Origin of the sequence: Bifidobacterium aerophilum (genome assembly GCF_010667685.1) — a bacterium.
In the GTDB taxonomy this organism is placed as follows: domain Bacteria; phylum Actinomycetota; class Actinomycetes; order Actinomycetales; family Bifidobacteriaceae; genus Bifidobacterium; species Bifidobacterium aerophilum.
On record NZ_WHZW01000023.1, the window covers coordinates 1 to 47149 of the forward strand.

Consider the following 47149-nt stretch of genomic DNA (forward strand, 5'->3'; position numbering starts at 1 on the left):
AGACCTACCTCTCCGATGTTCACCTCGCGCTCATCGCCATCCACCTCAAACGACCCTTAGAGTAAACACACCCTAGTGTAACGCAGAATATGCAAACTTATACATTCGGCGTGTCGAACCGGTTTTAGGCTGATTTTCAGGCGTTTGCAGCGGGCCGTGGCGAGTGCTAACACCCAACATTTACACACACCCCGCCGACCCGCCTGCAAACCTTTACATCATCGGTATCGCATCCACTTGCGGCGCCCCGGCGTAAAACCGGTAACGGCCCCGGCGTAAAAACGATGATGAGATGGGCGTAAAACCGGTAATGACATGGGCGTAAAATCGATGATGAAATTGGCGTAAAACCGGTAATGGCTTCACAACGACAGGAACGATCATGGCTGCATCATCTGAAACGACGACAAAGGCACAGCAGGCACCCACGCTTACGCCGTCCGAGTATCGACCCCGAATCGTGGACAGCAGACTTGACACGCTGCTGCATGCCTTCGGCGCCGTCGAGATCGTCGGACCGAAATGGTGTGGCAAAACATGGACGGCTCTTTCACGAGCACGAAGCGCAGACCGTCTTGACGATCCGGCCACTTTCGCCGCGGCGCAAACCGATCCATCCCTGGTACTGATGGGTGCCGAACCTCATCTGGTCGACGAATGGCAGGATGTTCCTACGATCTGGGATGCCTCCCGACGGCATGTGGACGATAATGCGAACAGGAAAGGCCAGCTGATCCTGACGGGATCGGCCATTCCCAAAGATCACACATCGATACACCACAGCGGAACCGGACGAATCGCACGACTGCGCATGTGGCCCATGAGCTTGGCCGAATCCGGAGATTCCACGGCGACGACCAGTCTTTCCGCATTGTTCAACGGCGATTTTGCACCAAGCGAGCGCCTTACCGACATCCCCGATATTGCCCGCTGGTGCTGTCGAGGCGGATGGCCAGCCAATTTAGGATTGGACGATGAGTTCGCCTTGGAAACTCCCGGAGAATATATCGCAAGTGTACTTGATATCAGCGTTCCACATTCCGGCAAGAATCCCGAAATCGCGCGATCCCTATTGAAGGCACTGGCGATCAACATATCCCAGGCTCCCCGATACAGCGTCCTCGCCGAGGATATGGCTTACGGAGACGAGCATCGCAAGCCGACCGAGCAGACGATCAAGAGCTATCTCGAAGTGCTGAAAAGCTTGTATCTCATCACAGATCTTGACGGATGGGAACCGCCGCTGCGCTCCAAAAGCCGCGTGCGCACAAAGCCCAAGCGCTACTTCGTCGACCCATCCTTGCCTGCAGCCGTGCTGGGAGCATCTCCGCAAAGTCTGGTGCGAGACACACAGACTCTCGGAGACCTGTTTGAGACCCTATGTCTGCGGGACCTTCACACCTATGTATCCGCCATGCCGGGAGCGTCCAACAGGCTCTCCTACTACCGGGATGAGAAAGGCCTCGAAGTCGACGTCATCATCGAACTATCCGACGGACGATGGGGTGCCATCGAGATCAAACTCAGCGATCTGAAGGTCACCGACGACAACGCCGGCAAGCTTCTGGCATTCCGAGACAAAATCTGCGGCAACCCGAAAGCTCAGGTCCGCGAGCCGGAATTCATGATGTTCCTCGTCGGCCGCGGGTCCAAGGCGTATCGCCGCAGCGACGGCATCCTCGTCGTTCCCATCGCCACGCTTGGCGCGTGACCGATATACCCCAGCGGCACGGCTGTAGACTAGGCGGAGAGCCGACCCACCTCATCAACCCGGGAGCACCATATGGAAGCACGAATCGCACAGGTGGCAGTCAAGGCCGGAGTGTCCATCGCCACGGTGTCTCGCGCATTCGCCAAACCGGACATGGTCTCCCCCAAAACCCGCAAACGCGTCTATGCGGCCGCCGAGGCGCTGAACTACTCGATATCGAGATCGGCCACGGCCATGAAAACCGGGCATTCGTTCCGCATCGCGCTATTGATCAGCGAGGATATTGCCACCTGGTTCAACGCAAACGTGTTCTCCGGACTCAACGCCGTACTCGCGCCGGCCGGCTACGACATCGTCATTTATCAGATCGAGAACCCACAGGAACGTCACGACTTCTTCTCGACGCTGCCGGTGCGGCGCAACGCGGATGCGGTCATCGTCTCGTCATTCGCCATCGAAACTGACGAAACGCAACGTCTGCGCAGCGTCCATGTACCGATCATCGGCATCAATCCGCCGGAGCCGAAAGCCTGCGATGCTTCGGTAGGCATCGACGACAGGGCCGGCATGCGTCGCATGACCGAGTATCTAATCTCGCTCGGACACACCGATATCGCCTACATCAGCCCGATCATCACGACCAAGCTTTCCCACAGCGCCGAGCTGAGAGCTCTCGGATTCCAGGATGCGTGCAATGCCGCAAACTCAGCGTCTTCCGCAGATGCAATTATCCCCGTCGACCCGCATGACAATGATCAAGGACCTAGCCTTCCGATCAGAGCTCGTGAACTGCTGTTCGATGAACACGCTCCGCACCCGATGGAACAGCTCGCGGATCGCATCGTCCAGCTCGGAGATGATATGCCGACCGCATTGTGCTGCTACGCCGACATGTGCGCTTTGCCTCTTGCTTTCGCCCTGCAGCGACGAGGTGTCGCAGTACCCGGTCGTATCTCGCTCTCCGGATTCGATGATGCGGCATACTCCGAGCAATACGGCCTGACGACGATGCATCAGGATCCGCGATCACTCGGTCAGGCGGCCGCCCGCATCACACTCAACTTGATCAACGAACAGGATGAGGCGACGCCCGAGAACGAAGCCGCCCCTATCGATCTGCACGAACTCGTGGAACTGCGTCTGATGCCTCGCGCAACGACCGGGACCCCCGCTTCCCGATAGCCGGATGATCCGCATTGTCCCGGTAACGAGTTCAGTCGGAATATCAGTTACCGGGACAAGATTTCGTGCCACGGTAAAGCGATATTGACGAAAAATCGCTACCGTGGCACGCAGCCCGTGAAGAACTTTGACACACCTTATGCGACATCGTTGGAATTGCAACGATTCTCAAGACTCGCGCCTTGCCACGGTATGAACGGCAATCGATGCACACTCCTACTGTGGCAAATCCTGTGCCACAGTAATGGCATTTCGACGAATTTGCGATACCGTGGCACGTTTTCTTGCCCCGGTAAACGACTTCAACAACAAATCCACAACCGGGGCAACCTCTCGCCACCGTACAACGGAAAAGGCGGCCGGATCACCCCGGCCGCCCCATCAGTCACCAGATAAACAGGCTCTCATCGCAGGTCACACCCCGGACGAGGCGCACCTGTTCTCAGGCATCCCGTCACCAAGTGAATTCGGTCTGCTGCGGCAGCATGCCCTGCGACTGCTCGCTGGCCGCCCACTCATCGGCCCAGCCATCGACGATCGCACTCTTCACGCCGCTCCATTCGCCGGTGCCCTGCGCGTATTCGAGCAACGCGTCGGCGATGCCGTTCTGCCAGTTCTGGTCGGGAACATCCACGCTGCGCATGTACTTCTTGCCCTTATCCTCCCAGCTCTTGGCCGCAGCCACAAGCGGATTGTCGGGCTGATCGTCATCGCCGAAAGTGGTGAACGGCACCGCGAAGCCCATCTCCTTGGACATGATTTCCTTGCCCTTGTCGGAGGTGACCATCCACTTGATGAAATCAAGCGAAGCCTGCTGGTCCGCCTTGCTGGCGTTCTTGTTGATGCCCCATGTGGCCTCGTATACGGTGGATGGACCGTAGTCCTCCTCACCATCGATGCCCATCCAGTACGGCAGCATGCCGAGATCCTCGTCGGCCACCTCGTTGTCCTTGATCTGCGAGTAGGCCCACACGCCGTTCGGATAGAACGCGACGTCGCCCAACGCAAACTCGGAGGTGCAGTCCTCGTAGTTCTTGGAACCAAGCAGGCTGGCTTCGGTCGGAGAGTTGTTCATTTCGAGGTCGAACAGATCCTTGTAGTTGTCGAGGTACGTGCCCTCGATCTTCTTCATGAACGTCGTGTTGTTGTCACGGTACTCGAAAAAGATCGGCGGACGGGTCATGTGCGCGGAGAACCGATAGGTGTCGGACGATTCGAGACCGGGAGTGGCGAACGCCGCCTGGATGCCGAGGTCATCCTTGTGCTTCTGCATGTCCTCGACCACCTGCTTGAGCACGTCGTAGCTGGTGATGTCGTCGGCGGACTTGATGACCGCGTAGCTCTTCTTGGCGTACTCGTTAACGATCTTCTTGTTGTAGATGATGCCGTAGTACTCGACTGCGTACGGAATGGTGTACGAGTCGTCACCGATCTTCTGCGAGTTGGCCTTGGCGTCATCGTTGAGCAGCTTGTAGACTTCGCTGTCCTGAATCGGCGCGAGGTACTTCTTGTAACGGGCGAATGTCGCATAGCCGGCGGTGCTGAATACGGTCGGCGCATTGTCTTTGGCCAGCTCGGACAACAACGTGGTGTCATAGGTGCCGGACGACGCGGTCTGCACATCGACCTGAACGCCGGTCTCCGCGGAATATTCGTCGGCCAGCTCTTGCAACTGATCGACGACTTCCGGCTTGCTGTTGAGCATGTAGACCTTGCCTTCGCCGCCCGATGAACCGTTTGATGCACTGCCGCAAGCCGCCAATGCGCCAATACCCAGTGCGATCGCGGAGGCGGAGGCGATGATCTTCTTCACCGATGTCATCTGAGTTCCTTTCCTGTTGTGCGACATCCGTGTCGTACGTCCAACATCAGGATAGCACAGTTTTTTGCAAACTTATACATACTGATTTTCCAGCGTTTAAAGCGGTTCGATATTGCCGCAGACAAGACGGGTTCTCCTCCCATCCGACACGCCTTATTGTGTATACTTAATATTTAGATTTGATATATATTTATTTTGAATATATACTCAATACAGCAATGATGCGGAATGGAGATCAATATGACGGCAATCAATGAGGAAGGTCCCGACAAAGACCTCCCAACGAAACGACGTCCATTGGTGACGCCAAAAACGCACCACGGACCGGCAAGCGCAACAATGCCGTCGTCCCGAATCGGATATAGCGGATGCAACGGACTGCTGAAGCATCAACGGCGAGCAGCATGGCTGTTTCTCGCCGTTCCCGGCCTGTTCTTCATCGTGTTCACGGCCGTTCCGTTCGTCGTCGCGCTGGCCGTCAGCCTGACTGATTATTCGATCGTCGAGGCTCCAAAATGGCTCGGGCTGCAGAACTACGCGGAAATCGTGCATGATCCGTATTTCTGGACTGCGATCAGGAACACGGTCTACTACACCGCACTGTTCGTACCGCTGGGTCTGATCGTCTCCTTGGGCACCGCGCTGCTGCTCAACCGCAACACAGCTGTGGCCAAAGTATTCCGCACGTTCTTCTACATTCCGGTCGTCTCCTCCTCGGTGGCGACGGCGACAATCTGGTACTGGGTGCTCAATCCGCAGAAGGGTCTGCTGAATGCCGTGCTCGGCTGGTTCGGCATCCACGGCCCCGCATGGCTGTATGACTCGCACTGGGCGATGATCGCCATCGTCATCATGAACGTATGGGCCGGGTTCGGCACCAACATGATCATCTTCCTTGGCGGCCTGCAAGGGGTACCCAACAATCTGCGCGAAGCCGCCCGGCTCGACGGCGCGAATGCATTCCAGATCTTCTGGCATGTGGTCGTCCCGAGCATCAGCCCGACGCTGTTCCTTGTCACGACGCAACTGATCATCGGCGCGTTCCAAGTGTTCGATCAGGCATACATCCTCACCAAGGGCGGTCCGGGCAACTCCACCGTCACCATCGTCTACTACATCTACGACCGCGGCTTCGGCGCACTGCGCATGGGATACGCGTCGGCGTTGTCGTTCGTCCTGTTCGCGATCATCTTCGTGTTCTCGCTGATCAACATGCGCATCACCAATAGGGAGGCCTCATGAACGAGCACTACATTGCCGTTGCCGGCGCGCGGCCTGGCACCAACACGGTACGTCACACCGTCGGCGTCGTCCTCTGGTGGATCGCGGCATGTCTGATCAGCGTCATGACTGTGGCGCCGCTGCTGTGGACGCTGGCCACTTCATTCAAGCCGGCGGGCGAGATCCTGCGCAATGCGTTGTCGTTCATCCCACAATCCCCCACGTTCTCCAACTACGTGCAGGCGTTTACCACGGTTCCGTTCGCACGGTACTTCGTGAACACGCTGATCGTCGCGTTCGGCGGCGTTGTCTGCAACCTGTTCCTCGGATCCATGGCAGGCTATGCGCTGGCCAAACTGGAATTCCGCGGACGGCACGCGGTGTTCATGGTGTATCTGGCCTCGATGATGATCCCGAGCATCGTCACGATGATCCCGACGTTTCTGGTCCTGCGTCACATGCCGCTCGTCGGCGGCAACGACATCACCGGCGATGGCGGCATGGGCCTGATCAACACCTACTGGGCGGTCATCCTGCCGGGCGCGGCCGGCGCGTTCGCCGTGTTCTTCATGAAGCAGTTCTTCGAATCGATTCCCGACGAGCTCGGCGAGGCGGCACGAGTCGATGGCGCAAGCGAATTCCAGATCTTCCTGCGCATCTACCTGCCGCTCGCCAGATCCGGACTGGCCGTACTCGGACTGCTCACCTTCCAATCCGGCTGGAACAACTTCCTGTGGCCGCTCATCGTGCTCAACGATCCCGACATGATGACCGTGCAGGTCGGACTGGCCGGTTTCACCAACAACTACAGCACCGACTACGGCCCGCTGATGGCGGGCACCGTGGTCACCATGCTTCCGGTCCTGTTGCTGTTCCTGTTCTCGCAGCGCTGGATCGTGCAAGGCATCGCGCACACGGGAGGCAAATGATCGAATAATTCCTTCTCACCTGGGCCGCAGACCCTCCGAAACCATAATCCCCAGAACAACGGCGTGAGTAGCACTTTCAGACGCCACGCCACGGGCGAAGCTTTGCCTTCGTCCCACCGTATTTGTCACATGCCATGTTGACGCCGATTTCACACAAAGCAGTGCGTATGGCGCCATCAACCAAAGGAAAGGAACATATCATGGCACGGAACATCAGCAAAATCATGCAGGCCACGGCGCTGACGCTGGCCGGCGCGATGCTGTTCGCCGGATGCGGATCCGCGGACACAGCCTCGACAGGCACGAACGACGGCAAGCAGACGGTCACCATGTGGGGATCCTGGTCCGGCGACCAGATTGCCCAGATCAACCAGATGACCAAGAAATTCAACGAATCCCAGTCGAAATACGAAGTCACCTATGTGGCACAGGAACAGGTCGAACAAAAACTGCTGACCGCCATCGCCGGCGGCCAGGTTCCCGATCTGGTGATGTGGGACCGTTATCAGACCGCGCTGTACGCGCCGAAGGGCGCGATTCAGCCGATCGACGATTTCGTCGCCAAGGACGGCGTGGATCTCGACTCGTTCTACCCGCAGGCCATCACCGAGATGAAATCCGGGGACAAGCTGTACGGTCTGCCGCTGCTGGTCGACGTACGCTCGCTCGCCTACAACGTCGACATGTTCAACAAGGCCGGAGTCAAGCCCCCGACCACTTGGGACGAGCTATTGGAGACGGCCAAGAAACTGACGGTCAAGGACGATAGCGGCAAGCTGGTCAAGTCCGGTTTCCTGCTCAATGATCCCGGACTGTTCAACATGTGGCTGTGGCAGGCCGGCGGTGAACTCGTGTCCGACGACGGCACCAAGACCGCGTTCAACAGTCCCGAAGGCCTCGAAGTGCTCGACTTCTGGCAGAAGATCTTCGACGAGGGCATCTATACCAACGGCTTCGCCGATACGAACGACGTGTTCGCGGCCGGGGATGCGGCCATGAAACTCACCGGACCATGGGACATTCCCACCTTGGACAAGGCCGACGGACTGAACTACGCCATCGCCGAGCCTCCCGCAGGCCCCGACGGAACGAAGAGCTCCATCATGGGCGGATTCGGACTGGTGATCCCGAAGGGCGCCAAGCAGTCCGAAGGCGCCTGGGAGTTCATGAAGTGGTGGGCCACCAGCGTGGAGAACGGCGTGGACTTCGCCAAGATCTCCGGCTGGTTCCCGGCGAACCGTGATGCTGCCAACGATTCGTACTTCACCGAAAACGACAAGTACGCCGCGTTCGTCAAGACTCTTGACTACGCTCGCACCCGTCCTCTGGTCTCCGGATATTCCGATGTCGAAGGCAAGGCGCTGACGCCCGCGCTGCAGAAGTTCGTCTCCGGCGAGCTAACCGCCAAGGAGGCACTCACGGAAGCGCAGACTCAGGGCGACCAGCTGCTGGCAAAGGCGGGCGCCTGATGAACGACGCCAGCGTGACGGAAGCGTGGCCGCTGCACGCCGATCTCCTACAGAACAGCCTTGGCGTGATCTACGGTGCACCTTGGCCGCAGTATCTGCACAACATCTATCCCTACGAACGGCCGGACGATGACAAGACGTTCAACTACTGGTGGCTCGCGCATCTCATCGACTGCCGACTGGACGCCTATCGTCGCAGCGGCGACATGATGCGTCTCAACCAAGCCAAGGAAACCTGGCGCAACATCGTCGACCGCAACCACGACTCCCTATTCAACGACTATTTCGACGACATGCTCTGGTTCGCACTGGCGACCCTGCGTATGTGGGATGCGACCGGTGACGAAGAGTATCGTGACGCGGCCATCGCGATCTGGAACCATGTGATCGAATACGGCTGGAATGGCACCATGGGCGAGAGCCTGGCATGGCGCAAGCAACAGCTGTATTACAAGAACACACCGGCCAACGGGCCGCTGGCGATCCTCGGGGCCCGTCTCCATCGCATCACCGGAGAATCGCACTACCTGCACTATGCACAGACCGCGTTCGATTGGATTACCCGAACGTTGCGCTCCGATGACGGTTTCATAGGCGACGGCATCAATCGACTGAACGACGGCAAGACCGACGATCAATGGCGGTTTACCTACAACCAAGGACTGTATGCGGGAGCCGCGGTCGAGCTGAGCCGTGAAACCGGCGACACCACCCTGTTGGAATCGGCAATGACGACGGCCCTCGCGGCGATCGATGCGCTCTCTGACGGAACATCGTTCCAGGACGAGGGCGAAGGCGGCGATGAAGGCCTGTTCAAAGGCATCTATTATCGCTATATTGGTCTGCTGATCGATGAGGTCGACGCCCTTTCCTCGCCGGAAACGACGTTGACGGACGGACGCGAGCAGCTCGTCGGATTCATTCGTCGCAGCACGGATGCGATGTGGCGTAATGCGGTCACGTTGCCTGCCGGCGCGGTGCTGGTCGGCAATGACTGGTCGACTCAGCCCGACGAACGCATCTACTATTCGACGATGCTCAGTGCGGTAATGGCGGCGGAGTTACGCGCTCGGCTGTGCATCTGAATCCCTCATCGGCGAAACGCGCGCGTGAGGCGTCCGGCCAAAATACGGTCGGAACGCACCTCACACGCGTTTCGCCGTCCTTGATGCGGTCTTTGCGCGCCGGACATTGATACCGGAGACGCCCTTCGGCCGAAAACAGTTGGTTAACCCAGCGGTTTCGCCGTGGACTGACCTAGAACCAATGTCGTCGGCACCACGATCTTCTCCGTATGGCTACCGTTGCCGATCTGATGCAACGTCGAGATGATGGCGCTCTGTCCGAGGGCGCGCTGGTCCTGGGCCACGTTGGTGAAGCGGAACAGTTCGGTATCGAATGTGGCGTCTGGATGATCGAAGCAAATGATCGAAGCATCACGGGGCACCTGCTTGCCCAGCCGCTGCAATGCCGTACGCAGCATCAGCGCGATGTTGTATTCGCAGGCCAGAAACGCGGTGACCTGCGGATGATCTGCAACGAACCGCATCAGACGTTCGATGTCATGCTCATACGGCTCCGTGGAGTCAGGCAACGTCGACTCCACGCCATGAAACGCCAACGTGTCATCCAAAGCGATGTTGCCATAGGCGTGCGCGGCCTGCCATCCTTGCTGCCGTTCGTCGTTGGACGTCACATGGCAGTCGGACCTTACGAACGCGACATGACGATGTCCCAATGACAGCAGATATTCCGTCGCGGTGGTCGCGCCCCCTATGTTGTCGCTGGCGACGGTAGCCACGGGAACGCCTTCGAACCTACGATCGAGAATCGTGATGGGAAATCCCGACGAAATGAGATCAATGACCGGCTGCGGCACGAAATCCGAATTGCACGGCAACAGGATCAGCCCTTGCGCGCCGCCTTTGATGGCCGAGTCGATCAGGCTCTTCTCCAATTCGGCGTTGCCATCGGACTGCTGAAGCATGACGTAGGCATGGTCGACGGCGGCGTTGAGTGCGCCCTTGATGACGCGGGCGCCGAACGTATCGTCGAAGTTCGTGACGATCATAGCGATACGTGGTAATTCGGTGTTTCCACTGCCCTTATGGGGAGTATCGCTGATGACTATGGTGCCGATGCGCGGCTGCCGTGACACATAGCCCTCATCCTTGAGCATGCCCATCGCACGGCGTACGGTGATCGCGCTGACGTCGTACTGTCGGCACAGCTCCTCGACGGAGGGCAACCGACTTCCTGCGGGATACTCGCCGCCGCGGATGGCGTCCAACAACTTGCGATAGACGTTTTGATACAGCATCGTCAACCGTTCCATACATGCATAACAGCGCGGATGATATTAGGTATATTCATAATATCAATACGCAGACCTGCGCATGCACCGATCTCCTCCGCAAGGCCACCCAGCTTCTCTCTATGGGGTTTATTGGCCTTTACGGCACAAGATTCTGTCCCAATGCGCACGAAGAGATATCGCTTGATCCCGATGCTGCGCCACGGTGGCACGATATCGGTGAAAAATAGTTACCGTGGCACACGGGTTATGAAGGAGCGTAAGGCACCTTATGCAACATCGTTGGAATTCCAACGATTCGTGAAATTCGCGGCTTGTCCCGGTAAGGACGACAATCGATATACGCCCCTACCGTGGCAAATCTTGCGCCACGGTAGAGATATTCTGACGAATTTGCGCTACCGTGGCACGTTTTCTTGTCCCGGTAGACAACTCCGGCAACACATCCGCAACCGGGACATCAAATACCGGCCCTCATCGCGGCCCGAAGCGTCAAAGCATCACAAAATTACCGTTGACCAGAGCCTCACGCCCGTGCCACGCGCATCGCCCCAAGCGCCAGCAACCGTCATCCCCTACATATCCTGGAACCATCGTGTTCGGATCGCCACGTCACGCACGCAACCCGCACCTTCCGCATTCATCCCCATACCCCACCGCCCGACCATCCAAGGAAAGTCCCTACACACCTCCTCGACCTCACACACTCCCCATCGTCACCTACGCGCCCTGACCACACGTCATTGCAAACGGTGGAATCACAACCCGCACAACACGCCGACAAAACCCGGCATCGAAGCACTTCCAACCTTTTGCGCACAACGGTTTTCGTCTTTTTGCAAACGATGTCAATCAGCGATATAGTAAACAGCGAATGCAGCCGGTTCCCGAGCGAGTTCAGCCATCGTTCCGACCCAATGGCGAGTCGCGCACCCGACAGCGCGCAACGAACGAACGGCACAGGTGGCGTTCCCGGGCCAATCACCCCCGAGAACGCGATCACGACCGAAAGCGAACCTGCACCAGCCGGCCGCCTGGAAGAAGTCAGATAAAGGAGACACCAATGACGGCATCCGAAACCAACGCAGCGCCTATCGCGGCGTCCAGCGCAGCGGCCCACGCGGCACCAGAACCCGTACCCGCAGCAGCAGCAACCACAACCGCACCGACTACCCCGTACGTCACCGCCACGTCGATCGACGGCGCGGAGCGCAACGAAAGTCCCGAGCGCCTCGCCCGCCCGCTGATCCGGCTCGCCAAGGCGTCCGGCGTATCCACGTCGTACATCGACCAGCTCGGCACCTACGTCGAAATCGCCGACGACGTGATCATCGACGTGCTCGGCGCGCTCGGCGTCGACGCCCGTACCCCCGAAGCGATCGAACGTTCGCTCGCCCAAGCGACCGGCACGACCGGCGTCAATGGCGCACCCGGCGCAACCGACGCCGTATCACCCACCCCCGCCCGCATCCTGCCGTCGTCCACCCTCGTCGCGACGACCGGAGAACCCACGACGATCACGCTGCACCTCACCGAACCCGAAGCCGCAACAACACCCGGAACCACAACCACCGCCACCACCGACCCCGAAGCCACGATCACCCTCGAGGACGGCACGGTCCGCCGCAGCGAGGACGCCGACATCCTGCCGAACCTCAACGACGCCACGACGAGCTTCCTTGCTCTGCCCACCGATCTGCCGATCGGCTACCACACGCTGCGCGTCACCGCCGGCGATCGCACCGACGAGGCGACGCTGATGGTCGCGCCCGCTCGTATCCCGCTGCCGGCCGCCGTGGCCGAGCATCCGCGCTGGGGCTGGATGGCGCAGCTGTATTCGATCCGTTCGCACGAGTCGTGGGGCGTGGGCGATTACGGCGATCTGACCACGCTGCTCGCCGACGCGGGCGCGAAGACCGGCGCCGATTTCATGCTCATCAACCCGATCCACGCGGGCGCCCCGGTGCCGCCGCTCGAACCGTCGCCGTATCTGCCGGAATCGCGCCGTTTCCTCAACGTCACGTATATCCGCCCGCAGAACATCCCCGAATACGCCCAGCTGACCACCGAAGAGCGCGCCCGCGTGGACGAGCTGCACGCGTCGGTCGCCGCACGCAACGACGATCCGAACCCGCTTGACATCAACGCCGCGTGGAGCGCGAAGCGCCCGGCCCTGCGCGTGATCTTCGACCATCCGCGCTCCCCCGAGCGAGAGGCCGCGTTCGAACGGTTCAAGGAGCAGGCCGGCCCGGATCTCGACGCGTTCGCCGCCTGGTGCCTCGCGTTCGAGGTGTGGGGTGCGCCGTGGGAGCCGAATTCGTGGTTCGGCCGCACCGGCCGCACGTCGCCCGAGGTCGCCGATCTGATCCACGAACATCATGACCTGTTCGAGTTCAACCGTTGGCTGCAGTGGGTTGCGGACGAGCAGGTGGCCGCCGCGCAGCAGGCCGCGAAGGACAACGGCATGGCGCTCGGTCTCATGCAGGACATGGCGGTGGGCGTGCATGCGCTCGGCGCGGACGTGTGGTGGAGCCCGGAGCGTTTCGCGGTCGGCTCGGTCACGGTCGGCTGCCCGCCGGACTTCTACAACCAGCAGGGTCAGGATTGGGGCCAGCCGCCGTTCAATCCGCGCTATCTCGAGGCGACCGGATACCGCGTGTACCGCGAGATGGTGCATTCGATGTTCGCGCATGCCGGCGCGGTGCGCATCGACCATGTGCTCGGCCTGTTCCGTCTGTGGTGGATCCCGAAGGGCAAGGGAGCGAAGGGCGGAGCGTACGTGATGTACGACTACCGCGCGATGATCGCCGTGCTGTCGATCGAGGCGACGCGCGCGAACGGCATGGTGATCGGCGAGGATCTGGGCACGGTGCCGGCGTACGTTCGCCAGGTGCTGTCCGAGCATGGCGTGCTCGGCACCGACGTGGAGTGGTTCGCGCGCATCGACGATTCGCCGAACGCGGGCGATCCGTACGCGCCGCCGAGCGATTACCGCCGGCAGGCGTTGGCGTCGGTGACGACGCATGATCTGCCGCCGACCGCGGGATACCTGAAGTTCGAGCATGTGCACCTGCGCGAACGGCTGCATCTGCTGGCCGAACCGGTGGAACAGTTCGCGGCGAGCGCGAACGCGGAACGTCAAGCGATGCTTGATCTGCTGGTTGACGGCGGATGGTTGGATGCGGCGGCCGCCGCGGACGTGCCGGCGCACGAGCAGGAGATCGTGGAGGCGATGCACCGGATGCTGACGGCCACGCCGAGCGTGCTGCGGCAGGCGGCGATCGTGGACGGCACCGGCCAGCATGCCACGGTAAACCAGCCGGGTACGTCCGACCAGTATCCGAACTGGAGGATTCCGCTGGTCGACGGCGACGACCGACTCGTCCACACCGACGAGGTGTTCGCCAACTCGCGCGTGCTGTCGCTGGCCGCCGTGATGCGCGGCGAGTAAGCCGGAGCAATCATACGGAAGGCCGTAACTCACGGAAACGATTTCGTTCCTGTTGAGTTACGGCCTTTTTGCGCAGAAAAACGACCGTAACTCGTGAGGAGCATGACGATTCCGACGAGATACGGCCAATACGCTGATCCCGACCGGGCGAGGCTCAATATACCCATCCCTCACCGACTGCCACCCGACCCGACGCATCTCGCCCGCCCTGTCCACGCGCTCCGGCCACGCATCTCACCCACGCCCGCCCGCATTCTTCCCGTTCCCGCACCTCCTCCCCGTCCACAACACGACGCTCCCCCGCATCCCGCGCATGTATGATAACGTTGTCTTGACAGACGGTTTTCATTCATTGCATATGAGCGAGGTTGCCATGGCAAAAGCAAGCATTCAGGCGGTTGCCGCGGAGGCGGGCGTATCCGCGTCAACGGTGTCACGCACGTTCGCCAAACCGGATCTCGTCCTGCCCGAAACCCGCGACCGAGTCCTCGCGGCCGCGCAGAAACTCGACTTCCAGGTCTCCCGTTCCGCAGCGGCCCTCAAGTCGGGCCAGTCCTTCCGCATCGCGTTCCTGCACGCCGACACCATCGACGTATGGTTCAACGTGAACGTCTACCGCGGCCTGGATTCCGTATTCCACCCGGCCGGCTACGACATCTCCGTGTACAGCATGTCGAACGCGCAGGACCGTCATCGGTTCTTCACCGACCTGCCGGTGCGCCGCAACGCGGACGCGGTCATCGTCTGCTCGTTCGACATCGATCCGGACGAGGTCAGCAGGCTCAAGGACATGAACGTGCCGCTCATCGGCATCAACACGCCGTCCATCGCCGGGCTCGACGGCGCCGTATGCATCGACGACCTGCAGGGCATGCACATGGCGCTCGAGCATCTGACCTCGCTCGGCCACCGACGCATCGCCTACGTGTACACCACATCCGACGACGCCGCACGTCTGCGGTTCAGCGCGGAGAACCGCCTCCAAGGACTACTGCTAGCAGCCAAGGCCCACCCCGACGTCACCATCGAGCAAATCCGATGTTCCGGTCACGAGGATCCGACGAGCACGGCGCTCGCCCAGCTGACCACGATGACGCCGGCGCCCACCGCGGTCTGCTTCCAGACCGACGAGCTCGCGCTGCCGGTCCTGTATCGCCTGCCGCAGTACGGATTGCAGGTGCCGCGCGATCTGTCGGTGATCGGCTTCGACGACATCCCGTTCGCGTCCAAGATGGGCCTGACCACGCTGCGCCAGCGTCCGCAGGATCTCGGCGCGATCGCCGCCCGCAAGGCGATCGAGGCGATGGGCGGACCGCTGCCCGAACCCCGGTTCGAGACCGTGCGCGCCCAGCTCATGCTGCGCGACACCACCGCGATCGCCGCGTAAACACGTCACCAGCCGCCGCGTAAGCCGCGTAAACACGCGGCACAAACGGCGCCAGACAACAACCGTGCGGTCGGAGTGAAGTCGGCAAACCGACCGCCACAACCCAAAAACCCAACCAATCCAAACCACAACCAACCACAACTCAAAACCACAACCCCCCAGCAAAGGAGCTCACATGTCCACCTTCCCGCAACTGGCCACGAACCCGGGCATGAACCCGGCCACGGTCATCCAGGGCGACCGTTGGCGCATTGGCGTCATCACCGAATCCCTCATCCGCATCGAATGGCAGGATGACGGCATCTTCGAGGATCACGCCACGCAGATGGTCGTCGACCGCAACTGGCTTGCGGCCAATCCCCCGCAGTTCACGAAGACCGAGCGAGACGGCCTGCTCATCGTCGACACCCCGGCCCTGCGCGTGACCTACGACATGCAGCCGTTCTCCAAGGAGGGCCTGAGCGTCGTCGTCAAGGGCGTCGCCAACTCGCAGATGAACACCTGGCATTACGGCGAGGACCAGCGCGGCAACCTGCGCGGCACCGCCCGCACGCTCGACGAGGTCGACGGCGAGACGAAGCTCGGCCTGGGCGTGATCTCGCATGACGGCTGGGCCGTGATCGACGATTCCACGTCGAACGTGATCGTCGAGGCCGCCGAGGTCAAAGGCGAGGCCAACCCGTTCGGCACCTGGGTCGTGCCGCGCGAGCATCAGGGCAAGGACCTGTACATCTTCGGTTACGGCCACCGTTACATCGAGGCCGTGCAGGACTTCTACAAGCTGACCGGCCCGACGCCGCTGCTGCCGCGCTTCACGCTGGGCAACTGGTGGAGCCGCTACCACCGTTACACCGAGGACGAGTACCTTACGCTGGTCGACCGTTTCGAGAAGGAAGGCCTGCCGTTCACCACGGCCGTCATCGACATGGACTGGCATCTGGTCGACGACGTCGATCCGAAGTACGGTTCCGGTTGGACCGGCTACACCTGGAACCGCGACTTCTTCCCGGATCCGGAGCGTTTCCAGCGTACGCTGCACGAGCACGGCCTGCGCACGACGCTGAACGTGCACCCGCGCGACGGCGTGCGCGCGTTCGAGGACGGCTATGCCGAGGTCGCCGAGCATATGGGCATCGACCCGAAGTCCGGCGAGCCGGTCGAGTTCGATCTGACCAGCCCGCGTTTCATGGACGCGTATTTCGACCTGCACCACAAGCTTGAGGACATGGGCACCGATTTCTGGTGGCTGGATTGGCAGCAGGGCGGCGTGACCCGTCAGAAGGGCCTCGACCCGCTGTGGATGCTCAACCACATGCACTATCTCGATTCCGGCCGCGACGGCCGCTGGCCGCTCACGTTCTCGCGCTACGCCGGCCCGGGCTCGCACCGTTACCCGGTCGGTTTCTCCGGCGACACGGTCGTGACGTGGGAGTCGCTCAAGTTCCAGCCGTATTTCACGTCGACCGCGTCGAACATCGGCTACGGCTGGTGGAGCCACGACATCGGCGGCCACATGTTCGGCTACCGTGACGAGGAGCTGGAGGCCCGCTGGTATCAGCTCGGCGCGTTCAGCCCGATCAACCGCCTGCATTCGACCGATTCGCCGTTCAACGGCAAGGAGCCGTGGAACTTCCACGCGGCCACGCGCGACGCGATGGACAAGGCGCTGCGCCTGCGTCACGAGCTGCTGCCGTACCTGTACACGATGAACTGGCGCGCCGCGGCCGACGGCCGTCCGCTGGTCGAGCCGATGTACTGGCAGGCCCCGGAGAATCCGACCGCGTACGAGATGGAGCAGGAGTTCCGTTTCGGCACCGAGCTGGTCGTCGCGCCGATCGTCGAGCCGATCGACGGCAACGTGCAGCTGGCGAAGGCCGACGTCTGGCTGCCGCAGGGCACTTGGTTCGACTTCTTCACCGGCCGCCGTTACGAGTCGGCGAGCGCGAAGGGCCGCAAGCTGGAGGCGTGGCGTGATCTCGACGGCATTCCGGCGTTCGCGAAGGCGGGCGGCATCGTGCCGCTGCAGCCGCTGGACGAGGCCAACGGCGCGATCAATTCGGTCGGCAACCCGGCTCATCTGCAGGTCGTGGTCTTCCCGGGCGCGGACGGTTCGTTCGAGCTCAAGGAGGACGACGGCACGAATCAGGCGCAGCCGCTCGCTTCGGCGCTGGCCGCGACGCCGATGACGTTCGAGTGGAAGGACGGTGCGGCCGCTGCGTTCACGATCGCTCCCGCGTCCGGCAATGTCGAGGCGCTGCCGGTGGAGCGTACGTGGACGGTCACGTTCCGCGGCGTGGCCGAGGTCGCTCCGGAGGACGTGGTCGTCACGGTCGCCGGCGTGACGCGCGACGAGGCCGAGGTCTCGTATGACGAGGCGACGCTGAGCCTGTCGGTCACGGTCAAGGACGTGCCGGTTGACGCCGAGGTGTCCGTGCATGCGACGAGCGGCCTGCGGTACGCCGACGATCCGGCGATCGAGGACGCGTTCACCGTGCTGTACAACGCGCAGATCCGTTACCTGTCGAAGGAACGTGCCTACCAGCTGGTCAAGGAGGACGGCGCCCTCGCGCTGACCGCTCTGCACACGCTGGAGAGCACGAAGAGCGATCACCCGCGTCACGATTTCGACGATTCGCATATGCCGGAATCCGTGATCCAGGCCGTCGCCGAGCCGCTGCTGCGCGCGGCCCGCGTCTGACGATCTGATCGGTCCCTGTACCCATGTGGCCCGCGTCTTATGGCGCGGGCCATTTTCGTGCGCCAGGTTCGCATCAATCTTCGTCAGAGACGCACTTTTACTAGTATGACCGGAAAAGTCCCTCCCAAACCCAGACTTTTCCGGTCATACTAGTAAAAGTACCCATCCATGCTATACTTTTACTAGTATACTAGTAAAAGTTCGGAGGCATGATGTCCCTCAAAGCCCGCCCCCTTTATCTCGACCGTCTGCTTGCAACGCGAAACAACGGGCTCATCAAGGTCATTACCGGCATGCGACGCTGCGGCAAATCATCATTGCTCGCACTGCTGAAGCAGCACCTCGCCGAGCAGGACAGCATCCCCGCCGAACGCATCGTCGCCATCAACTTCGAGTCCTTCGCATACAACGACTTCGACGAAACCAAACTGTACCGCCGCATCGACGACGCCATACATGGCGAGGAAACGCATTATCTGCTGCTTGACGAGATCCAGCTCGTCAGACATTGGGAGAAGGCGGTCAATGCGCTGCGCGTCGACCGCAACGTCGACATCTACCTGACCGGATCCAACGCGCACCTGCTGTCCAGTCAACTGGCGACCCTGCTGTCCGGAAGATATATCGAAATCAACATGTTCCCTCTGTCGTTCTCCGAATTTCTCGGATATACGGGAGAGACGGACCGGACGAAAGCCTTCGAGCGGTATACGCGCTATGGCGGCCTGCCGCCGGTCGTCGATCAGGGTACGCATCAGGAACTGGCCCACACCGTGCTGTCCGGCATCTACGACACGGTGCTGGTGCGCGATATCGCGCAATACCTGCAGATTCGCAACCCTCTGGTGTTCAACGACGTGGCCCGATATCTCGCCGATACGTCGGGATCCCCGGTATCCGTAGCGAAGATCGAGCACCGGCTGAAAAGCGGGCACCGCCCCACGGCGAACGAAACCATCGAACGCTATATCTCGGGCCTGCTGGACGCGTTCATGTTCTACCGCGCGCAACGCATCAACGTGAAAGGCGGGGACTACCTGCAGGGGCTGGCCAAATACTATCCCGCCGACCTCGGCATCAAAAACATGCTGCTCGGATACCCGGCCGGGGATTTCGGGTTCCTGTTGGAGAACGTCGTGCACAACGAGCTGAAGACCCGCGGATACACCGTGCAGGTAGGCAAAATGGACAATCTGGAGATCGATTTCGTTGCGACCCGCGTACGCGACGATCTCGCCCGCGAGCGCCTGTTCGTGCAGGTCAGCGCCAGCCTGATGGACCCGGCGACCAGAAACCGAGAGTTGGAACCGCTACGGCGGCTGCCGGACGCGGAAGAGGGACGACGCATGGTGCTGACGTTGGACATGCTCGGATTGGGAACGGCCGGCGGCATCGACATCGTCAACGCACTTGACTGGCTGACCGAATAGCCGACTCAACGAAGTGGGTGGTTCCGCCGGATTGTCGGCGGAACCACCCACTTATGGTGGCGCTAGATTGCGCTATGACCGGAACTCAGCAACTCAGTGCGTGGTCTTGTACTCGGAAGCCCAGCCGTCCACGAAGGCGGAGGCGACGTTGTCCCAGTCGCCGGTGCCCTGCGCGTACTCGAGCATCGCGTTGCCGAGGCTCATCACCCACTGGGTGCTCGGCAACGGGTAGATCACGATGTCGTAGTCGCCCTTGGCGGCGTACGCGTCGTTCGCGCGGTGGATCGGGTTCGTGGTCTTGTAGCCGTTCTCGGCGTAGGACTTGAACGGGGTCTCGAAGCCCATCTCGTCGGTGACGAGCTTGCGCGCCTCGTCATCCTGCAGGATGTAGTCGAGGAACTGGCGGGTCGCCTTCTGATCCTTCTCGGAGGCGTTCTTGTTCATTGCGAAGTACAGGAAGCTGACGGTCAGGCCGGCCTTCTCCTCGCCTTCGGTGCCGATGTAGATCGGCAGCACGCCCATGTCCTCGTCGGGCACGTCCTGGTCCTTGATCTGCGAGTAGCCCCAGGTGCCGTTCTGCAGGAACGCGGCCTCGCCGAGCGCGAACTCGGAGTTCGCGTCGTCCATCGTCGCGCTGGACAGCTGGCTGGCCGGCGTGGTGGAGTCGGTGATGTACAGGTCGAAGATCTTCTTGAAGTTCGGGATGTACTTGTCGGAGATCGTGGCGGGCAGCTGGGTCACGCCCTGGTCACGGTACTCGTAGTACACCGGCACGTGCGCGAGCTGGTCGCCGAATCGCTTGATCGAGCTGGTGTCGAAGCCGGCGGACGTGAACGCGCCCTTGATGCCGAGGTCGTCCTTGTGCGCCTGGATCTCGTCGGCCACGGTCTTGAGCGTGTCGAAGTTGTCGATCGTCTCGACGTCCTTGACGCTCGACCAGTCGGCGTCGAAGTACTTTTGCAGGATGGCCTTGTTGTAGATGATGCCGTAGCGCTCCATCACGTACGGCACGGCGCCGATCTCGTCGCCGTTCTTCATCGCGTATTCCTGCTTGGTCAGGTCCTTGTACATGTTCGTGTCGGACATGTCGGCGTAGTAGTCGGTCCAGTTGAGGAAGTCGTTGTTGTCGACGTCGAACACGGTGGGCGCCTCGGACTTGGCGAGCTCGCTCTTGAGCGTCTGCTCGTACGTGTCGGACGACGCGGTGGCGACGTCGACCTTGATGCCGGTCTTGGCGGTGAAGTTGTCGGCCAGTTCGCGGATCTGGTCGGCCTGCTCGACCTTCATGCTCAGGAAGTAGACGTGGCCCTTGTCGGAGTCGGCGTTGGAGCCGCCCGTGGAACCGCAGGCCGCGAACAGGCCAAGGGACAGGCCGGCTGCCGCCACCGCGGCCGTTGCTTTGATAATCTTCTTCATGGTTTCCCTCCTGTGGAATGCCATAACTTCGTTGTTGTAGCGTTTGCGTTGCAGGGGCGGGGACGGGCGGACGATGCCCGATGCCGTCCGTTCCCGCGTATCGTGGAGGCCTGCCGCCGGTTGCACCCGGCGGCTTTTTCGTTGGTCCGGCCGATCGTTCCGGCCGTCGGCCGACCGTATTCGCCGGTCGGCCGGTTCAGCGTTGCGTAAGGACGTTCCTGCCGGTCACGCCTCCTTGAGTCCGCGGGCGATGGTCGCGTTCCTGACGTCGAGCGTGCCGTCGGTGACGAACATGCTCAGCGTGTCGCCGGGGCGCTGGTACATGCGCGTGTTGAGCGCGACGCCGTCGACGTACAGCGTGGCGATCGTGTCGTCGACGATGAGCTGGATGTGGTACTCGCGGCCGGCGGTCAGTTCGATCGGACGTTCCAGTCCGATGTTCATGCAGTTGAACCACGGGAAGTTCGGGCTGCCTTCGAACACGTACCGGTTTTCGGCGACGGGGAAGATGAACTGGTAGCCGCGTTCGGTCTCCTCGTCGCGGTAGACGCGCAGACCGAAGGATCGCGTGCCTTCGCTGAACGTCACGTCGGCCTCGAACGAGTAGATGTCGCCGCAGCCGTTGGCGAGCGTCACGTTGCGGCGCGCGTCGCGGCCGTCGATGACGGCGTCTTCGGCGACGGATTCGCGCTCGTTGAACGCGTTCCACACGGTGTCGGGGATGCGCACGCCGAGCGTGCCGTCCTCGCGCTGGTAGACCTCGTGCGGCACGAAGGTGCCGGCCCATTCGAAGTTCTTCGCGTCGTCGCAGTCCTCCTTGGTGGCGACCCAGCCGAAGAGGATGCGCTGGCCGTTGAGTTCGAACGTGCGTCCCGCGTAGTAGGCGCTGCCGTCGAACGCGTCGTCGGCCGGCGCGATCCACGGGCCGTCGAGGCTCTTGGCCATGCGGTAGACCATCTTGTGCTTGTCGCTGTACTCGGTGACGATGTGGTACCACCAGTCGCCCATCTTGAACAGGTCGGGCATCTCGTGCATCGTGTACAGTCCCGGCGCCCAGAAGTCGCCTTCGAACGTCCAGTTCTTGAGGTCCTTGGACGTGAACTTGACGGTGCGGCCGGTCTGCTGGGTTTTCGGGCCGATCTTGCGTGCGCCGAGGATTAGCAGGTACTGGTCGTGCTCGTCGTCGCGGATGACCCACGGGTCGCGCCAGTCGTCCGGATCGTAGCCTTCCTGCGGGGTGAAGGTGATGGCGTCCTGCGTTTTGGTCCAGTGGTACAGGTCGTCGCTGACGGCGTGCATGAGCACCTGCGCGGGCTTGCCCTGCTCGGGGTAGTCGCGGTTGTAGCCGGTGTAGAAGATGTGGTACTGGCCTTCGCCTTCGAACACGGAGCCGGCGAAGATGAACTGGTCCTGCTCGTCGTCGCCGCCGCGCGGCACGGCCACGCCGCAGTCCTTGTAGTGGACGAAGTCCTTGGTGGTGGCCAGGTCCCAGCCGAACGGCTCGCCGAACGGCTCGGGGTTGCGGTTGTCGCGCTGGTGGTACAGGAAGAATTCGTCGCCCTTGCCGAACGGCATGCAGTCGCCGAACCAGGTGCCGGGGAATTGGTAGTACAGCTTGTGCACGATTCGCCTCTCTTGTGTGACTTGATCTGTCTGCGATTCGATGACGGCGGTTTCCGCGGTGCGGAAGCGCTCTGTCGGATCGGTTCAGGCACGCAGCTTCGCATGCCCTTCAACAGGCTCTTTCCTATTGTCTTTCTTTCGTTTAAACGCTTAAGCATTTAAGCGATTAAGCTACATGATAGACAACCCCCGAATCACTGTCAAGCGAACCGGGCGAACCCTTGGAAACGACGCGTGTCGCAGCTACTCCCGCACGCGGATCGAGTCGCGCACGACCGCGGGGCAGGCGACCAGCAGCGGATCATAATGACGCGGCTCGTCCACGCCGGCCTCATCGTCCGGACCGTCCGGACCGTCCGCGGCATCGCCGTCGTCGGCCGGCTCGTTCAGCGCCAGCAGCGAGCGCACGCCGAGCACGCCGAGATCGTACTGCGGCAGGCCCACCGTCGTCAGCGCCGGATGCAGATGCGCGGAAATGACCTCCTGGTTGTCGAATCCGACCACCGACAGGTCGTCCGGCACGCGCAGCCCGCGCTCGCGCAGCGCATCGTACAGGCCCATCGCGGTACGGTCGTTGTGGCAGAACACCGCGGTCGCACCGGTCGCCAGCACCGCGTCGGCCGCGCCATAGCCGCCTTCCTGGTCGGCGGTCGCGTCGACCACCATCGTCGGGTCGTATTCGATGCCGCCCGCGGCCAGCGCGCGCCGATATCCCTCGAGTCGCCCGACCGACGCGGGCGAGATCGTCGGCTCGTTCACGAACGCGATGCGACGGTGCCCGGCCCTAACCAACAGTTCGGTCGCCGCACGCCCGCCCTGCACCTCGTTGGGCACCACGGCGGGGAACCGACCGAGCTCGTCGAAGCAGTTGACAAGGACGGACGTGGTGCGGTCGAGTTCGGCGGGCGGCGTGATCGCGCGGTGCACCCAGCTCGAGTAGATCAGTCCCCCCACCTGATGTTCGAGCATGAACGCGAACGCCTTGCGTTCGATGGTCTTGTTGCCGTCGGTGTCGACGACGAGCAGGATCTTGCCGTTGCGCCACGCCTCGTCCTGCGCGCCCTGGATGACCTGGCCTGCGAACGGCGACGTGGCCACGCCGTCGCTGACGAAGCCGATCAGGTCGGACCTGCCGCGCGCGAGGCTGCGCGCGAATGCGTTGGAATGGTAGCCGAGACGGTCCGCGACCTTGCGGACCTTGCGGCGCGTGTTTTCGGGGATGCGCACGTTCTTGTTGTCGTTGATCGCCCACGATGCGGTGGCGATGGAGACGCCGGCGGCCTTGGCGACGTCCTGCAGCGTGACTTTGCCCATGCGTCACTGCTTTCCGGACGCGGCGTCCGGGCCGTCGCCGGCCACTCCGCCGTCGGTCGCACCGTCGCCTTCGTCGTCCTTGATGTACTTGGTGAAGACCTTCTCCAGGATCGGCACGTGCAGCATGAGCATGGTGCCGTAGCCGAGCACGACCAGCAGGAACAGACCCTGCGGCATGTAGAACCACGAGGCGACGAGCAGGCCGAGGAAGACCGCGTCGAGCGCGACGAGCGCAGCGGTGGCACCGATGTGCGAAATGCCGAAGATGAACGAGTTGGCCAGCACCGCGCCGAAGGAGTTCTCGAACCGGGCCTGCAGCGCCCACACCCATTCGAAGCCGATGATCCACAGGATCGTCAGGCCGAACTTGGGGATGAGCAGCGGCGTGATCTGCAGCACGACCCACGCGTAGGCGAGCGCGGCGCCGGTGCCGCCGAAGACGACCCACAGCGCGGTGGCCTTGGGGAAGTTCGCGAGGAACGCCTTGAAATAGTTGGCGGTGACGTGGCCTTCGCCGATGACCGCACGACGTGCGGTGTCGTGGCCGGCGGCGAGCGCGGCGCCGATCGTGACGAGCGGGATGGAGGTGACGATCATCAGGATGTTGAGCCAGACGGCGTCGGCGACGTTGCTCAACCCGCGCATGAACGCGGAATCCGGGGACATGAAGCCCATGGTCAACTCCTTTTGCGGACGGGATGATGGATACACGCCATTGTAATGACCCCGGCGCCGGCCGTCCCGGGAAGAGCCGACACGGCGACCGTTTTCCCGTTTGGGAACCGCCGGAGCAACCAACCGAGGGGCGGTCTGGCGAATCACAAGCCGCGATCAATACGACTGCAATCGAAAATCCGAAATCATGGCAACGTATTCACCGAGCCACGCAACCATTGATATCGTTCACATATGCGCAATAGCGCCACGACCTACGCAACACGCCGATGTCGCCAACAAACCCGTTTGATGATATCGTTGTCATCAACGCTTAACGGTAATGAGCGACACGGCAAACGCCGGGCCGCCCCCTTTGGAGAAGAACAGCATGCCGAACGTCGTCGTCCGGCGCATCAGGAAAGGAACATCCCACCGATGAGCACCCCCAAGAAGCTTTTCGCAGCCGGCCTCGCCGCGGCCATGATCTTCGGCCTCGCCGCATGCGGCTCCGACACCGCGTCCAACGATGCGAAGGGCCACGTCTACTTCCTCAACGGCAAGCCCGAGGTCGTCGACCAGTTGCAGCAGCTCGCCCAGGACTACACCGATGAGACCGGCGTCCAGGTCGACATCCAGACCGCCTCCTCCGGCAGCTACGAGTCCACGCTGACCTCCGAGCTGGCCAAGTCCGAAGCCCCGACCATGTTCACCATCGCCGGCTACGACGAGTTCGCCAAGTACCAGAAGTACCTCGAGCCGCTGCAGGACACCGACGTGTACAAGCTGCTCAACGACGAGGGCAAGGCCAACTCCCACAAGGTCGGCGACAACGCCTACACCATGCCGTACGCCGCCGAATGGTACGGCATCATCTACAACAAGAAGATCGTCAACGAGTACGCCAAGAAGGACTACGCGGTCATCAAGTCCGACACCGACATCAAGGATTACGACACCTTGAAGAAGGTCATCGAGGACATGACAAGCACAAGGACGATCTGGGCATCCAGGCCGCCATCGCCACCCCGGGCCTCGACTCCTCCTCCGCGTACCGCTTCGTGGCTCACATGAGCCGCCTGCCGCTGTTCTACGAGTTCCGTGACGACAACACCACGTTCACCACCGACCTCAAGGGCACCTACCTGAAGAACTACAAGGACCTGTTCGATCTCGAGGTGGCCAACAGCCCGACCGAAAGCTCCATGCTCAGCTCGAAGACCTACGACGACATCACCTCCGAGTTCGCGCTCGGCGACGTCGCCTTCTACCCGAACGGCGTGTGGGCCTACACCCAGATCAAGGACAACGGCGTCGAGGACGACGACCTCGGCATGCTCCCCTACTGGATGGGCATCAAGGGCGAAGAGAACTACGGTCCGGCCGGCGTGTACGACGCCTCCTGGGCGGTGAACAAGAACGCCTCCGACGACGACAAGAAGGCCACGCTCGACTTCATCAAGTGGATGGTCTCCTCCGACGAAGGCAAGAACGCCCTCGCCAAGGAAATGGGCTTCTCCGTCCCGTTCACCACCTTCGGCGACGACGACCAGCCCGACAACCCGCTCACCAAGCTCGCCCGCGCCTACGCCGACGAAGGCAAGCCGTCCGTCACCAGCTTCCCGCTGCCGAGCCAGCAGTGGCAGGACGACCTGACCAGCGCACTGCTCAACTACGTGCAGGGCGGCGGCAAGTGGTCCGACTTCGAGAACGCCTTCACCAGCGGCTGGAAGAAGGACTGGGACAACAACAAGAGCGTCCTCGGCATGCTCCCGGAGTCCAAGGCGTTCGACGCCAAGTGATCCCGCACCGGCATCAACCAGCCGGGCGCCAAACCCCATAACTCAACAACAGACTTGGCTGGCGGAACGGAACCCCGCCGTCCGTCAGCCGCTCGCCGCCCGATCGCGTCTTTGATCGCCGCTCACTTTTTGTCTTCCCCCTTGGTGACCGGCGGCCGTCTCCCGCGATCGGACGGCATTTTATATAATATGTACGAACGTACACATCGCGCGCACGTCGTCACGACGATGCCGGCACGCGGCACTACGACAAGGAAGGGAACCATGACTGCAAACAACATGCGCGACGACTGGTGGAAGCAGGCCGTCGTCTATCAGGTCTACCCGCGCTCCTTCAAGGACGCGAACGGCGACGGACTCGGCGACATCGCCGGCGTCACCAGCAAGATCGACTATCTCAAGCAGCTCGGCGTCGACGCGATCTGGCTCAGCCCGTTCTACCCGTCCGACCTCGCCGACGGCGGCTACGACGTCATCGACTACCGCAACGTCGACCCGCGTCTGGGCACCATGGACGACTTCGACGAGATGGTCAAGGTCGCGCACGAGGCCGGCATCAAGGTCATCGTCGATATCGTGCCGAACCACACCGCCGACAAGCACGTTCTGTTCCAGGAAGCGCTGGCGGCCGGCCCCGGCTCCCCCGAGCGCGACCGCTACATCTTCCGCGACGGCCGCGGCGAGCACGGCGAGCTCCCGCCGAACGACTGGATCTCGCTGTTCGGCGGCCCGGCCTGGCAGCAGGTCCCGGACGGCCAGTGGTACCTGCACATCTTCGCCAAGGAACAGCCGGACGTCAACTGGAAGAACCCCGACATCCACGAGGAATTCAAGAAGACGCTGCGTTTCTGGTCCGACCACGGCACCGACGGCTTCCGTATCGACGTCGCCCACGGTCTGGCCAAGGATCTCGAATCCGTGCCGCTCGACCAGATGGACCCGCTCGCCGTGCAGCACGGCCTGTGCCACGACTTCACCAGCCCGCTGTGGGACCGCAAGGAAGTGCACGACATCTACCGCGAGTGGCGTGAGGTCTTCAACGAGTACAATCCGCCGCGCTTCGCCGTCGGCGAGGCGTGGGTCGTGCCCGAACACCAGCATCTGTACGCCAGCACCGACGAGCTCGGCCAGGTCTTCAACTTCGAGTTCGCCGAGGCGAACTGGGACGTGGACGCGATGCGTTCCGCGATCCTCGCCGGCCTGAAGTCGGCCGAGGAGACCCACGGCTCGACGACCACCTGGGTCATGAGCAACCACGACGTGCCGCGTCACGTCTCGCGCTACGGCCTGCCGCAGGTGCCGGCGTCCTCGCACCACCAGCTCGCCAAGGACTGGCTGCTGCGCGACGGCACCAGCTACTTCGAGGACCGCGAGCTCGGCACCAAGCGCGCCCGCGCGGCGATCATGATGGAGCTCGGCCTGCCCGGATCCACGTACATCTACCAGGGCGAGGAGCTCGGCCTGCCCGAGGTCGCCGACATCCCGTGGGACCGTCTCGAGGATCCGACGCCGTTCTTCACCCGCGAGCGCTTCATCGAGAAGGGCCGCGACGGCTGCCGCGTGCCGCTGCCGTGGGATTCGTCCGACGTGCCGGCTCCGGCCGAGTGGAACGCCGGCTTCGGCACGGGCGCCTCGTTCGGTTTCTCCCCCGCAACGAAGGCCGACGGCACGGCCAGCGCCGACCCGCATCTGCCGCAGCCGCTGTGGTACAAGCAGTACGCGGCCGATGTGGAGGACGCCGACGACGCGTCGATGCTGAACCTGTACCGCACCACGCTGAGCCTGCGTGCCACGCTGCTCACCGCGACCGGCGACACCGCCGATTGCGCCGCGGTCGACGCCGGACACGACGTGATCGCGTACACGCGTCCGAGCGCGGACGGCCGTCGTTTCGCCAGCTACACCAACTTCGGCTCCGCTCCGGTCGAGCTGCCGGCGGGCGAGATCGTGCTCGCCTCCGGTGACGTGGCCGACGGCCAGCTGCCGCAGGACACCACCGTGTGGATCCTGCTCGACTAATCGTTCCTGTCCCTTCCTCCTCCAGGCGGGTTCCGGTTCTTCCGGAACCCGCCTTTTTTGTGCCCGCTCGGCGTAGGCTTCACTGTTGTTCGGTAACGCCGGGCACGACCGCCTGGCCTCGCCGCCTGACCTGCCGTCCGTATCGTCACGACTGTTGTTTGACACCGCTGCGAGGCAGGACGCCGGCCATCCAAACCGCTCGCTCGTATTGCGGAATCTACCTCCACCTCTTCTCCCCGGTCGCCCCGATAACGCGATGGCAATAGGTATCGCGTTCCCATCCCACGACCGCATTACACCTGATCCAACGCATGCAATGGCATATCCGAGGTGATTCCATCGTGTGACCTCGTGTCCACCGGATAATCCCCGATCGCACGCGCGGGATGGCATATTCGAGGTATTGTCGCTGGGAAAAATAGCCGAGTCACGCGATGGCAATACAAGACGGAATGCCATCGCGTGACTGAAGTCTCATCCGAGTCGCATTCATCGCATTCGCCGCATCCATCACATACGTCGCATACGCTACGGAACACCGCATACGCAAAAGGGGCTTCCGGAAGAATCCGGAAGCCCCTTGAGGGAAGTATTCAGTTATCGAGCGCCAGCCGTCAGCCCTTGACGGCACCGGCCATAACACCCTTGATGATGTACTTCTGGCAGATGAGGTAGAAGACGATGATCGGGATGATGGCCAGCACGAGGCAGCCCATCATGGCGCCCATATCCACCGAGCCGTAGCCGCCCTTGAGGTACTGGATGGCGATCGACATGGTCTTGAAGCGACGCATGTCCAAGGTCAGGTACGGCAGGAGGAAGTCGTTCCAGATCCACATGGCCTGCAGGATGGCGACCGAGATGACGGACGGGCGCATGATCGGCAGCACGATCTGGAAGAAGATGCGCGGCACCGAAGCGCCATCGATCATCGCGGATTCCTCAAGCTCCTGCGGGATGCCCTTGACCACGCCGGTGAAGATGAACACGGCCAGACCTGCACCGAAGCCCAGGTAGACGATCCACAAGCCCCACGGGGTGTTCAGGCCGAGCATATCGGCGATCTTGGAGAGGGTGAACATGACCATCTGGAACGGAACGATCATGTTGAACAGGAACAGCAGGTAGAGGGACTTCGCGGTGCGGTTGTTGACGCGGACGATCCACCATGCGCACATCGAGGTGCACAGCAGGATCAGGCCGACGGCGCCGACCGTGACCACGACGGTCCAGCCGAAGGATTCGATCAGGTTCGTGCGCTTGATGCCACGGGTGTAGTTCTCGAGTCCGACGAACGCCTTGCCGGTCGGGATGGAGAACGCGTTGCGGCTGATGTACGCCTTCTGCTTGAAGGAGTTGATCACCACGAGGGCGATCGGGAACACCCAAGCCAGAGAGATGATGGTGAACAGCGTCGTCCACAGTGCGGGGTACTTGACCTTCTCGCTCATGCGGACACCTCCTTGCTAGTGGTGAGACGGTTCTGAATCACGGCGATCAGCGCCACGATGATGAAGAACACGACGGCCTTCGCCTGGCCGACGCCTTCGAAGCCTGCGCGGCCGTAGAACGTGCGGTAGATGTTCAGCGCGAGAAGTTCGGAGCTGTTGGACGGGGCGCCGTTGGTAAGCGCGAGGTTCTGATCGAACATCTTAAAGCCGTTGGTGACGGTCAGGAAGGAGCAGACCGTGATGGACGGCATCATCAGCGGGATGGTGACCTGGAACAGCGCCTGGCGGCTGGTCGCGCCATCGACGGCGGCGGCCTCAAGCACGTCGCCCGGCAGCGCCTGCAGGCCGGAGATGTAGATGATCATCATGTAGCCGATTTGCTGCCAGCAGTACAGCAGCACCATGCCCCAGAAGCCGTACACGCCCGAGTAGGTGATCGAGCGGCCCCAGTGGGCGAGCACGCCGTTGAGCAGCAGCAACCAGATGTAGCCCAGGATGATGCCGCCGATGAGGTTCGGCATGAAGAACACCGAGCGGAACACGTTGGTGCCCGCGAACTTCTTGGTGAGCATGTACGCGATCGCGAACGCGGCCACGTTCACCACGATGGTCGTCACGATGGTGAACAGCACCGTGTAGACCAGCGCGTGCCAGAACTCCTTGTCCGACACCGCGTCAATGTAGTTCTGGATGCCAGTGAACTTGGCGTCCGTCACCGTGCTGAACTTGCAGAAGCTCAGGTACAGGCCCATGATGAAGGGCACTACGAAACCAATCAAGAATGCCGCGAACGTAGGCAGGGCAAACAGAGCCCACCACCTGCGAATCGCCTTTCCAGCCATCGAAATCATGCCATGCCTACTTTCTCCTCCTTGAGCTCACCCGCACTACCGCGTGCGAGTGGTCCGAATTTGGGAATTTCCGATCTCATCGGCACCGCCAGGCACCAACTCGAACCGGTTTAAGATTACCATATCACCCGTTTGACCCTGAGTCAAACGTTGTCATTACGAGCGTGTCAAAATCCTTTCCTCCGACTCACCCCTCCCCGCAAGAACGGCGAAAAGCGTTCGAAATCCAACGTTTCCCACGAATCATAGCACGCATGCAAACGTTGTCTCGCGTTATGCCCAAAACACGGTTATTGTTGTCATGGGTACATCATGAACGGCGTCACGCCGCCCTTTGCGGCCATCAGCCACATCAGCGGCGCGAACAAGGCCCGCCGACGACCCGAAGCCATCCGGCCGACCGCACCAGACGAAGGAGACACATGGGCAGCAGTATCAAGGACGTGGCCAGGCAGGCCGGAGTGTCCGTTTCCACCGTCTCCCGCGCGTTCACCCGCCCGGAACTGGTATCGAAGGCCACCCGCACCAAAGTGCTGGCCATCGCCGAGGAACTGAACTTCTCCATCTCCCGTTCGGCCATGGTGCTCAAGTCGGGCCGCGCCCTGCGCGTAGCCCTGCTGATGAGCGACCACATCCGCCTGTGGTTCAGCGCCTCCATCATCGAAGGGCTCAACCAGGTCTTCCACGCGAACGGCTACGACCTGTCGATCTTCCAGATCTCCAGCATCGAGGAGCGCCGCGAGTTCTTCGACATGCTGCCGACCCGACGCAACGCCGACGCCGTGGTCGTCGCGTCCTTCGACGTGGACACCTCGGAGATCGACCAGCTGGCGAAAACCGACGTCCCGATCGTCGGCATCAACTGCGTGATGCCGAACACGGGCTTCTCCGCCGCGGTGAACATCGACGACGATCAGGGATCGAAGCTGCTTGCCCGTCACCTGATCGGCCTCGGACACCGCCGCATCGCGTACATCCGCACCGATCGCGCCGTGACGCTGCATTTCAGCGTGCAGCAACGGTACGAATCGTTCGCGAAGGTCTGCGAGGAAGCCGGCATCGATCTGACGACGATCGTCATCGCGGACGGCGACGACCGTATCAGCCGCGCCACGACGGAACTGCTGTCGATGCCGCAGCTGCCGACCGCGATCGCCTGCCAGGAGGACGGCATCGCGATCCCACTGATGTTCCAGCTGGCACGCACCGGACTGCGCGTGCCGTTCGACGTGTCGATGGTCGGCTACGACGACAGTTTCTACGCGAGCGAGGTCGGGCTGACGACCGTGCGGCAGGATCCGATCGCGATGGCCAAGTCCGCGGCGCTCAAGACGCTCGACCTGATCGAGCGGGGCGAGACCGAGCGTCCGTTCGAGGTGTTCCCCGCGCAGCTGCTCGTGCGCTCCAGCACGACCGAGGCGAAGCCGGCGCAGTAGCCGGCCCGCGAGCCGTCGCGACCGGAACGCGATCGGCCCGCAACCCGCCCACTCGTGAAAACGGGGTTTCGATTGGTGGATCGAAACCCCGTTTTGCGTTGCTGCCGGCCGTTCAAAGCCGGTGTTCATGACGTCGGATCATGACACTGTTCGGTTATGTCACCGTCCGTTCACCGGTCAGACCGTGCGATCGGACGGATCACAGGCCGCGGATCAGGAGGCGTGCACCGCGCTGTACTCCTTGGCCCAGCCGTCGACGAACGCGGTCTTGACGTTGTCCCAGCTGCCGGTGCCCTGAGCGTACTCAAGCAGGGCGGAGCCGAGGTCGTTCTTCCACCGCTCGGACGGCATCATGGTGAAGTTCCAGCTGACCTGGGTCTTGCCGGACTTCTGGTCGGCGACCGCGGCGGCGACCAGCGGGTTGTCGGCCTTGACGTCGTCGAAGGTCTTGAACGGGGTGGTGAAGCCCATCTCGGTGCTCAGCGCTTCCTTGCCGGTGTCGGAGGTGATGACCCACTTGAGGAACTCTGCGGTGGCCTTCTGGTCGGCCTCGGAGGCCTTGGAGTTGATGCACCAGTAGTTCTCGGAACCGGTGGCGAGGCCTTCGTTCGCCTCGTCCGGGCCGCCGATGTAGATCGGCATCATGCCGACCTGGTCGGCGGTCATGCCGGCGTTCTGCAGGTCGGTCCACGCCCAAGTGCCGTTCTGGTAGAAGGCGGCCTCGCCGAGCGCGAACTCGGAGTTCGCGTCATCGCCGGTCTTGGAGCTCAGCTGGGCCGGATCGGTGGTGGAGTCGGTGATGTACAGGTCGAAGATGTTCTTGTAGTTCGGCAGGTACGTGCCCTTGATGGTGGCCGGCTGCTCGGTGACGTTGTCTTCCTTGAACTCGTAGTAGAGCGGCAGGTTGGCCAGGTGGGTCTTGAAGCGCCAGTCGGAGCTGGAGTCGAAGCCGGCGGACGTGAACGCGCCCTTGATGCCGAGCTCGTCCTTGCGGGCCTGCATGTCGTCGGCCACGGCCTTGAGCTTGTCGAAGGAGTTGATGTCCTCGACGGAGGTGGCCTTCGCGCCGGACAGCTTGAAGTACTTGTTGAGGATGTCCTTGTTGTAGATCAGGCCGTAGGTTTCCATGACGTACGGCACGCCGACGACCTTGTCGCCGTCCTTGAGCGCGACGTCCTGGTTCTGCAGCTGCTTGTAGATCTCGGTGCCGGACAGGTCGGCGGTGTATTCCTTCCAGTTGGCGTAGCCGACCGGGCCGTTGACCTGGAACAGGGTCGGGGCGTTGGTCTTCGCCATCTCGGACTTGAGCTGCTGCTCGTAGGTGCCGGACGCGGCGGTCTCGACGGTCACCTGCACGCCGGTCTCGTCGGTGTAGGCCTGGGCCAGATCCTTCCACTGGTCGGCCGCTTCCGGCTTGAAGTTCAGGTAGTAGACCTTGCCGGTGGAGTCTCCGCCTTCGGCCTTGTTGTCCGACGCGGTGTTTCCGCAGGCGGCCATGCCGACGGACATTGCGGCGACGGCGAACATCGCGGCTGCGGACTTGATCGTGCGATTCATCTTCGAACCTTTCTCTAAATTCTGTCGGCCCCGTTCCTTCATCGGGGCGATGCCATCGGCATCTTCGCTTCCGACAACACCACCATTATGCACCGTTTCGCCACGGATTGCAAACGATGGCAATTTATCCGCCAGCAAAACCACTGAGACAGGATGAACAGATCCGTCAAAACCGCACGTTTTTAATACTATTTCCGCCACTTTCGACCACTGCAAGCGATTGCAGTGATTTTCTGCAACCGCATCATTTTCGTCCGAAATTCAGCGCTCCGCCCGCGTGTCGCGCACGAAAAAGCCCCCACTGCCGCAACGTATGCGGCAGCGGGGGCTACGGATCACGGGCGATTCCGGCGGCCGGCTCAGCCGGTCAACCGGTTCAGTCAATCAACCAGCTCCGTCAACCGACCCGACCGACCGGATCGACCCGACCAGTCCGGTCCGATCAAACCCGGACCTACCTCGGCCAGCGGTACTCACGGTCCGGCAACGTCGGGAACGCGGCGTGCGGCTCGCGCTGGTACCAGTACGCGACGGACGCCACGTCGTCCTGCCGTTCGAAGAATCCGCGATGACCGACGCCGATCTGCTGCACGGTCACGCGCAGGTCGGAGCGGAACCGGATCGGATCGGGGATGTGCCAGCGGTAGAAGCCGCGCATCGGCGGACAGTCGTCGTTGTGGTAGTCGTTGTGCACGAGCTCGTCGTGCGCCGAATAGTACGGGTACCCCATGAACGGCGTGCAGTAGTTCTGCTCGACGGTCTTGCCGTTCACCTGCTTGGCGAAGCTCCACGAGCCGCCGAAGTAGTCCTCGGTGCCGGTGCCGCAGATCGTCGGGTACTCGCGGTCGCCGTCGATGTAGAACTTGAACTCGCCTTCGCCCCACCAGTAGCGTTCGAGCGTGGTGAGCGCGAGGTACGTGCCGACGTAGTGGCCCTCGCCGCGCACGCCGTCGAGCACCACGTAGTCGTTGCCGATCTCGGTGAGCCGCTGGCGGCGCCACTGCGCGTGGAAGTACGCGGTGTCGGCCGGCAGCGGATCGTCGTACAGGCTGTAGTCGATCTGGTAGAAGAACGCGCCGATCTCGTTCGCGTGCTGGTTTTCGAGCGTGACGCGCGCGTGGCGGGCGAACGGCATCGGGAAGAACATGTTGAAGCCGCGGTTGGGGACCACGGCGACCGGCTCGGAGTTGACGAGGCATGCGCGTCCGAATCCGCAGCAGAAGAAGTCGCCGAGCGGGCATTCGACGCTCGGCTCGGTCTCGTCGTCCCAGTAGAAGCGCAGCACGAGGTCGCGCAGCACGAAGCAGTCGGCGTCCGTGGTCTTCTCGTCGACGGTGATCCAGATGTGACGGATGCAGCCCGGTCCGGCGATGTCGGCCAGCGTGACCGTTTCGCCGCTGGGGATGTGGCGCAGGCATGGGCTGCCCTTGCGCGACGGGCCGAGTTCGCTTGCGGCCATGCCGCCGCGGCCGGGTTCTCCGGTGGGGTTTTCGGCGTTGATCGCGCGGCTGGTTTCGCGGCGCAGGCTCGCCAGCGAGCCGAGATCACCGATCATGATGGTTCCTTCCTTGTCGTTGCGTTCGCGCGCGGCCGTTGCGTTTCGTACGCGGCCGTCGCGTTCCTCACACAGACGGTACGTTCGGGGCGGACGTGCACGTATATGCAAGTTCCCGCCGCCGCATTGGTCGCGGACGGCGGGAACCGTGGATGTCGTTCGTCAGTTTGCGACGGTCGGCTCGGCCGGCCGTCACTAACTGACTGTCCGGATCACAAGCAGATCATGAATGATTACTTGTGATCACAAGCGGATCACTTGTGGACCGGCGGCAGCATGCCGAAGTTGTTCTCGTAGTCGTTCCAGGCGCTGGTCCAATCGTCGAGATACGCCTTCTTGACGCCGTCCCAGTCGCCGGTGCCCTGTGCGTACTCGAGCAGCGCGTTGGCCACGCCGTCGGCCCAGGCCTGGCCCGGGATGTAGGCGCCGTGGATCGGGGTCAGGCCGTCGGACTCGAGCTTGAGGGCGGACTTGGTCAGCGGGTTGTCCGGCTGGAAGTCCTCGCTGTCGAAGGTGGTGAACGGAACGGCGAAGCCCATTTCCTTGGAGAGGATCTTCTTGGCGTCGTCATTGGAGACCATCCACTCGATGAAGTCGAGCGTGGCCTTCTTGTCCTTCTCGGAGGCGTTCTTGTTCACCGACCAGGAGATGTCGTAGATGGAGTTCGCGGCGTACTTGCTCTCGTTCGGGAAGCCCATGTAGTACGGGAGCATGGCGAGGTCCTCGTCGGCCACGTCGTTGTCCTTGATCTGCGAGTAGGCCCACACGCCGTTCGGGTAGAACGCGACGCGGCCGGTGGCGAATTCGGCGGTGGAATCCTCGTAGTTGACCGAGCCGAGCATGGTGTTCTCAGTCGGGTTGTCCTTCATTTCCAGATCCCACAGGGCCTTGTAGTTGTCGAGGTAGGTGCCCTTGAGCTCCTTCTCGAAGTCCACGCCCTCGTCGATGTACTCGTAGGCGACCGGCACCTGGGTCATGTGCGAGGCGTAACGGTAGTAGTTGGAGGCGTCGAGGCCCGGCGTGGAGAACGCGCCGTCAAGATCGAGGTCGTCCTTGTGCTTCTGGATGCTGTCGGCGACCTTCTTGAGGGTGTCGAAGTCCTTGATGTCATCGAACGACTTGATGACGGAGTAGTCCTTCTTCGCGTACTCGTTGATGATCTTCTTGTTGGCGATGATGCCGAACCATTCGGCGGCGTACGGCAGGCCGTACACGTCGTCGCCGTCCTTGTGGGCCATCTGCTTGCCCTGGTCGTTGAGCAGCTTGTAGGCGGCGGAGTCCTGCAGCGGCTCGAGGTAGTTCTTGTACTTGGCGTACTGGTCGAAGCCGCCGATGCCGAACATGGTCGGGGCGTTGTTCTTGGCCAGCTCGGACGACAGCGTGGACTCGTAGCTGCCGGAGGTCGCGGACTGGATGTCGACCTTCACGCCGGTTTCCTTGGTGTACATGTCGGCCAGCTCGTTCCACTGGTCCACGACTTCCGGCTTGTTGTTCAGGAAGTAGACGTGACCGGCGTCGCTGTTCGTGCTGGAGCCGCAGCCGGCCAGGCCCAGCGTCAACGCGGCGGCGCTGATCAGGGCGAAACCTTTGACCATCTTGTTCATGTGAGTGTCCCTTTCCTCTTTCGGCGGCTCCGCAGCCGCTGTCCGGCCCATCCCGGCACGGCAGGTCACGCGGCGGTCGTTGCCGTCTGCGCTTGCCGGGCCCTGCGCATTGCGCTATGCGCGGGAACGGGTTGTCGCTGGCCCGATCAGCAGACATTGCCGATCGAACCGGTTCGACGCAAGTATATCGAACCGGTTCGTCAGCGTCAACCCGACACTTCACAGCGTGTCGTCAATGTAAATAGGAACGTACTTTTATTCCTCCGCCGCAGCATCGCCTCCCCTGATACCGTCGGCGCAGGGAATCTCCAGTATCGTAAACGACCATCCGGGCACGCGGACGACACCGCTGGCCGGCACCGCGATCCGCGAAGACTCCGGCTCGGACGGAGCCGCCTCATACGGCCGTCCCGCATCCGCGCTGTCGGACCGCAGCACGGTCATCATCGCATCGACCGCCTGCCCGCCAAGGCCGATCGCGGACAGCACCTCAGACAGGTCGACATCCATCGCATCGGGCAGCGCGTTGACCATGCGCACGTACGTCACGCCCCGCACGGAATCGTCGGCGACCGTGACCGTCCGCCGCGTCTCCGCGCCCGGATCCGTTCCGGCCAACACCGTGTCGCCGACCGTCGCTCGGACCGAACGGCCCCGGTCACGCACGTCGATCACGATGTCCCACTCGTCGCCGTAGGAGACGCGACGTGACATGCTGACGCGGTCGTAGTCGTACGGAAACCCGTCACGCAGGGCCCCCAGCGCGCAGTCCAATCCGGCCATGCCGATCCACAGACGGTATCGGTCGGGTTCGTCGAGCGCACCGAACTCGATCGAAAACATGCCGGATTCGTCCAGATAACGCGCGCGCAAACGGATCCGATAGTCGTCGGCATTCACGTGCAGGTCGGTACGGGCTGTGCCGCCAGTGGCCTTGGTCACGTCGTCGGCCGAGAGCACGCGTCCGTCCGGCAGTTCGATGCGGATGTTTTCGAATCGCACCGCAGGATCCCCGCCGAACGCAAGTCCGGTCCATCCGGGCAGTTCGCGCATGTACGTGCGCGGCCCGTCGACGTCGACGCGGCGCGCGCGAGTCGCGGCCGTGTTCGCGAACATGTGTTGCGTCCAATAGCTGTATGTGCGATACGTGCGGTCGTCGTCGAAGTAGATAAGGTCCGGATTCCAGCCGGCATGGCCGTTACGGCACAGCAACGGCGCGTACGAGGCCATGTCGACCACGTCGCCGTTAGCCTCCAGGTGCGCCATGAACGCGGCTTCGGACAGGGCGTTGAGCATCGTCGTGCCATGCGAGGCGTACTCGCCGAAATACACATGCGGACCGTTGCGGTCGAGGCCGTCGTAATAGTCGAGATGCTGGAACCACCAAGCCGGGGCGAGGTAGGAGTGCTCGTCCAGGATCCGCACTCGCGCGGCCCGGGCCAGATCCCAGGCCTCGTCGAAGGTGGCGCCGACCAGTGTCGGCCCGGCCGTGCCGATGACCGTGATTTCGGGATGCTTGTCGGCGAGCGCACGGAATAGCGTCAGGAACCGTTCGGCGAAGTCGTCGGTGATGTCGTCCTCGTTGCCGAGGCCGAGGTAACGCAGTCCGAACGGTTTCGGATGTCCGCAGGCGGCGCGCTTCGCGCCCCAGACGGTCGTTTCCGCATCGCCGTTGCAGAATTCGACGAAATCGAGCACGTCCTGAACGTACGTCCTCATCTGGGTTTCGGACAACGCCATCGAGCCGCCGTCGGTGCCGGAGCAGCTCACGCCGGCCGGCAGCACGGGGATCGGTTCGGCGCCGAGCGCCTCGCACCAGCACAGGTATTCGTAGAATCCGAGGCGCATCGACTGGTGGTATCCCCACAGGTTGAAGTCGTGGCGACGATGCTCGACTGGGCCGATCGTGCCTTTCCATTGGTACATGTTGTCGAGTCCGAGGCCGTGCACCAAGCAGCCGCCGGGGAACCGTACGAATCGCGGATTGAGGTCGGCGATCGTCTTAGCGAGATCGACGCGGAAGTGCTTGAGCCCATGCCAGGTGCGGGCCGGTTCCAGCGAGACGAAATCGACGGCGGTGCGGCTCGGCCCAGTGAACGTGATTGACAGGGAGCCGTTGCGCGTATCAAACGGCGCGATCAGGGTCGCTTCGACTTTGGTCCATCGTGACGGTTCGGCGACAAGCCGGACCGACGAGCCGGACCGAAGCGTGGCGGAGACGTTGCCGGACGATTCGGCAAAAGGTTCCGAGAAGGTTTTGTCAGACGGGATGATCGAGTCCGACGACCCTGCCGGACGGCCGTCGTGATTGCCGGCGGGCGCCGTTTCGTCGACCAACGACACCGTGACATCATGAGGCCCGTCGTCGCACGACCACAGCCATAACGACAGTTCGTAGGATTCGCCGGCGCGCAGCCGCATGCCTTCGAAACCGCGGTTGACTAGCGACACCGCGCCGCAGTCGACCTGCACGACGGCATGATGCGGGTTCTCTTCGGCGACGCAATCGTCGGTTTCGATCCAGAACGATCCACGGGAGCCGTCCGGAACGTCCTTGCGCCACGCGGTGAACGGGCTCCATTTCGGATTATCCGAATGGCTGTATTCGAAGGCGCCGTTCTGCACGAGATCGCCGGCCAGGCCACCGTCTGCCGCGTAGTTGAGATCCTCGAAGAACACGCCCCACAGCTTCTCGCTGATCGGATAGGGCTCGCCGACCGATCGCACCTGAATCAGATCCGTCATATCCCCGCCTTCATCTGTGATCGCGACAGAGCGCCGCCGCATCGCGCCGCACCTCGTCAAGAAAATTCTTATACCGAAAGAATATTCTTATCGAACCGGTTTGTCAACACATCGCGAAAACCTCAGCATAAGAGCCGATCCTCTGAAAAGTCTGCGCATAGACATGAGCACGCCTATGCGCAGACGAAGTGACCGTCACGGCCTGGATTCCGATCCGGCTGAGTGTGCCGTTAGCCGCGGCTCTCCATATGGTGCTGCCACATCGCATAAGCGGTTAAGGCCATGCATATGCAGTCGGCAGCGACCGTATCGATTCTGGTTGAGACAATGATCATGATCACCGTCATATACCAGAGCATCGAGCCGCTGCGCGGCTCCTCATCCAAGTTGCGCATCACGCGCTCCTTCATAGTTAAGCCGCGCCGCGTCGGACGCGGCAACGTCGTTCGGCGATCGCCGAACGGTCGAATCCATCATCGCTAGAAAATGTCATCGACGCTGGCAACATTATCGACTATGATGGATTTCGTCGGTTCGAAGCATCGCTAGTCGTTTCCGCTCTTCAGGCGCGCACGAAGGACTTTATTGGAAACGAGCCAAGGCCGGCCGAGCGCTTCCAAGTGCGCTCGTTCTGGAAACGTGAGGCCGACGGATTATTCCGTCGGCCTCACGCGTTATCGCCCTCTCATCACTGTTCATCGCATTAAGAATATTCTCCGCAGGGAAGAATATTCTTGGATATGGAATGCTTGGCATGATCGAAGGAGCTCATATGCAATCCGCCTCCCCTAATCCCCATCGCACCCATTATCACGTAGCCCCCACAGGGCATGACCACTGGCCTGGCGACGAAACGCACCCGTTCCGCACGATCTCGCATGCCGCGCGGATCGCCATGCCCGGTGACGAGGTCATCGTGCACGCCGGGGAATACCGCGAACAGGTCGATCCGCGAAACGGCGGCACCGGCCCGAGCAATCGCATCGTCTACCGCGCGGCGTACGGCGAACGCCCGGTCATCAAGGGGTCGGAACGCATATCATCATGGGTGCCCGAAGGTTCCGGCGTCTGGTCGGCGACGCTGCCCAATACGATGTTCGGCTCGTTCAACCCGTATGCGCGGGCCGTCGAAGGCGATTGGCTCATGGACCCGGATTTCCGCGTGCGGCAACGTCATCTCGGAGCCGTCTATCTCAACGGGCGGGCGCTGTATGAGGCCGACGACGCTGATCATGTTTCGACACCGCAGCGCAGGACCGAAACCATCGACTATGCCACCGGGCTCACCGAACCGATAGCCGATCCTGATTGGACGACCTACGTCTGGTATGCCACCGTGGACGACGAAACGGGAACGACCACGATCCGCGCCAATTTCCACGACACCGATCCGAATACAACGCTCACCGAAATCAACGTGCGCGAATCCTGCTTCTGGCCGAGCCAGACAAACGTCAACTGGATCACCGTCCGTGGCTTCGAAATGGCCCAGGCCGCCGGCCGTTGGTCCCCTCCCACCGGGGATCAGCGCGGCATGATCGGCCCGAACTGGTCGCACGGATGGATCATCGAGAACAACCTGCTGCATGATGCGAAATGCTCCGCGATCTGCTTGGGCAAGACGGCGGCGACCGGCGATAATGAACGTTACCGGAGCAATCTTCGGTCCGGCTACCAATGTCAGATGGAAGCGGTGTTCCGTGCCCTGCGTCTCGGCTGGCGCAAGGGGATCGTCGGCTCGCATATCGTGCGCGGCAACGTCATACGCGACTGCGGACAGAACGGCGTCGTCGGCCACATGGGTGCGGCGTTCAGCGTGATCGAGCATAACGATATCGCCCGTATCGGCATCCTGCGCGAATTCTTCGGCTGGGAGATCGCCGGCATCAAACTGCACGCCGGAGTCGACGCGACCGTGCGCGGCAACCGCATCCACGAATGCACGCTGGGCATGTGGTCGGATTGGCAGACGCAGGGCATGCGGATCACCGGCAACGTGTTCCACGACAACACCCGTGACCTGATGATCGAGATCAGCCACGGCCCATACCTGGTCGACAACAACGTCTTTGCGTCACCGCTGGCTCTGATCAATGCCTCGCAGGGCGGCGCATACGTCAACAACCTGTTCGCCGGTGCGGTGCAGCGGTACGACGATCTGACCCGTTCCACGCCGTACCACTTCCCGCACACCACCGATGTGGCGGGAACCGCGTGCGTCTACGGCGGCGACGATCGGTGGATCGGCAACCTGTTCATCAAACCGGACGATATCCGGGTGCCGAAACCGAATCCGACACCTTGGCTGTTTGGCACGGCCTCGTACAATGGATTGCCGAGCTCGGAGGAGGAATACACGGATACCGTGGCGGCTCTCGGACCGTGCGACGAAGAGACGCTGCGCGACCTGCCGCAGCCGGCCATCGTGCACCACAACGCCTATCTCAACGGCGCGCAGCCGATGGCCGGCGAGCGCGACACGATCATTGCGGACGGCGGTACCGTGACATTGACGGGCGAACCGGATTCCGTTGATCTCACGATCACGCTGAACGTTCCTGGCACCGTTGCGAACCGTACCGCGCCGGTCATCGCCACCGCCGACCTGGGCATGCCGCGCATTGTGCAGGAACCCTTCGAATCGCCGGACGGCCTGCCGATCACCATCGATACGGATGTTCAGGGCGCGGACCGCAATCCCGAACACTCGGCAATGGGTCCGTTCGCCACGTTGCACTCTGGCCGTAATGAATTCACCCTGACGTTCGCCCACTGAATACCAAGAAGGCGGTGTGGCTGTTTCACGTGGAACAGCCACACCGCCTTTGACTCATCGTCTGATACGCGTCGCTCACTCCAAAACGACCCATACGGTCGTGTCCTGAGGCAACTTCCCATATCCGTCAAGCGGACCAGAGGCCAACAGGACCTCCCCCGCAGGCAAATCAATCGAATCGGCACAGAAGTTGGTCACGCACGCGACCATTCGACCGTCACCGCCTTGTCGGGCGAACGCGAGTACTCCGCCGTACTGGCCATCGGCACCATCCCGACGTCCGCTTGACCCATCAATATCCAGCCAGTCGACGTCCACCGGCTCCGTGCGCGCACGATCCGCGGCGAACAGCCGCGAGCGCAACCGGATCGCGTCGCGGTACAGGTTCAGCATGGACCGACGGTCAGCCGACTGACGGTCGATGGCATAGTCAGCGAACCAGAGTGGCTGCGGCAGGTGAGGTTCGGCGCGCCCGGCTTGCCTGTTACCGTCGGAACGTACGCCATCCGTCACGGAGAATCCAAAAGACGCGCCCTCGCCAAAGCGAGGCGACCACGCGGCCGGCCGCGGCATGTCCGCCGAATCCCATGGCAGCGGCACACGGCAACCGTCACGCCCCTTCTTGCTCTGCTGACGTACCGTGTCGAACGCGGTGGGATCTTCCAGACGATCCCATGGAATATCCGGCACTTCACGCAGTCCCAGCTCGTCTCCCTGATAGATGTAGACGGTTCCCGGCAACGCGAGTTCGATCAATGCGGCCGCACGGGCCCGTCGCGTCCCGGCTTCGATATCCTCCGGATATGAGGTGCCGTCGCGCAGCAACCAATCCCATGCGAACACGAACGGCTGGCTCGTCGTGACTTGGGCGAGCCCATACCTTGATGCCGCGCGCGGGCAGTCATGGTTGCTGAGCACCCACGTCGCGCTGGATCGCGAGCGTCTGGCCGAAGCAAGGTCCATGTCGATCGCATCCCGGTATTCCCGGTAACTCCACATCGCCTTTTGCAGGTCGAAGTTGAACACCTGCCCAAGCTCGTCCTTTGAAGCGTACCGGTGTTCGTGTTCGGGCACGATGGAAATTTCCGCAACCGCGCACAACGGCGGATCGTACTCGTTGAAGACACGCCTCCAGCCGCGGTAGATCTCGTGCACTTCGTCGCGGTCCCACAGCGGATGCCGGCCGTCCGGACAGTGGTCGTCGTCGACGGTCCAATCGTCGAGGTCGTCGCGCCCGTCGATCTGCTTGGCCATGCCATTGGCCACGTCCACACGGAACCCATCGACGCCGAGATCTCCCCAGAATCGCAGAATGTCCTCGAATTCGCGGCGCACGATCGGACTGTTCCAGTTGAGGTCGGCCTGTTCCTTGGCGTAGATGTGCAGGTACCACTGGCCGTCCGGTACGCGCTGCCATGCCGGGCCGCCCATTTTGGACAGCCAGTCGGTGGGCGGAAGTTCGCCATGCTCGCCACGGCCGTCGCGGAAGATATACAGGTCACGTTCCGGCGAGCCGGGCGCGGAGGCAAGCGCCTTGCGGAACCACGGATGGTCGGTGGACGTGTGATTGGGCACGATGTCGATGATGATGTGCATGCCCTGCTCGTGCACGGCGTCGACCAGCGCCTTGAAATCATCGAGCGTGCCGAACTGTTCGGCCACGTCGCGGTAGTCGATCACATCATAGCCGCCGTCCACGAATCCGGATTTGTAGATCGGGTTGAGCCATACGCCGTCCACGCCGAGTTCCTTCAGGTACGGCAGACTGCGGATCGCTCCGGCGAAGTCGCCGATACCGTCGCCGTTCCCGTCGCGGAAGCTGCGCGGATACAGCTGATACATCACCGCCTGCCGCCACCAATTGCCGTTGCCGTCACGCATGACCGTTCCTTTCCCGCCGTCGCCGGCGCGTTGGTACTGGTACACGGATCGGCCCGGTCTCCCGTTGCGGAGCAAACCGAACGGGCCAACCGGGCCGATCCTTGATCCGTCACCGTTTACTCGGTGAATTCCTTCTGAGCCGGCAGTGATCCCGGAGCGGCCTTCTCGTTGGCCTCCCAAGTCGACTTCCATTCACTCGTGATCACGTTCTTGACGTTGTCCCAGCCCTTCGTGCCCTGCACGTACTCGAGCAGCGCGCCGCCGAAGTCCTTCTGCCACGCGAGGCTCGGCAGCTCGAAGCTGCGGATGTACTTCTTGCCTTCCTTCTGGTAGGCGAGCGCCTGGTCGACGAGCGGGTTGTCAGGCTGGGCGTCGTCGCCGTACGTGGTGGCCGGCATGGCGAAGCCCATTTCCTTGGCGACGATGCGCTTGGCCTCGTCGCTGGTCTGCACCCATTCGATGAACTTGAGCGTGGCTTCCTGATCGGCCTTGCTGGCGTTCTTGTTGACGACCCACTGGTTGTCCATGATGACGCCCGGACCGTAGTCCTCCTCGCCGGGGATGCCCATGTAGTACGGGAGCATGCCGAGGTCCTCGTCGGCCACGTCGTTGCCCTTGATCTGCGAGTAGGCCCACACGCCGTTCGGGTAGAACGCGACCTCGCCGAGCGAGAACTGCGCGGTCACATCCTCATACGACATCGAGGTGGCGTCGGTCTTCGCGTCGCCAGGGGAGGTCGCGACCTGCAGATCGTACAGATCCTTGTACTGGTCGAGGTACTTCCATGTGATCTCCGGCATGAAGGTCGTGTTGTTGTCCTTGTACTCGAAGTACTGCGCCGGACGGATCATGTGCGCGGTGAAGCGGTAGTAGTCGGAGTTCTCGACGGAAGGCGTGGCGAACGCACCCTGCAGTCCGAGGTCGTCCTTGTGCTCCATCATGCTTTCGGCCACGGCCTTGAGCGTGTCCCAATCCTTGATGTCCTCGGCCGAGTCGATGACCGCGTAATCCTTTGAGCAGTAGTCCTTGACGATCTTCTTGTTGTAGATGATGCCGTACCATTCCTGCACGTACGGAATCGCGTACACGTTCTCGGAATCCTGCACGGCGCTGGCCTTGCCCGCATCGGTGAGGTTCTCGTACACGTCGGTGTCCTGCATCGGGGTGAGGTACTGCTTGTACTTGGACAGGTCGTTCGGGCTCATCGTCCAAGTGGTCGGCGGGTTGCTCTTGGCCAGTTCGGAGGTCAGCGTGGTCTCGTAATCGGCCATCGTCGCGGTCACGACGTCGACCTTGATGCCGGTTTCGTCGGTGAACGCCTTGGCGAGTTCGTCGAACTGGTCGACGACCTCCGGCTTGGAGTTCAGGTAGTAGACCTTGCCCTGCGAATCGTCGCCGGCATTGGTGTCGTTGGACGATCCGCACGCTCCCAGGCCGGCCATCATGGCCACGGCCGTTCCTGCTGCGATGATCGCTTTCCTGTTCATGGTTGTTCTCCTTGTCTCTGATCCTGTTGGGTTCTTCGTTGATCCCGGGGGCCGGCGGCATCGCCGGTCCCGCACGTCGTCGTGCAGTGTCGCTCGACGTCTTTTCGTGTCCGCTTGCATCGTTCACGACGCGGACGGACTCGTCACAGATGCGACTGCAGGTACATATCGACGATGTCCATCGCACGGTTGGTACGGAATCCGTAGTAGCCGTGCGTGCCGTCGTTGAGCTTGATGAACGAGACCTCCTTCCCGAGCTCCTTCATGCGCCGGAACAGTCGGCAGCTTTGGTTGAACGGTACGTCGGAATCCCGGCCGCCGTGCATGATCAGCGTCGGCGGGGTCGGTACGTCGCGGTGCAGGTAGGTGATCGGCGAGGCCGCAGCGGCTTGCTCGGGATGGTCGAGCACGCTGACGCCGCCGAGTTCCTTGCCGATGGGACCGTCCGGACTGTTGTTGTCCATGATGGTCGGATAGTAGTTCATCGCGGTCATGTCGGTGACACCGTACCAGTCGATGATGCAGCTGACGGCGGCACTGTATTCGCCGTAGACGTCGGTATCGGGACCGCTGTCGCCGGTGAACCCGGCCTGCAGCACGGTTGTGCCGCCGGACGAGTCTCCCCACAGCCCGATACGATCGACGTCGACATGGAGACGTTCGGCGTGCTTGCGCACATAACGGATCGCGGTCTTGCAATCCTGCATCTGCGCGGGGAACGGCGCGATGTCGCTGGGACGGTATTGCAATGCGGCGACGACGTATCCACGTTCCGCGATACGCACGTAATAGTTGAGGTAGTCGAGTACGGTCTGCGGGCCGAATCCGGAGCCGCGCACGAATACGACAGTCGGCCATGCGGTGATGTTGCGTTTGACCGGCATGTCGTTCAGCCGGGGCGTGAAGAACCAGATGGGCAGGTCGGTCGTGCCGCCGCCGTACTTCTCGTCGATGTCACGCGTGACGTAGGTTTCCCGGTGGATCATGACCGGGTAGAGGAAATCGTCCTCTCCCAGGTCGTCGATGACCATGCATCCTTCGGGGACCTCCTGCGATCGTGGAAACTCCTTGCGCACCGGCACTGCGACGGCACCGAGCGGCGTCGGGGACCCAGGATCCTCACCGGGATCGATCCAGAACGAATCTGCGGTCTGCATGTCATTCCCGCCTTTGCGTCATCGCCGTGCGACGTGGCTGCAACCTCGCACCACATCGCTCGTTTTGAGAAATTTCTTAATTCTGAAGAATATTCCTATCGAACCGGTTTGTCAAATCCGCACATCCAAGTGACCGTGTTTGCTGTTCTGATGGAGGGGTGGGAATAGTTAGAGGCTTCTAGGCAGAATGGGTGGTGCCTAAACCTA

Annotated in this window: 31 protein-coding genes; 15 read left to right on the top strand and 16 right to left on the bottom strand. The window is 62.0% G+C overall.

Annotated elements, in window-relative coordinates:
• The first annotated feature begins 382 nt into the window (after nucleotides 1–382).
• Both GFD25_RS10160 and GFD25_RS10165 read left to right on the top strand, forming a co-directional pair.
• On the top strand, nucleotides 383–1711 hold the full coding sequence (locus GFD25_RS10160; protein ID WP_163232495.1) for an ATP-binding protein: 1329 nt from the start codon (nucleotides 383–385) through the stop codon (nucleotides 1709–1711).
• A gap of 72 nt (nucleotides 1712–1783) precedes the next feature.
• A complete protein-coding gene (locus tag GFD25_RS10165) occupies nucleotides 1784–2893 on the top strand; it encodes a LacI family DNA-binding transcriptional regulator (protein ID WP_163232497.1) in 1110 nt (369 codons plus the stop codon).
• 454 nt (nucleotides 2894–3347) lie between these two features.
• On the opposite strand, the gene GFD25_RS10170 is transcribed toward GFD25_RS10165, so the two are convergent.
• Nucleotides 3348–4715, bottom strand: a complete 1368-nt coding sequence (locus tag GFD25_RS10170) for an ABC transporter substrate-binding protein (protein WP_163232499.1) — start codon at nucleotides 4713–4715, stop codon at nucleotides 3348–3350.
• 339 nt (nucleotides 4716–5054) lie between these two features.
• On the opposite strand from GFD25_RS10170, the gene GFD25_RS10175 reads away from it, so the two are divergent.
• The 4 genes from GFD25_RS10175 to GFD25_RS10190 all read left to right on the top strand — a co-directional run bounded on the left by GFD25_RS10175 (nucleotide 5055) and on the right by GFD25_RS10190 (nucleotide 9419).
• Nucleotides 5055–5957, top strand: coding sequence for a carbohydrate ABC transporter permease (locus GFD25_RS10175; protein WP_163232501.1), 903 nt, complete (start codon nucleotides 5055–5057; stop codon nucleotides 5955–5957).
• Nucleotides 5954–6865: a carbohydrate ABC transporter permease gene (locus GFD25_RS10180; RefSeq protein WP_163232503.1), complete on the top strand. Its 912-nt coding sequence runs from the start codon at nucleotides 5954–5956 to the stop codon at nucleotides 6863–6865. Before GFD25_RS10175 ends, GFD25_RS10180 begins: the two co-directional genes overlap by 4 nt.
• Nucleotides 6866–7065: 200 nt before the next feature.
• Nucleotides 7066–8334, top strand: a complete 1269-nt coding sequence (locus tag GFD25_RS10185) for an ABC transporter substrate-binding protein (RefSeq protein WP_163232505.1) — start codon at nucleotides 7066–7068, stop codon at nucleotides 8332–8334.
• Complete coding sequence (locus GFD25_RS10190; protein WP_163232507.1) at nucleotides 8334–9419, top strand: glycoside hydrolase family 76 protein; 1086 nt, start codon at nucleotides 8334–8336, stop codon at nucleotides 9417–9419. The genes GFD25_RS10185 and GFD25_RS10190 overlap by 1 nt, the downstream gene beginning before the upstream one ends.
• A gap of 143 nt (nucleotides 9420–9562) precedes the next feature.
• Here GFD25_RS10190 and GFD25_RS10195 read toward each other — a convergent pair whose 3' ends face one another.
• Entirely contained in the window at nucleotides 9563–10669 is a 1107-nt protein-coding gene (locus GFD25_RS10195) for a GntR family transcriptional regulator (RefSeq protein ID WP_338024653.1), read from the bottom strand.
• A 1042-nt stretch (nucleotides 10670–11711) separates the two neighbouring features.
• Between GFD25_RS10195 and malQ the strand changes: the two genes are divergently transcribed.
• From malQ to GFD25_RS10215, 4 genes are all read left to right on the top strand, one after another.
• The gene (gene malQ, locus GFD25_RS10200; RefSeq protein ID WP_163232511.1) at nucleotides 11712–14099 is read left to right on the top strand and encodes a 4-alpha-glucanotransferase; all 2388 of its coding nucleotides are present in this window, start codon (nucleotides 11712–11714) and stop codon (nucleotides 14097–14099) included.
• Between the two features lie 373 nt (nucleotides 14100–14472).
• Nucleotides 14473–15486 (top strand): LacI family DNA-binding transcriptional regulator, encoded by a 1014-nt coding sequence (locus tag GFD25_RS10205; RefSeq protein ID WP_163232513.1) that lies wholly within the window; start codon nucleotides 14473–14475, stop codon nucleotides 15484–15486.
• A 175-nt stretch (nucleotides 15487–15661) separates the two neighbouring features.
• Nucleotides 15662–18184 carry a glycoside hydrolase family 31 protein gene (locus GFD25_RS10210; RefSeq protein WP_163232514.1) on the top strand — a complete coding sequence of 841 codons (2523 nt, stop codon included), beginning with the start codon at nucleotides 15662–15664 and terminating at the stop codon, nucleotides 18182–18184.
• A 209-nt stretch (nucleotides 18185–18393) separates the two neighbouring features.
• Nucleotides 18394–19614 (top strand): ATP-binding protein, encoded by a 1221-nt coding sequence (locus tag GFD25_RS10215; RefSeq protein WP_163232516.1) that lies wholly within the window; start codon nucleotides 18394–18396, stop codon nucleotides 19612–19614.
• A gap of 93 nt (nucleotides 19615–19707) precedes the next feature.
• Here the strand turns inward: GFD25_RS10215 and GFD25_RS10220 are convergent, their stop codons facing one another.
• The 4 genes from GFD25_RS10220 to GFD25_RS10235 form a co-directional block, all read right to left on the bottom strand.
• Nucleotides 19708–21030 carry an ABC transporter substrate-binding protein gene (locus tag GFD25_RS10220; RefSeq protein ID WP_163232517.1) on the bottom strand — a complete coding sequence of 441 codons (1323 nt, stop codon included), beginning with the start codon at nucleotides 21028–21030 and terminating at the stop codon, nucleotides 19708–19710.
• Nucleotides 21031–21255: 225 nt separating this feature from the next.
• Nucleotides 21256–22653, bottom strand: coding sequence for a GH32 C-terminal domain-containing protein (locus tag GFD25_RS10225; protein WP_163232519.1), 1398 nt, complete (start codon nucleotides 22651–22653; stop codon nucleotides 21256–21258).
• Between the two features lie 243 nt (nucleotides 22654–22896).
• Nucleotides 22897–23967 (bottom strand): LacI family DNA-binding transcriptional regulator, encoded by a 1071-nt coding sequence (locus tag GFD25_RS10230; protein WP_163232521.1) that lies wholly within the window; start codon nucleotides 23965–23967, stop codon nucleotides 22897–22899.
• A gap of 3 nt (nucleotides 23968–23970) precedes the next feature.
• The gene (locus GFD25_RS10235) at nucleotides 23971–24642 is read right to left on the bottom strand and encodes a YesL family protein (protein WP_163232523.1); all 672 of its coding nucleotides are present in this window, start codon (nucleotides 24640–24642) and stop codon (nucleotides 23971–23973) included.
• Between the two features lie 417 nt (nucleotides 24643–25059).
• Between GFD25_RS10235 and GFD25_RS12425 the strand changes: the two genes are divergently transcribed.
• From GFD25_RS12425 to GFD25_RS10245, 3 genes are all read left to right on the top strand, one after another.
• Entirely contained in the window at nucleotides 25060–25695 is a 636-nt protein-coding gene (locus GFD25_RS12425; protein ID WP_275575591.1) for an extracellular solute-binding protein, read from the top strand.
• Entirely contained in the window at nucleotides 25692–26423 is a 732-nt protein-coding gene (locus GFD25_RS12430; protein WP_275575592.1) for an extracellular solute-binding protein, read from the top strand. Before GFD25_RS12425 ends, GFD25_RS12430 begins: the two co-directional genes overlap by 4 nt.
• Nucleotides 26424–26687: 264 nt before the next feature.
• Complete coding sequence (locus GFD25_RS10245) at nucleotides 26688–28442, top strand: glycoside hydrolase family 13 protein (protein ID WP_163232525.1); 1755 nt, start codon at nucleotides 26688–26690, stop codon at nucleotides 28440–28442.
• Nucleotides 28443–29056: 614 nt separating this feature from the next.
• On the opposite strand, the gene GFD25_RS10250 is transcribed toward GFD25_RS10245, so the two are convergent.
• On the bottom strand, nucleotides 29057–29893 hold the full coding sequence (locus GFD25_RS10250; protein ID WP_163232527.1) for a carbohydrate ABC transporter permease: 837 nt from the start codon (nucleotides 29891–29893) through the stop codon (nucleotides 29057–29059).
• A complete protein-coding gene (locus tag GFD25_RS10255) occupies nucleotides 29890–30744 on the bottom strand; it encodes a carbohydrate ABC transporter permease (protein WP_163232529.1) in 855 nt (284 codons plus the stop codon). Before GFD25_RS10255 ends, GFD25_RS10250 begins: the two co-directional genes overlap by 4 nt.
• Nucleotides 30745–31166: 422 nt before the next feature.
• Here GFD25_RS10255 and GFD25_RS10260 point away from each other — a divergent pair, with 422 nt between their 5' ends.
• The gene (locus GFD25_RS10260) at nucleotides 31167–32180 is read left to right on the top strand and encodes a LacI family DNA-binding transcriptional regulator (RefSeq protein WP_163232531.1); all 1014 of its coding nucleotides are present in this window, start codon (nucleotides 31167–31169) and stop codon (nucleotides 32178–32180) included.
• A 213-nt stretch (nucleotides 32181–32393) separates the two neighbouring features.
• Here GFD25_RS10260 and GFD25_RS10265 read toward each other — a convergent pair whose 3' ends face one another.
• The 5 genes from GFD25_RS10265 to GFD25_RS10285 form a co-directional block, all read right to left on the bottom strand.
• Nucleotides 32394–33779: an ABC transporter substrate-binding protein gene (locus GFD25_RS10265; RefSeq protein ID WP_163232533.1), complete on the bottom strand. Its 1386-nt coding sequence runs from the start codon at nucleotides 33777–33779 to the stop codon at nucleotides 32394–32396.
• 412 nt (nucleotides 33780–34191) lie between these two features.
• On the bottom strand, nucleotides 34192–35292 hold the full coding sequence (locus tag GFD25_RS10270; RefSeq protein WP_163232535.1) for a glycoside hydrolase family 172 protein: 1101 nt from the start codon (nucleotides 35290–35292) through the stop codon (nucleotides 34192–34194).
• Nucleotides 35293–35546: 254 nt separating this feature from the next.
• Nucleotides 35547–36896 (bottom strand): ABC transporter substrate-binding protein, encoded by a 1350-nt coding sequence (locus GFD25_RS10275; RefSeq protein WP_163232537.1) that lies wholly within the window; start codon nucleotides 36894–36896, stop codon nucleotides 35547–35549.
• Between the two features lie 255 nt (nucleotides 36897–37151).
• Nucleotides 37152–39641 (bottom strand): alpha-L-arabinofuranosidase C-terminal domain-containing protein, encoded by a 2490-nt coding sequence (locus tag GFD25_RS10280; protein ID WP_163232539.1) that lies wholly within the window; start codon nucleotides 39639–39641, stop codon nucleotides 37152–37154.
• Between the two features lie 230 nt (nucleotides 39642–39871).
• Nucleotides 39872–40036, bottom strand: coding sequence for a hypothetical protein (locus tag GFD25_RS10285; protein ID WP_163232541.1), 165 nt, complete (start codon nucleotides 40034–40036; stop codon nucleotides 39872–39874).
• Nucleotides 40037–40413: 377 nt separating this feature from the next.
• Here GFD25_RS10285 and GFD25_RS10290 point away from each other — a divergent pair, with 377 nt between their 5' ends.
• Complete coding sequence (locus GFD25_RS10290) at nucleotides 40414–42417, top strand: right-handed parallel beta-helix repeat-containing protein (RefSeq protein ID WP_163232543.1); 2004 nt, start codon at nucleotides 40414–40416, stop codon at nucleotides 42415–42417.
• 75 nt (nucleotides 42418–42492) lie between these two features.
• Here the strand turns inward: GFD25_RS10290 and GFD25_RS10295 are convergent, their stop codons facing one another.
• The 3 genes from GFD25_RS10295 to GFD25_RS10305 all read right to left on the bottom strand — a co-directional run bounded on the left by GFD25_RS10295 (nucleotide 42493) and on the right by GFD25_RS10305 (nucleotide 46942).
• A complete protein-coding gene (locus tag GFD25_RS10295) occupies nucleotides 42493–44298 on the bottom strand; it encodes a glycoside hydrolase family 13 protein (protein WP_163232545.1) in 1806 nt (601 codons plus the stop codon).
• A 116-nt stretch (nucleotides 44299–44414) separates the two neighbouring features.
• Nucleotides 44415–45785, bottom strand: coding sequence for an ABC transporter substrate-binding protein (locus GFD25_RS10300; RefSeq protein ID WP_163232547.1), 1371 nt, complete (start codon nucleotides 45783–45785; stop codon nucleotides 44415–44417).
• A gap of 143 nt (nucleotides 45786–45928) precedes the next feature.
• Nucleotides 45929–46942 carry an alpha/beta hydrolase gene (locus tag GFD25_RS10305; RefSeq protein WP_239512540.1) on the bottom strand — a complete coding sequence of 338 codons (1014 nt, stop codon included), beginning with the start codon at nucleotides 46940–46942 and terminating at the stop codon, nucleotides 45929–45931.
• Nucleotides 46943–47149 lie beyond the last annotated feature (207 nt).

Bases quoted from the DNA above. Each gene is read 5' to 3' on its own strand.
- GFD25_RS10160 (WP_163232495.1), top strand. From the start codon at position 383: ATGGCTGCATCATCTGAAACGACGACAAAGGCACAGCAGGCACCCACG.
- GFD25_RS10165 (WP_163232497.1), top strand. From the start codon at position 1,784: ATGGAAGCACGAATCGCACAGGTGGCAGTCAAGGCCGGAGTGTCCATC.
- GFD25_RS10170 (WP_163232499.1), bottom strand. From the start codon at position 4,715: ATGACATCGGTGAAGAAGATCATCGCCTCCGCCTCCGCGATCGCACTG.
- GFD25_RS10175 (WP_163232501.1), top strand. From the start codon at position 5,055: ATGCCGTCGTCCCGAATCGGATATAGCGGATGCAACGGACTGCTGAAG.
- GFD25_RS10180 (WP_163232503.1), top strand. From the start codon at position 5,954: ATGAACGAGCACTACATTGCCGTTGCCGGCGCGCGGCCTGGCACCAAC.
- GFD25_RS10185 (WP_163232505.1), top strand. From the start codon at position 7,066: ATGGCACGGAACATCAGCAAAATCATGCAGGCCACGGCGCTGACGCTG.
- GFD25_RS10190 (WP_163232507.1), top strand. From the start codon at position 8,334: ATGAACGACGCCAGCGTGACGGAAGCGTGGCCGCTGCACGCCGATCTC.
- GFD25_RS10195 (WP_338024653.1), bottom strand. From the start codon at position 10,669: ATGGAACGGTTGACGATGCTGTATCAAAACGTCTATCGCAAGTTGTTG.
- malQ (WP_163232511.1), top strand. From the start codon at position 11,712: ATGACGGCATCCGAAACCAACGCAGCGCCTATCGCGGCGTCCAGCGCA.
- GFD25_RS10205 (WP_163232513.1), top strand. From the start codon at position 14,473: ATGGCAAAAGCAAGCATTCAGGCGGTTGCCGCGGAGGCGGGCGTATCC.
- GFD25_RS10210 (WP_163232514.1), top strand. From the start codon at position 15,662: ATGTCCACCTTCCCGCAACTGGCCACGAACCCGGGCATGAACCCGGCC.
- GFD25_RS10215 (WP_163232516.1), top strand. From the start codon at position 18,394: ATGATGTCCCTCAAAGCCCGCCCCCTTTATCTCGACCGTCTGCTTGCA.
- GFD25_RS10220 (WP_163232517.1), bottom strand. From the start codon at position 21,030: ATGAAGAAGATTATCAAAGCAACGGCCGCGGTGGCGGCAGCCGGCCTG.
- GFD25_RS10230 (WP_163232521.1), bottom strand. From the start codon at position 23,967: ATGGGCAAAGTCACGCTGCAGGACGTCGCCAAGGCCGCCGGCGTCTCC.
- GFD25_RS10235 (WP_163232523.1), bottom strand. From the start codon at position 24,642: ATGGGCTTCATGTCCCCGGATTCCGCGTTCATGCGCGGGTTGAGCAAC.
- GFD25_RS12425 (WP_275575591.1), top strand. From the start codon at position 25,060: ATGAGCACCCCCAAGAAGCTTTTCGCAGCCGGCCTCGCCGCGGCCATG.
- GFD25_RS12430 (WP_275575592.1), top strand. From the start codon at position 25,692: ATGAGCCGCCTGCCGCTGTTCTACGAGTTCCGTGACGACAACACCACG.
- GFD25_RS10245 (WP_163232525.1), top strand. From the start codon at position 26,688: ATGACTGCAAACAACATGCGCGACGACTGGTGGAAGCAGGCCGTCGTC.
- GFD25_RS10250 (WP_163232527.1), bottom strand. From the start codon at position 29,893: ATGAGCGAGAAGGTCAAGTACCCCGCACTGTGGACGACGCTGTTCACC.
- GFD25_RS10255 (WP_163232529.1), bottom strand. From the start codon at position 30,744: ATGATTTCGATGGCTGGAAAGGCGATTCGCAGGTGGTGGGCTCTGTTT.
- GFD25_RS10260 (WP_163232531.1), top strand. From the start codon at position 31,167: ATGGGCAGCAGTATCAAGGACGTGGCCAGGCAGGCCGGAGTGTCCGTT.
- GFD25_RS10265 (WP_163232533.1), bottom strand. From the start codon at position 33,779: ATGAAGGAACGGGGCCGACAGAATTTAGAGAAAGGTTCGAAGATGAAT.
- GFD25_RS10270 (WP_163232535.1), bottom strand. From the start codon at position 35,292: ATGATCGGTGATCTCGGCTCGCTGGCGAGCCTGCGCCGCGAAACCAGC.
- GFD25_RS10275 (WP_163232537.1), bottom strand. From the start codon at position 36,896: ATGAACAAGATGGTCAAAGGTTTCGCCCTGATCAGCGCCGCCGCGTTG.
- GFD25_RS10280 (WP_163232539.1), bottom strand. From the start codon at position 39,641: ATGACGGATCTGATTCAGGTGCGATCGGTCGGCGAGCCCTATCCGATC.
- GFD25_RS10285 (WP_163232541.1), bottom strand. From the start codon at position 40,036: ATGCGCAACTTGGATGAGGAGCCGCGCAGCGGCTCGATGCTCTGGTAT.
- GFD25_RS10290 (WP_163232543.1), top strand. From the start codon at position 40,414: ATGCAATCCGCCTCCCCTAATCCCCATCGCACCCATTATCACGTAGCC.
- GFD25_RS10295 (WP_163232545.1), bottom strand. From the start codon at position 44,298: ATGCGTGACGGCAACGGCAATTGGTGGCGGCAGGCGGTGATGTATCAG.
- GFD25_RS10300 (WP_163232547.1), bottom strand. From the start codon at position 45,785: ATGAACAGGAAAGCGATCATCGCAGCAGGAACGGCCGTGGCCATGATG.
- GFD25_RS10305 (WP_239512540.1), bottom strand. From the start codon at position 46,942: ATGCAGACCGCAGATTCGTTCTGGATCGATCCCGGTGAGGATCCTGGG.